At 63.9% G+C, this 55,786-nt stretch carries 56 protein-coding genes (2 of these 56 only partly in view); 32 read left to right on the top strand and 24 right to left on the bottom strand.

Annotated features, from left to right (window positions below; translation table 11 throughout):
* The 8 genes from lptC to HU748_RS20340 form a co-directional block, all read left to right on the top strand.
* Positions 1 to 571 carry the 3' portion of an LPS export ABC transporter periplasmic protein LptC gene (gene lptC, locus HU748_RS20375; protein ID WP_186667840.1) on the top strand. The gene continues 2 nt to the left of window position 1, outside the view, so only the last 571 of its 573 coding nucleotides appear in the window; its start codon straddles the left edge of the window (only 1 of its three bases is visible, at position 1); it ends in the stop codon at positions 569 to 571.
* A complete protein-coding gene (lptA, locus tag HU748_RS20370; protein ID WP_186721683.1) occupies positions 558 to 1,082 on the top strand; it encodes a lipopolysaccharide transport periplasmic protein LptA in 525 nt (174 codons plus the stop codon). The genes lptC and lptA overlap by 14 nt, the downstream gene beginning before the upstream one ends.
* A complete protein-coding gene (gene lptB / locus HU748_RS20365) occupies positions 1,083 to 1,808 on the top strand; it encodes an LPS export ABC transporter ATP-binding protein (protein WP_186667838.1) in 726 nt (241 codons plus the stop codon). It abuts the gene before it with no gap.
* A gap of 173 nt (positions 1,809 to 1,981) precedes the next feature.
* Positions 1,982 to 3,475 carry an RNA polymerase factor sigma-54 gene (locus HU748_RS20360; protein ID WP_186667837.1) on the top strand — a complete coding sequence of 498 codons (1,494 nt, stop codon included), beginning with the start codon at positions 1,982 to 1,984 and terminating at the stop codon, positions 3,473 to 3,475.
* Between the two features lie 78 nt (positions 3,476 to 3,553).
* On the top strand, positions 3,554 to 3,862 hold the full coding sequence (raiA, locus tag HU748_RS20355) for a ribosome-associated translation inhibitor RaiA (RefSeq protein ID WP_054894382.1): 309 nt from the start codon (positions 3,554 to 3,556) through the stop codon (positions 3,860 to 3,862).
* Positions 3,863 to 3,874: 12 nt separating this feature from the next.
* Positions 3,875 to 4,339 carry a PTS IIA-like nitrogen regulatory protein PtsN gene (ptsN, locus tag HU748_RS20350; protein ID WP_186667836.1) on the top strand — a complete coding sequence of 155 codons (465 nt, stop codon included), beginning with the start codon at positions 3,875 to 3,877 and terminating at the stop codon, positions 4,337 to 4,339.
* 2 nt (positions 4,340 to 4,341) lie between these two features.
* Positions 4,342 to 5,196 (top strand): RNase adapter RapZ, encoded by an 855-nt coding sequence (gene rapZ / locus HU748_RS20345; RefSeq protein WP_186721681.1) that lies wholly within the window; start codon positions 4,342 to 4,344, stop codon positions 5,194 to 5,196.
* Positions 5,197 to 5,216: 20 nt separating this feature from the next.
* Positions 5,217 to 5,489 carry an HPr family phosphocarrier protein gene (locus HU748_RS20340; protein WP_054894385.1) on the top strand — a complete coding sequence of 91 codons (273 nt, stop codon included), beginning with the start codon at positions 5,217 to 5,219 and terminating at the stop codon, positions 5,487 to 5,489.
* A 29-nt stretch (positions 5,490 to 5,518) separates the two neighbouring features.
* Here HU748_RS20340 and HU748_RS20335 read toward each other — a convergent pair whose 3' ends face one another.
* From HU748_RS20335 to pmbA, 6 genes are all read right to left on the bottom strand, one after another.
* Positions 5,519 to 6,412 (bottom strand): ZIP family metal transporter, encoded by an 894-nt coding sequence (locus HU748_RS20335; RefSeq protein ID WP_186711074.1) that lies wholly within the window; start codon positions 6,410 to 6,412, stop codon positions 5,519 to 5,521.
* 11 nt (positions 6,413 to 6,423) lie between these two features.
* Positions 6,424 to 7,035 carry a superoxide dismutase gene (locus HU748_RS20330; RefSeq protein WP_186721679.1) on the bottom strand — a complete coding sequence of 204 codons (612 nt, stop codon included), beginning with the start codon at positions 7,033 to 7,035 and terminating at the stop codon, positions 6,424 to 6,426.
* A 1-nt stretch (position 7,036) separates the two neighbouring features.
* The gene (locus HU748_RS20325; RefSeq protein WP_186721677.1) at positions 7,037 to 7,498 is read right to left on the bottom strand and encodes a hypothetical protein; all 462 of its coding nucleotides are present in this window, start codon (positions 7,496 to 7,498) and stop codon (positions 7,037 to 7,039) included.
* Positions 7,499 to 7,526: 28 nt separating this feature from the next.
* Positions 7,527 to 8,903: a class II fumarate hydratase gene (locus HU748_RS20320; RefSeq protein WP_186721675.1), complete on the bottom strand. Its 1,377-nt coding sequence runs from the start codon at positions 8,901 to 8,903 to the stop codon at positions 7,527 to 7,529.
* The gene (locus HU748_RS20315) at positions 8,896 to 9,297 is read right to left on the bottom strand and encodes a FagA protein (RefSeq protein WP_186721673.1); all 402 of its coding nucleotides are present in this window, start codon (positions 9,295 to 9,297) and stop codon (positions 8,896 to 8,898) included. Before HU748_RS20315 ends, HU748_RS20320 begins: the two co-directional genes overlap by 8 nt.
* Positions 9,298 to 9,427: 130 nt before the next feature.
* On the bottom strand, positions 9,428 to 10,774 hold the full coding sequence (gene pmbA, locus HU748_RS20310) for a metalloprotease PmbA (RefSeq protein WP_125930677.1): 1,347 nt from the start codon (positions 10,772 to 10,774) through the stop codon (positions 9,428 to 9,430).
* A 109-nt stretch (positions 10,775 to 10,883) separates the two neighbouring features.
* On the opposite strand from pmbA, the gene yjgA reads away from it, so the two are divergent.
* A complete protein-coding gene (gene yjgA / locus HU748_RS20305; RefSeq protein ID WP_054894391.1) occupies positions 10,884 to 11,405 on the top strand; it encodes a ribosome biogenesis factor YjgA in 522 nt (173 codons plus the stop codon).
* Between the two features lie 74 nt (positions 11,406 to 11,479).
* On the opposite strand, the gene tldD is transcribed toward yjgA, so the two are convergent.
* From tldD to mreB, 8 genes are all read right to left on the bottom strand, one after another.
* Positions 11,480 to 12,919 (bottom strand): metalloprotease TldD, encoded by a 1,440-nt coding sequence (tldD, locus tag HU748_RS20300; RefSeq protein WP_186721671.1) that lies wholly within the window; start codon positions 12,917 to 12,919, stop codon positions 11,480 to 11,482.
* Between the two features lie 2 nt (positions 12,920 to 12,921).
* Positions 12,922 to 13,773 (bottom strand): carbon-nitrogen hydrolase family protein, encoded by an 852-nt coding sequence (locus HU748_RS20295; RefSeq protein ID WP_186721669.1) that lies wholly within the window; start codon positions 13,771 to 13,773, stop codon positions 12,922 to 12,924.
* Positions 13,774 to 13,781: 8 nt separating this feature from the next.
* Complete coding sequence (locus HU748_RS20290) at positions 13,782 to 17,603, bottom strand: YhdP family protein (protein WP_186721667.1); 3,822 nt, start codon at positions 17,601 to 17,603, stop codon at positions 13,782 to 13,784.
* A gap of 73 nt (positions 17,604 to 17,676) precedes the next feature.
* Entirely contained in the window at positions 17,677 to 19,134 is a 1,458-nt protein-coding gene (gene rng, locus HU748_RS20285) for a ribonuclease G (protein WP_186721665.1), read from the bottom strand.
* A gap of 54 nt (positions 19,135 to 19,188) precedes the next feature.
* Complete coding sequence (locus HU748_RS20280; protein ID WP_186711499.1) at positions 19,189 to 19,785, bottom strand: Maf family protein; 597 nt, start codon at positions 19,783 to 19,785, stop codon at positions 19,189 to 19,191.
* 29 nt (positions 19,786 to 19,814) lie between these two features.
* Complete coding sequence (gene mreD, locus HU748_RS20275; protein WP_054894397.1) at positions 19,815 to 20,303, bottom strand: rod shape-determining protein MreD; 489 nt, start codon at positions 20,301 to 20,303, stop codon at positions 19,815 to 19,817.
* The gene (mreC, locus tag HU748_RS20270; RefSeq protein ID WP_186721725.1) at positions 20,303 to 21,358 is read right to left on the bottom strand and encodes a rod shape-determining protein MreC; all 1,056 of its coding nucleotides are present in this window, start codon (positions 21,356 to 21,358) and stop codon (positions 20,303 to 20,305) included. The genes mreD and mreC overlap by 1 nt, the downstream gene beginning before the upstream one ends.
* 175 nt (positions 21,359 to 21,533) lie before the next feature.
* A complete protein-coding gene (gene mreB / locus HU748_RS20265; protein WP_003255163.1) occupies positions 21,534 to 22,571 on the bottom strand; it encodes a rod shape-determining protein MreB in 1,038 nt (345 codons plus the stop codon).
* Positions 22,572 to 22,773: 202 nt separating this feature from the next.
* Between mreB and gatC the strand changes: the two genes are divergently transcribed.
* The 6 genes from gatC to HU748_RS20235 all read left to right on the top strand — a co-directional run bounded on the left by gatC (position 22,774) and on the right by HU748_RS20235 (position 27,923).
* Positions 22,774 to 23,061 (top strand): Asp-tRNA(Asn)/Glu-tRNA(Gln) amidotransferase subunit GatC, encoded by a 288-nt coding sequence (gene gatC, locus HU748_RS20260; RefSeq protein ID WP_054894398.1) that lies wholly within the window; start codon positions 22,774 to 22,776, stop codon positions 23,059 to 23,061.
* Between the two features lie 15 nt (positions 23,062 to 23,076).
* A complete protein-coding gene (gene gatA / locus HU748_RS20255; protein ID WP_186667820.1) occupies positions 23,077 to 24,528 on the top strand; it encodes an Asp-tRNA(Asn)/Glu-tRNA(Gln) amidotransferase subunit GatA in 1,452 nt (483 codons plus the stop codon).
* Between the two features lie 11 nt (positions 24,529 to 24,539).
* The gene (gene gatB / locus HU748_RS20250; protein ID WP_054894400.1) at positions 24,540 to 25,985 is read left to right on the top strand and encodes an Asp-tRNA(Asn)/Glu-tRNA(Gln) amidotransferase subunit GatB; all 1,446 of its coding nucleotides are present in this window, start codon (positions 24,540 to 24,542) and stop codon (positions 25,983 to 25,985) included.
* Between the two features lie 74 nt (positions 25,986 to 26,059).
* Positions 26,060 to 26,434 carry a septal ring lytic transglycosylase RlpA family protein gene (locus HU748_RS20245; RefSeq protein ID WP_176717867.1) on the top strand — a complete coding sequence of 125 codons (375 nt, stop codon included), beginning with the start codon at positions 26,060 to 26,062 and terminating at the stop codon, positions 26,432 to 26,434.
* A 60-nt stretch (positions 26,435 to 26,494) separates the two neighbouring features.
* Positions 26,495 to 27,538, top strand: coding sequence for a calcium/sodium antiporter (locus HU748_RS20240; RefSeq protein ID WP_186668001.1), 1,044 nt, complete (start codon positions 26,495 to 26,497; stop codon positions 27,536 to 27,538).
* A gap of 10 nt (positions 27,539 to 27,548) precedes the next feature.
* Positions 27,549 to 27,923 carry a carboxymuconolactone decarboxylase family protein gene (locus HU748_RS20235; protein WP_186667816.1) on the top strand — a complete coding sequence of 125 codons (375 nt, stop codon included), beginning with the start codon at positions 27,549 to 27,551 and terminating at the stop codon, positions 27,921 to 27,923.
* 107 nt (positions 27,924 to 28,030) lie between these two features.
* On the opposite strand, the gene HU748_RS20230 is transcribed toward HU748_RS20235, so the two are convergent.
* Positions 28,031 to 29,392 (bottom strand): amino acid permease, encoded by a 1,362-nt coding sequence (locus HU748_RS20230; RefSeq protein ID WP_186667814.1) that lies wholly within the window; start codon positions 29,390 to 29,392, stop codon positions 28,031 to 28,033.
* A 51-nt stretch (positions 29,393 to 29,443) separates the two neighbouring features.
* Positions 29,444 to 30,385, bottom strand: a complete 942-nt coding sequence (locus HU748_RS20225; RefSeq protein ID WP_186667812.1) for an AEC family transporter — start codon at positions 30,383 to 30,385, stop codon at positions 29,444 to 29,446.
* A gap of 189 nt (positions 30,386 to 30,574) precedes the next feature.
* Here HU748_RS20225 and HU748_RS20220 point away from each other — a divergent pair, with 189 nt between their 5' ends.
* Positions 30,575 to 32,200 carry a phospholipase gene (locus HU748_RS20220; RefSeq protein ID WP_186711244.1) on the top strand — a complete coding sequence of 542 codons (1,626 nt, stop codon included), beginning with the start codon at positions 30,575 to 30,577 and terminating at the stop codon, positions 32,198 to 32,200.
* 14 nt (positions 32,201 to 32,214) lie between these two features.
* On the top strand, positions 32,215 to 32,403 hold the full coding sequence (locus tag HU748_RS20215; protein WP_186667808.1) for a hypothetical protein: 189 nt from the start codon (positions 32,215 to 32,217) through the stop codon (positions 32,401 to 32,403).
* Positions 32,404 to 32,461: 58 nt separating this feature from the next.
* On the opposite strand, the gene HU748_RS20210 is transcribed toward HU748_RS20215, so the two are convergent.
* Together HU748_RS20210 and HU748_RS20205 are read right to left on the bottom strand one after the other, a co-directional pair.
* Positions 32,462 to 33,022 carry a response regulator transcription factor gene (locus HU748_RS20210; protein ID WP_186667806.1) on the bottom strand — a complete coding sequence of 187 codons (561 nt, stop codon included), beginning with the start codon at positions 33,020 to 33,022 and terminating at the stop codon, positions 32,462 to 32,464.
* The gene (locus HU748_RS20205) at positions 33,019 to 34,278 is read right to left on the bottom strand and encodes an ATP-binding protein (RefSeq protein ID WP_186667804.1); all 1,260 of its coding nucleotides are present in this window, start codon (positions 34,276 to 34,278) and stop codon (positions 33,019 to 33,021) included. Before HU748_RS20205 ends, HU748_RS20210 begins: the two co-directional genes overlap by 4 nt.
* Before the next feature lie 199 nt (positions 34,279 to 34,477).
* Between HU748_RS20205 and HU748_RS20200 the strand changes: the two genes are divergently transcribed.
* From HU748_RS20200 to HU748_RS20160, 9 genes are all read left to right on the top strand, one after another.
* On the top strand, positions 34,478 to 35,191 hold the full coding sequence (locus tag HU748_RS20200) for an SIMPL domain-containing protein (protein WP_186721663.1): 714 nt from the start codon (positions 34,478 to 34,480) through the stop codon (positions 35,189 to 35,191).
* Positions 35,192 to 35,561: 370 nt separating this feature from the next.
* Entirely contained in the window at positions 35,562 to 37,187 is a 1,626-nt protein-coding gene (locus HU748_RS20195; protein ID WP_186667800.1) for an ABC transporter substrate-binding protein, read from the top strand.
* A gap of 204 nt (positions 37,188 to 37,391) precedes the next feature.
* The gene (locus tag HU748_RS20190) at positions 37,392 to 38,984 is read left to right on the top strand and encodes an ABC transporter substrate-binding protein (RefSeq protein ID WP_186721661.1); all 1,593 of its coding nucleotides are present in this window, start codon (positions 37,392 to 37,394) and stop codon (positions 38,982 to 38,984) included.
* A 161-nt stretch (positions 38,985 to 39,145) separates the two neighbouring features.
* A complete protein-coding gene (locus tag HU748_RS20185; protein ID WP_186667796.1) occupies positions 39,146 to 40,525 on the top strand; it encodes an OprD family porin in 1,380 nt (459 codons plus the stop codon).
* Between the two features lie 69 nt (positions 40,526 to 40,594).
* A complete protein-coding gene (locus HU748_RS20180) occupies positions 40,595 to 42,190 on the top strand; it encodes an ABC transporter substrate-binding protein (RefSeq protein WP_186721659.1) in 1,596 nt (531 codons plus the stop codon).
* A 72-nt stretch (positions 42,191 to 42,262) separates the two neighbouring features.
* Complete coding sequence (locus HU748_RS20175; protein ID WP_186667792.1) at positions 42,263 to 43,273, top strand: ABC transporter permease subunit; 1,011 nt, start codon at positions 42,263 to 42,265, stop codon at positions 43,271 to 43,273.
* Positions 43,274 to 43,283: 10 nt separating this feature from the next.
* Positions 43,284 to 44,210: an ABC transporter permease subunit gene (locus HU748_RS20170; protein ID WP_186667790.1), complete on the top strand. Its 927-nt coding sequence runs from the start codon at positions 43,284 to 43,286 to the stop codon at positions 44,208 to 44,210.
* 10 nt (positions 44,211 to 44,220) lie between these two features.
* Positions 44,221 to 45,189, top strand: coding sequence for an ABC transporter ATP-binding protein (locus tag HU748_RS20165; protein WP_186667788.1), 969 nt, complete (start codon positions 44,221 to 44,223; stop codon positions 45,187 to 45,189).
* The gene (locus tag HU748_RS20160) at positions 45,189 to 46,157 is read left to right on the top strand and encodes a peptide ABC transporter ATP-binding protein (RefSeq protein WP_186667786.1); all 969 of its coding nucleotides are present in this window, start codon (positions 45,189 to 45,191) and stop codon (positions 46,155 to 46,157) included. Before HU748_RS20165 ends, HU748_RS20160 begins: the two co-directional genes overlap by 1 nt.
* 167 nt (positions 46,158 to 46,324) lie before the next feature.
* Here HU748_RS20160 and HU748_RS20155 read toward each other — a convergent pair whose 3' ends face one another.
* Positions 46,325 to 47,263, bottom strand: coding sequence for a hypothetical protein (locus tag HU748_RS20155; protein WP_186721656.1), 939 nt, complete (start codon positions 47,261 to 47,263; stop codon positions 46,325 to 46,327).
* Positions 47,264 to 47,503: 240 nt separating this feature from the next.
* On the opposite strand from HU748_RS20155, the gene HU748_RS20150 reads away from it, so the two are divergent.
* The 4 genes from HU748_RS20150 (at position 47,504) to HU748_RS20135 (ending at position 51,313) form a co-directional block, all read left to right on the top strand.
* The gene (locus tag HU748_RS20150) at positions 47,504 to 48,328 is read left to right on the top strand and encodes a helix-turn-helix domain-containing protein (RefSeq protein WP_186721654.1); all 825 of its coding nucleotides are present in this window, start codon (positions 47,504 to 47,506) and stop codon (positions 48,326 to 48,328) included.
* Between the two features lie 67 nt (positions 48,329 to 48,395).
* A complete protein-coding gene (locus HU748_RS20145; protein ID WP_186721652.1) occupies positions 48,396 to 49,802 on the top strand; it encodes an FAD-binding oxidoreductase in 1,407 nt (468 codons plus the stop codon).
* A gap of 33 nt (positions 49,803 to 49,835) precedes the next feature.
* Positions 49,836 to 50,177, top strand: a complete 342-nt coding sequence (locus tag HU748_RS20140; protein ID WP_054893487.1) for a cupin domain-containing protein — start codon at positions 49,836 to 49,838, stop codon at positions 50,175 to 50,177.
* Between the two features lie 56 nt (positions 50,178 to 50,233).
* Positions 50,234 to 51,313 (top strand): polyamine ABC transporter substrate-binding protein, encoded by a 1,080-nt coding sequence (locus HU748_RS20135; RefSeq protein WP_186721650.1) that lies wholly within the window; start codon positions 50,234 to 50,236, stop codon positions 51,311 to 51,313.
* A gap of 71 nt (positions 51,314 to 51,384) precedes the next feature.
* On the opposite strand, the gene HU748_RS20130 is transcribed toward HU748_RS20135, so the two are convergent.
* Genes HU748_RS20130 through HU748_RS20110 form a run of 5 tightly spaced genes read right to left on the bottom strand, consistent with a single transcriptional unit; the run spans position 51,385 to position 55,112 of the window.
* Positions 51,385 to 52,362: a FecR domain-containing protein gene (locus HU748_RS20130; RefSeq protein ID WP_186721648.1), complete on the bottom strand. Its 978-nt coding sequence runs from the start codon at positions 52,360 to 52,362 to the stop codon at positions 51,385 to 51,387.
* Positions 52,359 to 52,916: a sigma-70 family RNA polymerase sigma factor gene (locus HU748_RS20125; RefSeq protein ID WP_186710706.1), complete on the bottom strand. Its 558-nt coding sequence runs from the start codon at positions 52,914 to 52,916 to the stop codon at positions 52,359 to 52,361. Before HU748_RS20125 ends, HU748_RS20130 begins: the two co-directional genes overlap by 4 nt.
* On the bottom strand, positions 52,913 to 53,239 hold the full coding sequence (locus HU748_RS20120; RefSeq protein WP_186721646.1) for a DUF3325 domain-containing protein: 327 nt from the start codon (positions 53,237 to 53,239) through the stop codon (positions 52,913 to 52,915). The genes HU748_RS20125 and HU748_RS20120 overlap by 4 nt, the downstream gene beginning before the upstream one ends.
* On the bottom strand, positions 53,239 to 54,810 hold the full coding sequence (locus tag HU748_RS20115; protein ID WP_186667770.1) for a PepSY-associated TM helix domain-containing protein: 1,572 nt from the start codon (positions 54,808 to 54,810) through the stop codon (positions 53,239 to 53,241). The genes HU748_RS20120 and HU748_RS20115 overlap by 1 nt, the downstream gene beginning before the upstream one ends.
* Positions 54,807 to 55,112, bottom strand: coding sequence for a DUF3649 domain-containing protein (locus HU748_RS20110; protein ID WP_054893493.1), 306 nt, complete (start codon positions 55,110 to 55,112; stop codon positions 54,807 to 54,809). The genes HU748_RS20115 and HU748_RS20110 overlap by 4 nt, the downstream gene beginning before the upstream one ends.
* A 178-nt stretch (positions 55,113 to 55,290) precedes the next feature.
* Between HU748_RS20110 and HU748_RS20105 the strand changes: the two genes are divergently transcribed.
* The gene (locus HU748_RS20105) at positions 55,291 to 55,785 is read left to right on the top strand and encodes a sigma-70 family RNA polymerase sigma factor (RefSeq protein ID WP_186721645.1); all 495 of its coding nucleotides are present in this window, start codon (positions 55,291 to 55,293) and stop codon (positions 55,783 to 55,785) included.
* Positions 55,782 to 55,786, top strand: partial view of a FecR domain-containing protein gene (locus HU748_RS20100; protein WP_186721643.1) — the 5' portion only. 919 nt of this gene lie beyond the right edge of the window; 5 of the gene's 924 nt are visible here — the first part of the coding sequence; its start codon is at positions 55,782 to 55,784; the stop codon falls past the right edge of the window. Before HU748_RS20105 ends, HU748_RS20100 begins: the two co-directional genes overlap by 4 nt.

Genomic DNA, 55,786 nt, shown 5'->3' with positions numbered 1-55,786 from the left:
GCTCAGCAAGAAACTTCGAAACGCCGTGCTGCTGGCAGCCATCGCTGCGCTGCTGGTTGCGATCGGCTACTGGAACATCAGCCCTGAGAGCTTCCTCGACAAGCCCACGGCACAGGTCGACGAAAGCGCCATCGACTACTATGCGATCAACGCCCACAGCGTACAGTTCCTGCCCGACGGCAGGCTGCAATACGAAATGACCGCGGACAAGGTCGAACACTTGAAAGCCAGCGAAGTCACCCTGGTGACCACGCCAGACATGCACATCTACCGTGGGACAGCATTCCCATGGCACGTGCAGAGCGTGCGCGCCGAGGTCAATCCGGACGGCACCGAGGTCGAACTGATCGACAACGTGCGGATCGCCCGCACCGACGAAAAACAACGCGACACCCTGATCACCAGTAGCCGGATGACCGTGTTCCCGCAGAAGCAATATGCGCAGACCGATCAAGCCGTTAGAATCGACGGCGCCGGTGGCACGACTACGGGCGTAGGAATGAAAGCATATTTGGAAGACGGCAGGATGGACCTGCTGTCCAACGTAAGAGGACAGTATGAGGCTCGTTAAAACCCTCCCCCTTTTGCTCAGCCTGAGCGCAGCACTGGGAAGCGCGAGCGCCTTCGCCCTGCCGAACGACCGTGACCAGCCGATCCGCATCCAGGCGGACAACGCGCACCTGGACGACAAACAGGGCGTTGCCACCTACACGGGCGATGTGATCATCACTCAGGGCTCGATGATGATCAAAGGCAATACCGTCACCATGACTCGCGCCGCCTCGGGTGACATCGACGTCGTGACCTCGGTGGGCAACCTGGCCTACTTCGAGCAGCAGCAGAGCACCGCCAAGCCCGACAAGATGAAGGGCTGGGCCGTCACCATCCAGTACCAGGCGCAAAAGGATATCGTCATCCTCACTGACCGCGCCAAGGTCGAGAACGAAGGCAACACCACCGAAGGCGAGAAAATCGTCTACAACACCAAGACCCAGGTGGCGACCGCCGGTCGTGGTGGCAACGTGACTGCACCTCGTCAGCGTATCGACATGGTGATCCAACCGAAGAAAAAGGCCGAGTAAATGGCAACCCTCAAAGCCCAGCACCTGGCCAAGAGCTACAAGGGCCGCCAGGTCGTCCGCGACGTCAGCCTGTCGATCGACAGCGGCCAGATCGTCGGCCTGCTCGGCCCCAACGGCGCCGGCAAGACCACCTGCTTCTACATGATCGTGGGGCTGGTCCAAGCCGACCAAGGGCGCGTGCTCATCGACAGCCACGATGTCAGCCACCAGCCCATGCATGGCCGGGCCCAGGCAGGCATCGGCTATCTGCCGCAGGAAGCGTCGATCTTCCGCAAGCTGTCGGTCGCCGACAACATCATGGCCATACTCGAGACGCGCAAGGACCTAGACCGCGATGGACGGCGCAAGGAGTTGGAAAGCCTGCTGCAGGAGTTCCACATCAGCCACATCCGTGACAACCTCGGCATGAGCCTGTCCGGTGGCGAACGCCGCCGCGTCGAAATTGCCCGCGCCCTGGCGACTGCACCGAAGTTCATCCTGCTGGACGAACCCTTCGCTGGCGTCGACCCGATTTCCGTGGGTGATATCAAACAGATCATCCACCATCTGAAGGCCAAGGGCATCGGCGTACTGATCACCGACCACAACGTGCGCGAAACACTCGACATCTGCGAGACCGCCTACATCGTCAACGATGGTCAACTGATCGCCGAAGGCGACGCCGAGACCATCCTGGCCAACCAGCTGGTCAAGGAAGTCTACCTGGGCCACGAGTTCCGTCTCTGATCCCCGGGACCTGCCTGGAGCATTGGAAAAGCCTGGTGAAACGGGCTTAAGTGTTACAGTGCTCTAGGCAAACGCTACAATTTCAGGCATATAACTTGCTTAAGATTTGGCGCTCCGGCGCCCTGTAGTGGATGGCGCATGCGCGCCGGCGAACAAGGTATTAAGCCCCAGCCATGAAACCATCGCTCGTCCTAAAAATGGGCCAGCAACTGACGATGACCCCGCAGTTGCAACAGGCCATCCGTCTGCTCCAGCTCTCCACCCTGGACCTCCAACAGGAAATCCAGGAAGCGCTGGAGTCCAATCCGATGCTCGAACGTCAGGAAGACGGCGACGACTTCGACAACAGCGATCCGATGGCGGAAAACGGCGAAAGCAAACCTGCCACCGAAGCCCAGGACAACAGCTTCCAGGAAACCACCGTCAGCACGGAAAACCTCGAAGAGGGCGAGTGGAACGAGCGCATCCCCAACGAATTGCCGGTCGACACGGCCTGGGAAGACATCTACCAGACCAGCGCCAGCAGCCTGCCCAGCAACGATGACGACGAGTGGGACTTCACCACGCGCACCTCGGCCGGCGAAAGCTTGCAGAGCCATCTGCTGTGGCAGCTCAACCTGGCACCGATGTCCGACACCGACCGCCTGATCGCTGTCACTCTCATCGACAGCATCAACGATCAGGGCTATCTGGAAGACAGCCTCGAGGAAATCTGCGCCGGATTCGACCCGGAGCTGGACATCGAGCTGGATGAAGTCGAAGCCGTGCTGCACCGCATCCAGCAGTTCGAGCCGGCCGGCGTCGGCGCCCGCAACCTGGGCGAATGCCTGCTGCTGCAACTGCGCCAACTGCCGGCGAGCGTGCCGTGGATGGCCGAGGCCCAGCGCCTGGTCACCGACTACATCGACCTGCTCGGCAGCCGCGACTACAGCCAGCTCATGCGTCGCATGAAGCTCAAGGAAGACGAGCTGCGCCAGGTCATCGAGCTGGTGCAAAGCCTCAATCCGCGCCCGGGCTCGCAGATCGAATCGAGCGAGCCGGAGTACGTGATTCCAGACGTCATCGTGCGCAAGGACAGCGACCGCTGGCTGGTCGAACTGAACCAGGAAGCGGTGCCGCGCCTGCGGGTCAATCCGCAGTATGCAGGCTTCGTCCGCCGTGCCGACACCAGCGCGGACAACACCTTCATGCGCAACCAGTTGCAGGAAGCGCGCTGGTTCATCAAGAGCCTGCAAAGCCGCAACGAGACACTGATGAAAGTGGCGACCCAGATCGTCGAACACCAGCGTGGTTTCCTCGACCACGGCGATGAAGCCATGAAGCCCCTGGTGCTGCATGACATCGCCGAGGCGGTGGGCATGCACGAGTCGACCATTTCGCGGGTCACCACGCAGAAGTACATGCACACTCCCCGTGGCATCTACGAATTGAAATACTTTTTCTCGAGCCATGTGAGCACCGCCGAAGGCGGCGAATGCTCGTCTACGGCGATCCGCGCGATCATCAAGAAACTGGTGGCCGCGGAAAATCAGAAAAAGCCATTGAGTGACAGCAAGATCGCTGGTTTACTGGAGGCACAAGGCATCCAGGTAGCCCGCCGCACCGTCGCCAAGTACCGCGAATCGCTGGGGATTGCCCCATCGAGCGAGCGCAAGCGATTGATGTAGCCCCGGGATGTGCCACAGCGTTTCAGTGGCAGGTGCAATACCTGCCTCTTTATGCACGGGCAACAAAGGAGAAGCTGTATGCAAGTCAACATCAGTGGCCAGCATGTAGAAGTCACCCAACCACTGCGCGAATACGTGCTCGAGAAGCTCGCCCGCGTGGAAGGGCATTTCGACAAGATCACCAATGCAACGGTGATCATGAAGGTCGAGAAGCTGCAGCAGAAGGTTGAAGCAACACTCCAGATTCCCGGCGGCGAAGTGGTCGCCAACGCTGAACACCAAGACATGTATGCCGCGATCGACGCATTGGCTGACAAGCTCGACCGCCAACTGAAAAAACACAAGGAAAAACAGCAAAGCCTGCTGCAAGGTGCGGCTGCCCGCTGATCCCCCTCATCCATGATCCGACTTGAAACCATCCTGACCCCCGGCCGTTCCCTCGTGAACGTGCCGGGCGGCAGCAAGAAGCGCGCCCTGGAAAAGGTCGCCACCCTGATTGCCGAGCAAGTACCTGAGCTTGCGATGCAAGACGTCTTCGAAAAGCTCATCGCTCGCGAAAAACTGGGCTCCACCGGCTTCGGTAATGGCATCGCCATTCCCCACTGCCGTCTGGAAGGTTGTACCGCCCCCGTCAGCGCCCTGCTGCACCTGGACGCACCCATCGACTACGACGCCATCGACGGCGCCCCCGTGGACCTGCTGTTCGTGCTGCTGGTCCCGGAAGCGGCCACCGATGCCCACCTCGAACTGCTGCGCCAGATCGCCAGCATGCTCGATCGCAAGGAAGTCCGTGATCGCCTGCGTGCCGCCGACAGCAGCGAAGCCCTCTACCAGGTAGTCCTGGACGCACAGAACGAGCACTGAACATGCGCCTGATCATCGTCAGCGGCCGGTCCGGCTCCGGCAAGAGCACCGCGCTCGATGTGCTGGAAGACAACGGCTACTACTGCATCGACAACCTGCCCGCCGGGTTGCTGCCGCAGCTGGCGGAAAACGCGCTGATCAACACCGAACTGATGCAACCCAAGGTCGCCGTGTCCATCGATGCGCGCAATCTACCCAGCCATCTGTCGCGCTTCCCCGAATTGCTCGAGGAAGCGCGCGCCCGTCACATCCAGTGTGACGTGCTGTACCTGGACGCCGACGAAGACACGCTGCTCAAGCGGTTCTCCGAAACCCGCCGTCGCCACCCCCTGACCAACGCGGACCGTTCGCTCGCCGAAGCCATCCGCGTCGAAAGTGAGCTGCTCGGCCCCATCGCCGACCTTGCCGACCTCAAGATCGATACCACCAGCCTCAATCTTCACCAACTGCGTGACTCGATCAAGCTGCGTCTGCTTAACCAGCCTGAGCCCGGCACCGCTTTTCTCGTCGAATCCTTCGGTTTCAAGCGCGGCATGCCGGTGGACGCCGACTTGGTGTTCGACGTGCGCTGCCTGCCAAACCCTTACTGGAAACCCGAGCTGCGCGAGCACTCGGGCCTTGAAGCTCCGGTGATCGAGTACCTGGCAGCACAACCGGACGTCGAGGAAATGTTCCAGGACATCTCCAGCTATCTGCTTAAATGGCTACCGCGCTTTGCCGCCAGCAACCGCGCCTATGTCACCATCGCCATCGGCTGCACCGGCGGACACCACCGCTCTGTCTATATCACCGAGCGCCTCGGACAACTGCTGCAGCAAACCCTGAAAAACGTCCAGGTCCGTCACCGCGACCTCTAACCCACAGGATCCACCCCACGATGCCCGCCCGCGAAATCACCATCATCAACAAGCTGGGCCTGCACGCCCGGGCGGCAGCCAAGTTCGTCGGCGTGGCCGGGAAGTTTCCCTGCCAGGTTCGAGTCGGGCGCGCCCCCGACAAGCTGGTGGACGGCAAGAGCATCATGGCAGTGATGATGCTGGCCGCAGGTAAAGGCACCCAGGTGCACCTGCATACCGAGGGTGAGCAGGACAACGACGCACTGGATGCACTGGTGGCGTTGATCAACAATTATTTCGACGAAGGCGAGTAAGCCCTCGCCCCGTCTCTCGCCCGGCAGCCTCAGGACATCGCGGTGTCCATCACCATCATCAGGCAGAATCCGATGCATAGCCCCAGGCTTGCCAGGCGGTGATTGCCATTGCTGCGCGACTCGGGAATGATTTCCTGGGTCACCACCAGCAACATCGCTCCCGCCGCACACGCAAGCCCCAGCGGTAGCAGCAGTTCGGCGACATTCACCAGCCAGGCACAGATCACCGCCGCCACCGGCTCCACCAGCCCGGATGCTGCACCGATCAGGAAGGCCTTGAACCGCGACATCCCTGCCCCCGCCAACACCAACGCAATCACCAGCCCTTCAGGCACATCCTGCAGGGCAATGCCCATGGCCAGGCTGTCAGCGTCCGGCATGCCGCCCCCCGCTGAAACACCAATGGCCATACCTTCCGGGATGTTGTGCGCAATGATCGCGGCCACGAACAGCCAGATACGCGCAGCGATCACCGGCTGATTGCCCTGCCCGACCATGGATTCCGGCGAAACCCCGGAGATTCGCAAGTCGACCAGGAACAGGCACAGCGCCCCGAGCAACAACCCGGCACTGACCAGACCACCGGCGCCCCAAGGGCTGAAGCCGATGGACTGCGCCGCATCAAGACCCGGGATGATCAGGGAGAACGCGGTGGCCGCCAGCATCACCCCGGCGCCGAAGCCAAGCAAGGTGTCAGCCACCGCTACCGGCATGTTGCGGATCACCAGCACCGGTACCGCGCCCAACGCCGTGCCCAGCGCGCACAGTGCGCCGCCTTCGAGCGCACGTAACATGCGCGGTTCCAGGTCCAGCCAGGCGATGCCCCGCGCCACCAACAGCGCCGTGCCGACCAGCAACAGCAAAGTCCCAAGCGCCAGTCGGAACAGGCGCACACTGCTGACAGACATCACCTCGGAGCGCATGGCAGATCGACTCACTTCAGGGCTTCAAGGTAGCGACGTTCCACTTCCGTCCAGTCGACGACGTTGTAGAAGGCACCGATATATTCGGGACGACGGTTCTGGTACTTCAGGTAGTAGGCGTGCTCCCACACGTCCAACCCCAGGATCGGTGTGTTGCCGTGCATCAGCGGACTGTCCTGGTTGCCGCTGCTCTCCACCACCAGCGTCTTGGCCGGGGTGACGCTGAGCCAGGCCCAACCGCTGCCGAAACGGGTCAGCGCAGCCTTGGTGAATGCGTCCTTGAACGCCTCGAAGCCACCGAGCTGCGTATCGATGGCCTGGGCCACCTGACCCTGGGGGTGGCCACCGCCCTTGGGCGACATCACGGTCCAGAACAACGCATGGTTGGCATGGCCGCCGCCCTGGTTGATTACCGCTCCCTGCAGCTTTTCGGGCAGCTGCTTGACCGCGCCGACCAATTTTTCGACCGGCCATTCGGCCCACTCGGTCCCTTCGATGGCGGCGTTGAGGTTGTTCACATAGGTCTGGTGGTGCTTGCTGTGGTGAATCTGCATGGTCTGGGTATCGATGTGCGGCTCCAGCGCATCGTAGGCGTAAGGCAGAGCAGGCAAGGTGTGGGGCATGTCAGTGAATTCCGTATGCAGGTGAACGGTGAGTGGCATCCGGCCGGGCAGACAGTTCGCTCGCTTCAGGCACATGGCGATTGAGCAGGCGCTCGGTGCGTGGGTACTGGCCGTATTCGGCGATAAAGCTCAACAGCTCGGTGTAGGTGCGCCCGCTGTGGCGCAACGCGGCATCACGCAGCGCCTCGGGCAGGCGCGGCTCCTGACTGGCCTGGAGCAGCCGCTGGTGGGCCGCACACAGGTAATCGGCGCTCTCGTGGGGCTGGTTCAGGCGCAGGTGCAGGTCAGCCAGGTTGTGATGGGCAATGACGAAGGCCGCCACCGCCTCGTCGACGTCATGCCAGCGCTCGAACAGCACCTGGGCCAGGGCCAGGGCTTGCAGGTAGTGTTCCCGGGCGTCTACCAGCTCACCTTGTTCGAACAGGCGATTGGCGGTTTCCGTGGTGCGTTTCCAATGCTGCATGACGTGTCTCCTGGGCGAGGACCGTGGATCAGATACCGCCAGCGGTGAGTTTTTCCGGGTCCAGCAGGGCCTCGAGCTGGTCACGCGACAGGTCGGTATGCTCCAGCGCCACTTCCACGATAGGGCGACCTTGCTTGTAGGCGGTCTTGGCAATCTCGGCGGCCTTGAGGTAGCCGATGATCGGGTTCAGTGCCGTGACCAGGATCGGGTTGCGCGACAGCGCCTCCTTGAGCTTCGGCTCATTGACCTTGAAGCTGGCAATAGCCTTGTCTGCCAGCAGGCGGCTGGCGTTGGCCATCAGCTCGATGCTCTCCAGCAGGTTGCGAGCGATCACCGGCAGCATGACATTGAGTTCGAAGTTGCCCGACTGGCCGGCAACGGCGATGGTCGCGTCGTTGCCGATGACCTGCGCGGCAACCATCGCGGTGGCTTCGGGGATCACCGGGTTGACCTTGCCCGGCATGATCGAAGAGCCCGGCTGCAGCCCCTCGAGCTCGATTTCGCCAAGCCCGGCCAGAGGGCCGGAGTTCATCCAGCGCAGGTCGTTGGCGATCTTCATCAGCGCGACAGCGGTGGTCTTGAGCTGGCCGGACAACGCCACGGCCATGTCCTGGGAGCCGATCAAGGCGAACAGGTTTTCGCCAGGGGTGAACGGAATGCGGGTCAAGTCGCTCAGTTCACGGGCAAAGCCCACGGCGAACTGCGGGTGGGCATTGATGCCAGTGCCGACCGCTGTACCGCCCTGGGCCAGCGCCTGCAGGGCGGGCAAGGTGGCTTCCAGATGCGCTTGGGCGCCCTTGATCTGTGCCGCCCAGCCCCCCAGCACCTGGCTCATGCGCACTGGCATGGCATCCATCAGGTGGGTGCGGCCGGTCTTGACGTAACGGTGAACCTCGACAGCCTTGGCCTCGATCACCTGGACCAGATGCCCCAGCGCCGGCAGCAGTTGCTCGTGCAAGGCCAGCGCTGCGCTGACGTGAATGGTGGTCGGAATGATGTCGTTGCTGCTCTGACCGCAATTGACATGGTCGTTGGCGTTGACCTTGTCACCCAGCACCCGGCTGGCCAAGGTGGCGATCACCTCGTTGGCGTTCATGTTGGAACTGGTGCCGGAACCGGTCTGGAACACGTCCACCGGGAAATGCTGGATGAAGTCCTCGGCCAGCAGTTGCTCGACCGCCTTGACGATGGCACCGCCCTGCTCCGCGCTCAGTTGCCCCAGCGCGATGTTGGCCTTGGCTGCTGCGGCCTTGGCCAACAGCAGTGCCCGGATGAACTGCAGCGGCATGCGCTGGCCGCTGACCGGGAAGTTGTCGACCGCGCGCTGCGTCTGGGCACCATACAGGGCCTGGGCCGGCACCTGCAGTTCGCCCATGCTGTCACGCTCGATACGGGTATTACTCATCATCGGATCCTTGCATCAGTTCATCGGGGGAAATCGAAGGCAGCAACACGCAACTGGCCAGTTGCATCGCATAGGGCTGCCAGCGCTCGTTCTGCTCGCAACGGTCGAGGTTGCGCAGGTCAAGCAGCGGGCGCCAGGCCTGATCCAGGCACTGGCAGCGCCAATGCCAAGGCAACATGCGGTCGCAGGCGGTATCCAGCAGCAGGCGGAAGGAGATCAGCGCCACGGTCCAGGGCGAGGTCTGGGTGCAACAGACCAGATAGCGCCCCTCGGCCAGGTAATGTTCGATCAGCCGTGGCTCGTCCGGCTCGAGGGCGCAGCGGATGCGCCGACTCAACCAGCGCCAGTTTTCCAGGTAGGGCAATTCGTGGAGGACGGTTTTCATGAACATCATCGCCGAGGGTTACTGGATAATGATATTCATTATTAATTGATAAATAGAATCACTTCAATAGCGAGACCACAAACAAAAAACCCGGCGCGATGGCCGGGTTTGTCGTAACGCGTAGGTCAGACGTGCACCGTCAGCTACCGGCGACGGTCATCCGTTCGATCAGCACCGAACCGCTGTGAATATTGCTGCGCGTTTCAATATCGCTGCCAATCGCGACAATCTGCTGGAACATGTCCTTCATATTGCCGGCGATGGTCACTTCCTGAACAGGGAACTGGATTTCACCGTTCTCCACCCAGAAACCCGCAGCGCCACGGGAGTAGTCACCCGTGACCATGTTCAGGCCATGCCCCATCAGCTCGGTCACCAGCAGGCCGCGCCCCATGCGACGGATCAGTGCGGCCTGGTCTTCGACGCCATGGGTGACGAACAGGTTATGCACGCCGCCAGCGTTGGCGGTGCTTGGCAGCTTGAGCTTGCGACCGGCATAGGTGCCGAGGATGTAGGACACCAGTTCGCCCTTGTCGATGAACGGCTTGGCATAGGTGGCCAGGCCATCGCCGTCGAACGCGGCACTGCCCAGCGCGCGCGGAATGTGCGGACGCTCGTCGAGGGTCAGCCAAGTCGGGAACAGACGCTGGCCCAGGGTGCCTTCGAGGAACGACGACTTGCGGTACAGGTTGCCGCCGGAGATTGCCGACAGGAAGCTGCCGAACAACCCGCCGGCCAGCTCCGCAGCGAACAGCACCGGCACCTCGCAGGTCGGCACTGGACGTGCGCCAAGACGGCTGGCGGCACGCTGTGCAGCGCGCTGGCCGATACTGCGCGGGTCGGCCAGCAATTGGCCCTGGCGATTGACGTCATACCAGTAGTCGCGCTGCATCTGCCCTTCGCCTTCGGCGATCATCACACAGCTCAGGCTGTGGCGGGTCGAGGCGTAGCCGCCGATGAAGCCATGGCTGTTGCCATACACCCGCACCCCTTGGTGCGTGTTGAGGGTGGTGCCGTCGGCATTGAGGATGCGCTTGTCGGCATCGAAGGCGGCCGCTTCGCACTCCAGGGCCATCTCGATGGCACGCTCGGGCTCGATGTCCCAGTCGTGGTAGAGGTCGAGGTCAGGCATTTCGCGCGCCATCAGCGCCGCGTCAGCCAGGCCCGAACACTCATCCTCGGAAGTGTGCTTGGCGATTGCCAGTGCAGCAGCCACCGTTTCGCGAATGGCCTCGGGACCGCTCGCCGACGTACTGGCCGACCCCTTGCGCTGGCCCACGTAGAGGGTGATGCCAAAGCCCTGGTCACGGTTGAACTCGACCGTCTCGACCTCGCGCTGGCGCACGCTGGTGGACAGGCCCTGCTCCAGCGAAACCGCCACCTCGCAGGCACTGGCGCCCTGGCGGCGTGCTTCGGCAACGATCGCCTCGACCTGTTCCTGCAACGCTGGCAGGTCCTTCGGACCTATGCTCTGGACTGCACTCATGGTTTTCTCCACTCAAATTCTGCGTTCGGCGAGGGCCATTCTTCGACCGGGCCGGACAAAGCGGCCCCCGACTGGTTATCATGGCGGCGATTTCCTGCGGACTGCCACCATGGTTGATTCATACGACGACGCCTTCGACGGCGAAAAAAGCAAGACCCAGATCAAGCGCGAGCTGCATGCGCTGGTCGAACTCGGCGAGCGCCTCACCACGCTCAAGCCCGATATCCTCGCGCGCCTGCCACTCACCGACGAGTTGCGCAAAGCACTGGAGGAAGCGTCCAAACACACTGCCCACGGTGCCCGCAAACGCCACATGTCGTTCGTCGGCAAGCTGATGCGCGTACAGGACCTGGATGCCATCCATGCGCTGCTCGAGCAGATAGACAGCTCCACGCGCCAGTACAACGAACGTTTCCACGGCCTCGAGCGCTGGCGCGACCGGTTGATCGACGGCAACGACGAAGACCTCGAGCGCTTCGTCCAGGAGTTCCCCGATACCGATCGCCAGCAACTGCGCTCGCTGATCCGCCATGCCCAGCACGAAAAGGCGCGGAACAAACCGCCAGCCGCTGCGCGCAAGGTGTTCAAGTACATCCGCGACCTCGACGAGCTCCAGCGCGGCCTGCGCTGAGCCCTGCCACTGACCGCCTGCAGGAGCGGCCTCGCGTCGCGACACGAGGCCGCTCCTGCAGGCAGCGCGTGCCATCAGGCCCCGGTACCGCCCACGGTGATCGCGTCCAGCTTCAGGGTCGGCTGGCCAACGCCAACCGGCACCGACTGCCCATCCTTGCCACAAGTCCCGACGCCGCTGTCCAGGGCCAGGTCGTTACCGACCATCGACACCCGACTCATCGCCTCAGGACCATTGCCGATCAGGGTCGCGCCCTTGACCGGCGCGGTGATCTTGCCGTCTTCGATCAGGTACGCCTCGCTGGTGGAGAACACGAACTTGCCACTGGTGATGTCCACCTGACCACCGCCGAGGTTGGCGCAGTAGATGCCCTTCTTCACCGAGGCGATGATCTCCTGCGGGTCGCTCTCGCCGGCACGCATGTAGGTGTTGGTCATGCGCGGCATCGGCAGGTGCGCGTAGGATTCGCGCCGACCATTGCCGGTAACCGCCATGCCCATCAGGCGGGCATTGAGCTTGTCCTGCATGTAGCCTTTGAGGATGCCGTTCTCGATCAGGGTGGTGCATTCGGTCGGGGTGCCTTCGTCATCGACGCTCAGCGAACCGCGACGGCCTTCCAGCGTGCCGTCATCGACGATGGTGCACAGCTTCGACGCCACCGCCTCACCGATCCGGCCGCTGTAGGCGGAGCTGCCCTTGCGGTTGAAGTCACCTTCCAGGCCGTGGCCGACCGCTTCATGCAGCAGTACGCCCGACCAACCGGGACCGAGCACCACCGGCAACGTGCCGGCCGGCGCGGGCTGCGCCTCGAGGTTGACCAGCGCCTGGCGCAGCGCCTCGCGGGCATAGCCCATCACCCGCTCTTCGGTGAAGTAGCGGTAGTCGGTACGCCCGCCCCCGCCTTGGCCGCCCCGCTCGCGGCGACCGTTGTGTTCGACGATGACGCTGACGTTGAAACGCACCAGTGGCCGCACATCCGCGGCCAGGCTGCCATCGGCCGCCGCCACCAGGATGCGCTCCCACACACCCGCCATGCTCACGCTGACCTGCTGAATGCGTGGATCGAGGGCACGGGTGGCGGCATCGACGCGCTTGAGCAGTTCGACTTTCTCGGCCCGACTCAGGACATCGAGTGGGTTGTTCGGTGCATACAGGGCGGTCACATCCTGACTGCTGAAGGCCTGCACCTTACCGTTCTGGCCAGCGCGGGAAATCGAGCGGGCGGCGCGCGCCGCCGACGTCAAGGCTTCAAGATTGATCGCGTTGCTGTAGGCGAAGCCGGTCTTCTCGCCGGACAACGCACGCACGCCGACACCTTGGTCGAGGTTGAAACTGCCTTCCTTGACGATACCGTCTTCCAGTGCCCAGGTTTCCGAGATCTGCCCCTGGAAATACAGGTCGGCAGCGTCGATGCCGGGCCCTGCCAACTCACCCAGCACAGCCTGCAGGCTGTCCAGGGTCAGTCCGCCCGGGGCCAGGAGCTGCTCGCTGACGGTGGATAACATCTGGCTCATAGTCACTCCGAGGTGTGCGCAGGCCGCAAGGCGTCCTGCGAGAAAAAGCGCCGGTGCGAAACGACCGGCATACGCGCCCGTATGGACGCTTGTTCTTCAGCGTCGCGCTCGGCGAGCAATATCGCTTCGCCATGCGCATGTTCGGCGACGATCCTCCCCCAAGGGTCGACGATCGCCGCATGGCCATGGGTTTCCCGTGGGCCTGGATGGCTGCCGCCCTGCGCGGCGGCCAGCATGTAGCACTGGGTTTCGATGGCGCGGGCACGGATCAACACTTCCCAATGTGCCGCGCCGGTCACCGCAGTGAACGCCGACGGAGCGCTGATCAGCTCGGCCCCGGCAGCGCGCAGGGCGCTGTAGAGCTCGGGAAAGCGCAGGTCGTAGCACACCGACAAGCCCAGGCGCCCAACCGGTGTATCGGCCACCACCACCTGCGCGCCATGGGCGTAATCGTCCGATTCGCGGTAGCGCCCACGGTTGTCGGCCACGTCCACATCGAACAGGTGCAGCTTGTCGTAACGCGCGGCGATCTCGCCGTGGTCGTCGACCAGCAGCGAGCAGGCATGTGACTTGGCCTCGGGCTGACCGACCGGGGGCAACGGCAAGGTGCCGGCAACAATCCATAACTTGAGGTCGCGTGCGGCGCGTTTCAACCAGGGCAGGATCGGGCCTTCGCCAAGCGCTTCGGCGCGACCGATCACCGCGGCATCGCGCCGGCCCATGGCCGCGAAATTCTCCGGCAGCACTGCCAGCCGTGCGCCACTGTCAGCCGCCTGTTCCAGCAGTACGTGAGCCCGCTGCAGGTTGGCCAGTAAGCCGTCCTGGCTGACCATCTGGATCACTGCTGACTTCATGACCACTCCTAACGCGATTTATCGAAAGGTTTCACAAAGGTGATTTTAGGCTCTTTGACCGGACCTTCGACCCGATAGTGCACGCTGGCGAAGCGCGCGACCCGATCACCGATCAGTCGATCGACCAGGAACAATGCGCCACCGACCGCAGGCGCCCCGACGATCAGCGCCGCCAACGGCAGGTTGTTGGTGACCGGCAGGGTCACCTGCAGGTTGGCATCGATACGGTCGCGCACAAAGTCGAGTGTGCCATCGAGCTCGAAATTGCTGGAGGGGCCGGTGACAGCGATCGGTTCACGGGTCACATAGACGCCCTCGCTGACCACCAGCAGGCCCTTGACCCGATCATAGGCCAGCCCCTCGCCGAACAGGTCGGAGAAGTCCAGGCGCAGACGGCGACCAATCGAGTTGAAGTTGAGCAGGCCGAACACCCGCAACGCCTGGGCGCCGCCCTCGACCTCGACGAACTGGCCGGTGCGCAGCGAGGCATCGAGGCTACCGGAGAATCGCTTGAGACTGACCCAGGCCGGCGAACCCGGCCAACGGCCATCGACGTCCATGCGGAAGTCGCGGCTGGTGACCGTGGGCGCGAAGCCCCAGGCCTTGAGCACATCGCCCAGGTCCTTGCCGTCCAGGCGCCCCTTGTACCAACTGCTGGTGCTGCCGGGAACACCTTCCCAGCCGCCGCTGCCGTCGATGTGCAGGCCCTTGAGATTGAGGTCGATGTCGCCCAGGGACACACCACGGGCATTCGGCCGCAGCTTGACCGAGGCGCTGCCGAACAGGTCGTCGCCGCGATACAACTTGTCGATGCTCAGATCCAGGGCCGGCGCCTTGCGCGGGTCGAAGGTGGCCAGCGGATCAGGCGCATCTTCGGCCTGGGCCTCCTGCGGATCGGCAGGCGGCAGGCGCAAGGTCTGCAGCTTCACCACCATGGGCGCGGCCTTGGCATCCGGGATCCGCGCATTGCCGATCACTTCCTTGCTGTCCAGGCGCAGATCCCAGGCGCTGGCAACACGCGCCAGGCGCACCACCGCCTGGTTGAGGTCGGTGCCGAATGCCTTCAACTGGCCAATGCTCACATCCACACCCTGCAGGCTCTGACGAGCGCTGCCACCTGGATCCTGGCCAGCATACTTGTCCAACTGCTGCTGCCAGGGCTCGAGGTCCAGCGATTCGAGCCGCCCGCGCACCCGCAGACCCTGGCCGCCCGGCACCAGCGCATCGCCACCGCCCAGCACCAGCTCGCCGCGTCCCTGGGCCAGCTTGTCGAGCGAGGCCGCATAGGCCAACCGCGCCACATCGGCGTAGCTCGCATCAAAGCGCCGCTCACCACCCTGCAGGTTCATGCTGAAGCTGCTGTCGCGTGACTCGGCCGCCGTCTTGCCGAAGGGCGCTGGCAGGTCGATGGTCAGGCCCTTGAGCGACGAGTTGACGCTCAGGCGATTGTCGCGGCTACCCAGGCTGACCTGCAGTTGGTAGGGAATGTCGCCCGAGGCCGGCAGTGCCTGCTTGAACTGCAGCCAGTCGGTCAACGACTTGAGCGGCACCTGGCCGGTGGCGTTGATCCGGGTCTGGATCTGGCCACCCTGCCCTTCGGCGAGAATCTGCGCGGTCACCGGCCTGTCGAAGGCCTGGAGACTGATGCCCTTGCCGCTCAGGCCCTTGTCGAGATCGAAGGTGAAGTCGCCCTTCAGGCGGCTCAGGTCGAGCTCCGGCGGCTCCACCTTGAGCCGGGCATCGGAAGTCGAGAAATCCACCAGCACCTTGGGACGCAGACCGTGTTCCAACGGGATGTCCAGTTTGACCTTGCCCTGCAGCGGGCCCTCGCCTTCCCAGCCGGCGAAGATCTCGCCAGTGCCGATCGGCGCCTCTTTCAGAATCTTCAGGCCGTCACCCAGGCTGCCGTCGAACTCGCCGTCCAGGTACAGGCGGCTATGCTGGTCGCCCTCGACATGGGGGATGTTGACGCTGACATCACTGACTCGGGTGTCCAGCAGCAGGCCCTTGCTGGCCTGGATGCGCACACCGGTATCCTCGATGTACACATTGCCGTCTACCTGCTGCACCTGCGGCCAGCCCGGCTGGAAATCGAGGGCCGCATCATGCACCTTGAAGAACAGGCTGATGCTGCGCGAATGCGCCGGCGCGTTATGGTTAAGAGATCCCTGGTACTGGAAGTAGCCCTCGTCGACCTCCCCCTTGACGATGGCACTGCGAAGCCACTCGTCCAGCGCCGGGCTGAGCACTTCCGGCAGGTACTTGGCCGTGTAGCGACCATCGCCCTCGGTGAGGCCGACGCGCAGGTCCATATAGTCGGCCTGCTCCTCGTGGAACCTGAAGCGAATGAGAAAATCGGCGGCGATCTTGCCTTCATCGCCCAGCACCTTGATGTAGGGCGCGATGAGGGTAAAGCCGTCCTTGTCCAGCGCCCAGGTCAGGCGGGCATTGGCTTTCTGGTAGTGCCAGGGTTTGCCGAAGATGGGGTACAGGTGCAGCATGAAGGCATCGGTATCAAGGCGCAGTTCGCCGTGCCCGAGATCGCCGCTGATGCTGCCGCTGACATTGCCCGCTGCGGGCGCGCCGTGATACGCATCGAAGCCGATCTTGTCGAGATTGGCGGCGAACTGCAGGCGCTGGTCACCTTCGGCATGGGGACGGATGTCGAGCTGAACATTGCGCAGTGTACCGGTCACGTTCAGGGCATCGACCACGGTCATCAGGTTGTCCGGCAGCGGTGCCAGGCCATCGATCAGTGGGGTCAACGGCGTCAGGTCGAGGCGATCGGCCTGGACCTGCCACGTCTCCCCGGCGGCCTCCTGCCCACGGCGCTGGCGCGCTTGCAGGTGGGTTTCCCAGCGGGTTTCACCGATACTCGCCGCCAACGAATCGACCACGATCTCGTAGCCTTCCTTGCCCCGGTGCACCCAACTGGACAGCGCCAGGTTGTCGAGGGTCACGGTCTTGCGCCCGACATAGGCGCCGCGCAGTTGCGGCGCGTTCAGGCGGGCGACGGCGCGCTGCAACTGGCCTTTGTTCCAGTCGATCCAGAATTCGCCCCCCGCACGCAGCGTCTTGGCTCGCCATTGGCCGAGCAGGCTTGGCGGCACCCAGCGCGCCCAATCGCTCTGCGGCAGGCTGGCGTAGGCCTCCAGCCGCCCGTCACGCCAGGCGTCAGGGGTGGCGCGGCTGCGCAGGTTCAACGCCAGGGGTTGGCCGTCGGGCAAGGTCGCGCGCAGCTCAAGGCGCTGGCGCGACGCACCGGCCTGCAGGCCAAGGCTGACATAAGTGAGCGTGACCGAATCACGGCGCCACGGCTGGAACGTGACCTGGCTGTCGAACACATCGACCCTGCCCAGTTGCTGGAGGCGTTGCAGCAATTGGGCAGGGTCGATGGGCGCATCGTCTTTCTTCGGCAGGCCTTCAAGGGTCCAGGCGCCTTGCTGGTCCTCATGCAGGATCAGTTGCAGGCCGCCTAGCTGGACATGCGCCAACCGCACTTCTCGGGCCTTCAGGCTGGCCCACAGGTCGGGCACCAGCTTGACGTCATCCAGGCGCAAGGCCGCCGAGCCCTCGCCCAATTGCAGGTCGCGCAGCCTGAGCACCGGGGCCAGGCCACTCCATCGCCCCTCGAGCGCCCCCACATGCACGGGCAGGCCCAAGGCTTGCTGGGCCTTGTCTTCAAGGTCGGCCCGGTATTCGGCCACCAGCGGCACCAGTTGCCGACCGAGGCTGACATACAGCGCCACCAGCACTGCCAGCAGGGCACACAGCCCCAGCCCCCAGCGGGTCAACGCGCCAAGAACGCGGGTCAGACGTTCCATGGCCATTGCCCTCCGAGTCGTCCATTAACTATGGCCGCAAGCGGCGTTTTCGCCACTGGGCGAACGATTTCAGAACGCGTCAGAGCAGCACCACATCATATTGTTCCTGGGAATACATGGACTCGACCTGGAAGCGAATGGTTCGCCCGATGAAGGCCTCCAGCTCGGCGACGTTACCCGACTCTTCATCGAGCAGACGATCGACGACCTTCTGATTGGCCAGCACCCGGTAGCCTTCTGCCTGATAGGCCCGCGCCTCGCGGAGGATTTCGCGGAAGATTTCGTAACAAATAGTCTCTGGCGTCTTCAGCTTGCCACGCCCCTGGCAGGCCAGGCAGGGCTCGCACAGCACCTGCTCGAGGCTTTCACGGGTGCGCTTGCGGGTCATCTGTACCAGGCCCAACTCGGTGATGCCGATGATGTTGGTCTTGGCATGGTCGCGCTCAAGCTGTTTTTCCAGCGTGCGCAGAACCTGGCGGCGGTGCTCTTCGTCTTCCATGTCGATGAAGTCGATGATGATGATGCCGCCGATGTTGCGCAGGCGCAGTTGCCGCGCGATGGCCGTGGCTGCTTCGAGGTTGGTCTTGAAAATGGTCTCTTCGAGATTGCGATGGCCGACGAAAGCGCCAGTGTTGACGTCGATGGTCGTCATCGCCTCGGCGGGGTCGACCACCAGGTAGCCCCCGGACTTGAGCGGCACCTTGCGTTCCAGGGCGCGCTGGATCTCGTCCTCGACCCCATAGAGGTCGAAGATCGGCCGCTCGCCGGGATAGTGCTCCAGGCGGTCGGCGATCTCGGGCATCAGCTCACCGACGAACTGCGTGGTTTTCTGGAAGGTTTCCCGCGAGTCGATGCGGATCTTCTCGATCTTTGGATTGACCAGGTCACGCAAGGTGCGCAGCGCCAGGCCGAGGTCTTCGTAGATCACGGTCGGCGCGCCGCAGGTCTGGATCTGGCTGCCGATCTGCTCCCACAGGCGACGCAGGTAGCGGATGTCCTGGAGGATGTCTTCGGCGCGCGCGCCCTCGGCGGCGGTACGCAGGATGAAGCCACCGGCATCCTTGATGTTCTCTTGCGCCATCGAGTCGCTGACCACCTGTTTGAGACGATCACGCTCGGCTTCGTCCTCGATCTTCAGCGAAATACCGACATGGCTGCTGCGCGGCATGTACACCAGGTAGCGCGACGGAATCGACAGCTGGGTGGTCAGGCGCGCGCCCTTGGTGCCGATAGGGTCCTTGGTCACCTGCACCACAAGAGCCTGGCCTTCGTGGACCAGCGCGGTGATGGTCTCGACCGCCGAGCCTTCACGCTGGGAGATCTCCGAGGCGTGGATGAACGCCGCACGCTCCAGGCCGATATCGATGAAGGCGGCCTGCATGCCAGGCAGCACACGCACCACCTTGCCCTTGTAGATATTGCCGACGATGCCACGGCGCTGGGTGCGCTCGACATGCACCTCCTGCAGCACTCCGTTCTCCACCACTGCCACACGTGACTCCATTGGCGTGATGTTGATCAGGATCTCTTCACTCATGGCAGGCTCTCGTCAAAGGTCTTCGGTAATGATGGATCGCTGTCGGGCGGCTGGCTAGCGCTGGGCGTTATCCTCTTGCTGCCAGCAGGGAATGGCGAACTGTTCGAGCAGCTCGGCGGTTTCGCTCAGGGGCAGGCCGACCACGGCCGAATAGCTGCCCTCGATGGCGCTGACGAACACCGCCCCCAGCCCCTGGATCGCATAACCGCCGGCCTTGTCCAGCGGTTCACCGCTGTCCCAGTAGCGACATGCTTCATCGAAGGAAATGGTACGGAACCGGACTTTGGTGGCCACGCACAGGCTCAGCGAGCGCTGGCCGTCGGTCACAGCTACGGCCGTAAGCACCTGATGCTCGCGTTTGGACAGGTCGCCGAGCATCGCCAGGGCGTGCTCGCGGTTTTCAGGCTTGCCGAGGATCTGGCCGTCGAGCACCACGGCGGTATCCGCGCCGAGCACCACACCCGGGGCATCGAGCAGATTGAAACCGGCCACCGCCTTGGCTTGCGCCAGGCGCTCGACGTAGGCCTGGGCGGCTTCGTCGGGCAACGGGGTTTCGTCGATGGGGGCGCTGACCACGGTGAATGGCACGCCAATCTGGGTCAGCAGCTCACGCCGGCGCGGGGAGCCGGAGGCCAGGTGCAGTCGAGTCATGTGGACATCTCCCTGTCAGTGGCGACGCGTCAGTGGATATGCAGGCGTCGGCGCATGCCGCGCAGGGCGAAGCTGATCCAGGGCCAGAGCAACGCGCTGATCACCGCCGACCACACCAGCGCAAGCGTCGGCAGGCGATTGCCGGTCAGGGCGCTGAGCCACAGCTGGATCAACTGGGCGATGCCGAACACCACCAGGATCACCAGGCTCTGCTGCCACATAGGGAACATACGCAGGCGTTGCTGCAGGGACAGCACCAGGAAGGTGATCAAGGTGAGGATCAGCGCGTTCTGCCCCAGCAGGGTGCCGTAGAGCACGTCCTCGGCAAGGCCCAGCACAAAGGCGGTGGTCATCCCGACCTTGCTGGGTACGGCCAGGGTCCAGAACGCCAGCAACAAGGCCAGCCACATGGGGCGGAACACCTCCATGAACTGCGGCATCGGCGTGACGCTGAGCAGCAGGCCGATGACGAAGGTCAGCCAGATGGCCCAGCCGTTTCTGCTACGGGTACTGGCCATCATTCTCTCCGGGGCTGTGCAGTCGACGCGGGTGCGGCTGGCGGGTGTGAGGTGGACGTACCGTGGGCCGGCGCAGTGGCAGCCGGTGCGGCAGGTGCGGGTGCGTGGGCCGGCGCGCCGCTCGCTGGCGCAGTTGCCGGTGCTGGCGCAGCTGTCGGCTTGGCACTCGCACCGTCCTGACGGTCGGCCTCTTCCTGGGCGATCGCTGCATCCGTGGCACGCTGCTCAGGTGTACGACGATCGCTGAACACCAGCAGCATGTAGCGGCTGCGATTGAGGGCGGCGGTAGGAATGGCGCGCACGATGGCGAACGGCTGACCGGAATCGTGGATCACCTCGTTGACCGTGGCCACCGGATAACCGGCCGGGAAACGCTGCCCCATGCCCGAACTCACCAGCAGATCGCCTTCCTTGATGTCGGCGGTATCGGCCACGTGACGCAGTTCCAGGCGTTCCGGGTTGCCGGTGCCGCTGGCAATGGCGCGCAGGCCGTTGCGGTTGACCTGTACGGGAATGCTGTGGGTGGTGTCGGTCAGCAGCAGCACGCGCGAGGTGTAGGGCATCAGCTCGACCACCTGGCCCATCAGGCCACGGGCATCGAGCACCGGCTGGCCGAGGAACACCCCGTCGCGCTCGCCCTTGTTGATCAGGATGCGATGAGTGAAGGGATTGGGATCGACCCCGATCAGTTCGGCGACTTCGACCTTTTCGTTGACCAGTGCCGAAGAATTGAGCAGCTCGCGCAGACGCACGTTCTGCTCGGTGAGCGCCGCCAGCTTCTGCAGGCGCCCCTGCAACAGCAGGGCTTCGGTCTTGAGTTTCTCGTTATCGGCGATCAGCTCGGTGCGGCTGCCGAACTGCCCGGCCACGCCCTGCCACAGACGCTGCGGCAAATCGGTGACCCAATAGGATTCCATCAGCACCAGCCCCATCTGGCTGCGTACCGGCTTGAGCACGTCAAAGCGCGAGTCGACCACCATCAGCGCGACCGACATCACCACCAGCACGAGCAGACGAACGCCCAGCGAAGGGCCCTTGGAGAAAAGCGGTTTAATGGGCCGTTCCTCGTGGACGACGATTCAGGCGGTCATTGCACGAGGTCAATGCAACCACCAGCCTGCGGATTGACGGAAACGACGCCCGACGGACGTCAACAGCGCATACAGGTAGCACTGTGCGTGCCACCTGTAAACCAGACGATCTTCAGCGACGGCTGGACAGCGCCAGGACTCACTCGCTGGAGAGCAGGTCCATGGCGTGCTTGTCCATCATTTCCAGCGCACGACCACCGCCACGGGCGACACAGGTCAGCGGGTCTTCGGCAACGATCACCGGCAGGCCGGTTTCCTGGGCCAGCAGCTTGTCGAGGTCACGCAGCAGCGCGCCACCACCGGTCAGCACCAGGCCGCGCTCGGCGATGTCGGAGGCCAGCTCCGGCGGCGACTGCTCCAGGGCGCTCTTGACCGCCTGGACGATGGTCGCCAGCGATTCCTGCAGCGCTTCGAGCACTTCGTTGGAGTTCAGGGTGAAGGCACGTGGTACACCTTCGGCCAGGTTGCGGCCACGCACGTCGACTTCGCGGACTTCGCCGCCCGGGTAGGCGGTGCCGATTTCCTGCTTGATGCGCTCGGCGGTGGATTCGCCGATCAGGCTGCCGTAGTTACGGCGCACGTAGGTGACGATGGCTTCGTCGAAACGGTCACCGCCGACACGCACGGATTCGGCGTACACCACACCGTTGAGCGAGATCAGGGCGATTTCGGTGGTACCACCACCGATGTCGACGACCATCGAACCGCGGGCTTCCTCGACCGGCAGGCCGGCACCGATGGCGGCGGCCATGGGCTCTTCGATCAGGAACACTTCGCGGGCACCGGCGCCCAGCGCCGATTCACGGATGGCACGGCGCTCGACCTGAGTGGACTTGCACGGCACGCAGATCAGCACGCGAGGGCTGGGCTGCAGGAAGCTGTTTTCGTGCACTTTGTTGATGAAGTACTGCAGCATCTTCTCGCAGACGCTGAAGTCGGCGATCACGCCGTCCTTCATCGGACGAATGGCAGCGATGTTGCCGGGAGTGCGGCCGAGCATGCGCTTGGCTTCGGTACCGACGGCCACGACGCTTTTCTGGTTGCCGTGGGTACGGATGGCAACAACCGAGGGCTCATTCAGGACGATACCGCGCTCACGCACGTAAATAAGGGTGTTGGCAGTACCCAGGTCGATGGACAGATCGCTGGAAAACATGCCACGCAGTTTCTTGAACATGGGAAAGTGACCCTGGGGAAAGCGTGGGTAAAAAAGTGCGGCAAACTCTAACAATGGCAGGGATTTTGGGCAAGGAGCCAATATGTTAAATTGGCAGTTTTTCCGAGCACGCCAGCCGATGATCGCGGCCGTATGACCGCCAGAATCCCGGCATGTTCCTCATTACGGAAGCATTCTGTTTCTGTTTTTCCTGGAGATCCCCATGGCGCTTCAACGCTGTGACGTGGAAAAGATCGCCCATCTGGCCCGCCTGGGCCTGAATGAAGGCGAACTGCCACGCATTACCGATGCCTTGAACAGTATTCTCGGGCTGGTCGACCAGATGCAAGCCGTCGACACCACCGGCATCGAGCCTCTCGCCCACCCGCTCGAAGCCACCCAGCGCCTGCGTCCCGACCAGGTGACCGAAAGCAACCAGCGCGATCGCTACCAAGCGGTGGCACCCTCGACCGAAAACGGTCTGTACCTGGTTCCGAAAGTCATCGAGTAAGGGATAGAGCCTGCCATGCATCAACTCACTCTGGCCGAGATCGCCCGCGGACTCGCCGACAAGTCGTTTTCTTCCGAAGAGCTGACCGGCGCGCTGCTGTCGCGCATCAAGCAGCTCGACCCACAGATCAACAGCTTCATCAGCATCACCGAAGCGCAGGCGCTGCAGCAGGCCCGCGCTGCCGACGCCCGTCGCGCCAATGGCGAAACCGGCGCACTGCTGGGCGCACCAATTGCCCACAAGGACCTGTTCTGCACCCAGGGCGTGCGCACCAGCTGCGGCTCGAAGATGCTCGACAGCTTCACCGCCCCCTATGACGCCACCGTGGTCGCCAAGCTCGCCGAGGCCGGCATGGTCACCCTGGGCAAGACCAACATGGACGAGTTCGCCATGGGTTCGGCCAACGAATCCAGCCACTACGGCGCGGTGAAGAACCCCTGGAACCTCGAACACGTGCCAGGCGGCTCGTCGGGTGGCTCCGCCGCAGCCGTGGCCGCGCGCCTGCTGCCGGTCGCCACCGGCACCGACACCGGCGGCTCGATCCGCCAGCCAGCCGCGCTGACCAACCTCACCGGTCTCAAGCCTACCTACGGCCGTGTCTCGCGCTGGGGCATGATCGCCTACGCCTCGAGCCTCGACCAGGGCGGCCCGATGGCCCGCACCGCCGAAGACTGCGCCCTGCTGCTGCAAGGCATGGCTGGTTTCGACGCCAAGGACTCGACCAGCGTCGACGAATCGGTACCCGACTACAGCGCCAACCTCAATGCCTCGCTGCAGGGCCTGCGCATCGGCCTGCCGAAGGAGTACTTCGGCGCCGGCCTCGATCCGCGCATCGCCGAACTGGTCCAGGCCAGCGTCAAGGAACTGGAGAAGCTCGGCGCGGTGGTCAAGGAAATCAGCCTGCCGAACATGCAGCACGCCATCCCGGCGTACTACGTGATCGCCCCGGCCGAAGCCTCCTCCAACCTCTCGCGCTTCGACGGCGTGCGCTTCGGCTACCGCTGCGAAGCCCCGAAAGACCTCACCGACCTGTACAAGCGCTCGCGTGGCGAAGGCTTCGGCGCTGAAGTGCAGCGCCGGATCATGGTCGGCACCTATGCCCTGTCGGCCGGCTACTACGACGCCTACTACGTCAAGGCCCAGCAGATCCGCCGCCTGATCAAGAACGACTTCATGGCCGCCTTCGAACAGGTCGACGTCATCCTCGGCCCGACCACGCCGAACCCGGCCTGGAAACTCGGCTCGAAGAACGCCGACCCGGTCGCCGCCTACCTCGAGGACGTCTACACCATCACCGCCAACCTCGCGGGCCTGCCCGGCCTGTCGATGCCGGCCGGCTTCGTCGATGGCCTGCCGGTGGGCGTGCAACTGCTGGCCCCGTACTTCCAGGAAGGCCGCCTGCTCAACGTCGCGCACCGTTACCAGCAAGTCACCGACTGGCACACCCGCGCCCCCAAAGGCTTCTGAGGAATTCACACATGCAATGGGAAGTTGTGATCGGGCTGGAGATTCATACCCAGCTCGCCACCCAGTCGAAGATCTTCTCCGGCAGCGCCACCACCTTCGGCTCCGAGCCGAACACCCAGGCCAGCCTGGTCGACCTGGGCATGCCCGGCGTACTGCCGGTGCTGAACCAGGAGGCCGTACGCATGGCCTGCATGTTCGGCCTGGCCATCGATGCCGAGATCGGGCCGCGCAACGTGTTCGCGCGCAAGAACTACTTCTACCCCGACCTGCCCAAGGGCTATCAGATCAGCCAGATGGACCTGCCGATCGTTGGCAAGGGCCACCTGGACATCGCCCTGGAAGACGGCACCCTCAAGCGCATCGGCGTCACCCGCGCACACCTTGAGGAAGATGCCGGCAAGAGCCTGCACGAAGATTTCAACGGCGCCACCGGGATCGACCTGAACCGCGCCGGCACACCGCTGCTGGAAATCGTTTCCGAGCCGGACATGCGCAGCGCAAAAGAGGCCGTGGCCTACGTCAAGGCCATCCACGCCCTGGTGCGCTACCTGGGTATCTGCGATGGCAACATGGCCGAAGGCTCGCTGCGTTGCGACTGCAACGTCTCGGTTCGCCCCAAAGGCCAGGTCGAGTTCGGCACCCGCTGCGAGATCAAGAACGTCAACTCGTTCCGCTTCATCGAGCGGGCGATCAACAGCGAGATCCAGCGCCAGATCGACCTGATCGAGGACGGCGGCAAGGTAGTCCAGGAAACCCGTCTGTACGACCCGAACAAGGACGAGACCCGCTCCATGCGCAGCAAGGAGGAAGCCAACGACTACCGTTACTTCCCCGATCCGGACCTGCTGCCGGTGGTCATCGAGCCAAGCTTCCTCGAGACCGTCCGCGCCTCGCTGCCCGAGCTGCCGACACAGAAGGTCGAGCGCTTCCAGAGCCAGTACGGCCTGTCGGCCTACGACGCCAACGTGCTGGCCAGCAGCCGCGAACAGGCCGACTACTTCGAGCAGGTGGCCAGTATCGGCGGCGACGCCAAGCTGGCGGCCAACTGGGTCATGGTCGAGCTGGGCAGCCTGCTGAACAAGCTGGGTGTCGAAATCGACCAGTCGCCGGTCAGTGCCGAGCTGCTCGGTGGCATGCTGCAGCGCATCCGCGACAACACCATCAGCGGCAAGATCGCCAAGACCGTGTTCGAGGCCATGGCTGCCGGTGAAGGCGATGCCGACAGCATCATCGAGAGCAAGGGCCTCAAGCAGGTGACCGACACCGGCGCGATCGACAAGATGCTCGATGAAGTGCTGGCGGCCAACGCCGAGCAGGTCGAACAGTACCGCGCCGCCGATGAGGCCAAGCGCGGCAAGATGTTCGGTTTCTTCGTCGGCCAGGCGATGAAGGCCTCCAAAGGCAAGGCCAACCCGGGGCAGGTGAACCAATTGCTCAAGGCCAAGCTCGAAGGGTGACCTGAACGCCCTCGTTCGCGGGCAAGTCGGGGCGCCGACTTGCCCGCGAATGGAAGCACCGGAGAGCACCTGCCTTGCTGAAAAAAAACCTCACCGCCCTGGCTCTTTTCTCTGCCTTGGCCGGCTGTGCCAGCCATGACATCGACCCACGCGGCTACGACGAAACCGGCACCGCCTCCTATTACGGCTCCCGCCACCACGGCAAACGCACTGCCAGCGGCGAAGCCTTCAACCAGCACGGCCTGACCGCCGCCCATCGCACCCTGCCGTTCGGCAGCCAGGTACTGGTGACCAACCTGTCCAACCAGCGCAGCGTGGTGGTACGCATCAACGACCGCGGCCCCCATACCCGTGGCCGACTGATCGACCTGTCACGCGCTGCCGCAGAAAAAATCGGCATGCTCCGTAGCGGAACGGCGCGAGTCCGGGTACAAGGTCTGAGCGACTGACCTGACTGGAGCCCTGCCATTTTCGACCTCGCTACCCTCCCCACCTTCAGCCTCCTGCAACTGGGCCTGGGCCTGGTGCTGTTGGTCATCGGTGCCGAACTGCTGGTGCGCGCCGCCCTGCGCCTGGCCACGCGCCTGCATGTGCGGCCGCTGATCATCGGCCTGAGCCTGGTGGCCTTCGGCAGTACCGCACCACAACTGACGGTCAGCCTGCAGGCGGCCTACCAGGGTGCCCCGGACGTGGCGGTGGGCAGTGTGATCGGCAGCAACATCTTCAATGTGCTGGTGATCCTCGGGCTTGCCGCGCTGATCATCCCGCTACGCGTTTCGCGGCAACTGGTACGCCTGGACATCCCCTTGATGATCGCCGCCAGTGCAGTGGTCTACCTGCTGGCGGCCAACGGCGAACTGGGGAGGCTCGAGGGCGGGCTGTTGTTGCTGGGCCTGCTGGGCTACCTGGGCATGCTCTGGCACCAGTCACGCCACTATGCCCGCACCTATCCGGCGCCCGACGCCGCGCGCCGCAGCCCGGGCCGTTTCTGGAGCACCGTGGTGCTGCAGACCCTGTTCGGGCTGGTGCTGCTCAGCCTCGGTGGGCACTTGCTGCTGGAGGCGGCGGTCGAGGTCGCCACGGATCTGGGCCTGTCCGAGCGGATCATCGGCCTGACCGTGGTCGCGGTCTGCACTTCGCTGCCGGAACTGGCCGCCGCGCTGATCGCCGCCCTGCGGGGCGAACGCGAGATCGCCGTGGGCACGGTGATCGGCAGCAACCTGTTCAACCTCCTGGCAGTGCTGGGGCTGACCGCCTTGACCACGCCCGAGCCACTGACCATCTCACCCAACGCACTGGCATTCGACCTGCCGGTGATGCTCGGGGTCGCCGCCCTGAGCCTGCCCGTGTTCTATTCCGGCTACCGGATCACCCGCGCCGAAGGGCTGGTGTTCCTGGCGCTCTACCTGGCTTACGGCCTGCACGTGGTGGCCTTCACCACCGGCATGCCACTGGCCGGGCGACTGGAGCGTCTGATGCTGTTCTACGTCATGCCGGTGCTGGCGGTGGTGTTGCTGTACACCACCGTTCGTGCCTGGCGCCGCCAACACTGAGGATTACGCAATGACCGACAACAAGAAGGCCGGCGAGCAGGTTCGTCGCCAGGTGATGGGGGACGCTTTCGTCGATCGTGCCCTGGGCAATGCCACGGCGTTCACCCAGCCCCTGCAGGACTTCGTCAACGAACATGCCTGGGGCAGCGTCTGGTCCCGCGAGGGGCTGCCATTGAAGACCCGCAGCCTGATCACCTTGGCGGCGCTGACCGCACTGAAGTGCCCACAGGAACTCAAGGGCCATGTGCGCGGGGCGTTGAACAACGGCTGCACGGTGGAGGAAATTCGCGAAGCACTGCTGCATTGCGCAGTGTACGCCGGGGTGCCGGCAGCGATCGATGCATTCCGCGCGGCGCAGGAAGTGATCGACAGCTACCAGGCCTGAGATCGCACCGGACTCTTCGCGGCTAAACCCGCTCCCACAGGCACGCCACTATGCGGCCCCTGTGGGAGCGGGTTTACCCGCGAAAAGAACGACGCATCAGCGCAGATTCATCCCCTGGCCTGACGCGCTTTCTTCACCCGGAACGCTACCCACAGCGCAGCGATCCACAGCGGAATCAGCATCACCGAGATGCGCACTGGCGGGGTGAGGTACATCACCACCAGGATCAGCACGATGAACGCCAGGCACAGGTAGTTGGTCAGTGGATGCCCCCAACTGCGGTAGAACGGCGTGACGCCCGCCGCCAGCTTGGCCTTGCGGAACTTGAGGTGGGTGATGCTGATGCTCGCCCAGTTGATCACCAGCGCCGACACTGCCAGGGCCATCAGCAAACCGAACGCCTCCCCCGGCATCAGGTAGTTGATCACCACGCACAGACCGGTGGCCAGAGCCGAAACCCCCAGCGCCACCAGCGGTACGCCGCTGCGGCTGACCTTGAGCAACTGGCGCGGCGCATCGCCCTGACTGGCCAGGCCGAACAGCATGCGGCTGTTGGCGTAGACGCAGCTGTTGTAGACCGACAGCGCGGCGGTCAGCACCACGACGTTGAGCACGGTGGCGACCACATCGCTGTCCAGCTCATGGAAGATCATCACGAACGGGCTGCCGCCCTGCACCACCTTCTGCCACGGGTACAACGCCAGCAACACGGCGAGCGCGCCGATGTAGAAGATCAGGATGCGGTAGACCACCTGGTTGGTAGCCTTGGGGATGCTCTGGCGCGGATTGTCCGCCTCGGCAGCGGTAATACCCACCAGCTCCAGGCCGCCGAAGGAGAACATGATCACCGCCAGCGCCATGATCAGCCCGGTGACGCCATTGGGGAAGAAGCCACCGTACTGCCACAGGTTGGCCACGCTGGCATCCGGGCCACCATGACCGCTGCCCAGCAGCCAGGCGCCGAAGCCGATCATGCTGACGATCGCCACCACCTTGACCAGGGCGAACCAGAACTCCATCTCGCCGTAGACCTTCACCTGGGTCAGGTTGATGGCATTGATCACCACGAAGAAGATCGTCGCTGTGGCCCAGGTCGGAAAGTCCGGCCACCAGTACTGCACGTAGATACCCACGGCCGTCAGTTCGGCCATGCCCACCAGCACGTAGACGACCCAGTAGTTCCAGCCGGAGACGAAGCCGGCGAACTCACTCCAGTATTGATGGGCGAAGTGGCTGAAGCTGCCTGCGACCGGTTCCTCGACCACCATCTCGCCAAGCTGGCGCATGATCAGGAAAGCCATCAGGCCAGCGATCGCATAGCCCAGCAGTACCGAAGGGCCGGCCAACTGGATGGTCTGGGCGATCCCCAGGAACAGGCCGGTGCCGATGGCGCCGCCCAGCGCGATCAACTGGATATGGCGATTCTTCAGCCCGCGTTGCAACCCCGCGGGCGTGCTCTGGTCTTGCATGAAGTGTCCTTTAGTTCAGGAGGCAGTGTTGTTGTGTTGTGCGGCGAGCATCTAGATCCATCCGCCCCATTGCAAGATGAATATGCCGATATTGGTGGTGATCGCCGCCATTAGCGTCGTGATCACGATGATAGACGCAGCCAGCTCGTGATTGCCATTGGCCGCGCGGGCCATGACATAACTGGCCGCCGCCGTCGGGCTGCCGATGTAGAGAAACAGAATCCCCAGCTCCGCGCCGCGAAACCCGCACAGCCAGGCGCCCAGGGTACCCACCAGCGGCAGCCAGACCATCTTCACCAGGCTGGCATCCACCGCGAGCTTGCCGCTGTCGCGCAGGGCCGCCAGCGACAGGGTGCCGCCAATGCAGATCAGCGCCAGTGGCAGGGTCATCTGCGCCAGGTAGTCGCCTGAAGTCAGCAACCAGTTGGGCAGGGGCACCTGCCCATACGCCATGGGCGTCGCGGCCAGCACGCTGATGATCAGCGGGTTGCTGAAGATGCTCTTGCACAGGCTCCACGGGTCGGATTTCAGGCTCGGGCTGTACACCGCCAGCACCACCGTCGACAGCGAGTTGTAGAGCAGGATCACCAACCCGGCGAGTACCGCACCCAGGGAAATCCCGTAGTCGCCATAGAGGCTGGCCGCCAGCGCCAGGCCGATCACCCCGTTGTTGCCACGAAACGCACCTTGCGTGTAGATGCCGCGGTCCTCTGGCGGGCTGCGCCAGATCGCCAGCCCCCAGGACAGCGCAAAGCACACCAGGGTCGCGAGGATGAAGTAGAGGATGACCCCGGGCTTGACCGCCGTCGACAGGTCGGCGTGATAGATACCCAGGAACAGCAGCGCCGGCATGCAGGTGTTGAACACCAGCGAGGACGCGACCTTGATGAAATTGTCGTCGATCAAGCGGATGCGTTTGAGTAGCACGCCCATGAACAGCATGGCGAAAACCGGGGCCGTGATGTTCAACGTCTGGATGAGAAGGGCGAGCATTGCGCGCGATCCTGAGAAGGTTGCCGATAGGGAGCTAATCATACGTCAGTGCCAGGTGATTGCGTCCGCCATGGATGAAGGATCTGCCCACAAACAGATCTTGACGTAGGAAATTTCCACCCTATTATCAAAACAACTGTATATGCATACAGTTAATTAGGACTTTTCAGACATCGCATGGAGCAACCAATGTCAGAAATGCAATCACTGCCCGCAACCGGCCAAGCCAATCTGCAAGTCGCGGACCTCGACCGCTTGTTCGACCCCGAAGGCATCCCCTTGGAGGGGGAGCACACGCACCTGGTGCTGGTGGTGGACGGCCATCACACCATCAAGTACCACCGCCTGCCACCACTCGAAGCACCGAAGCCCACCGGGCCCGAGTTGCGCTTCGAGGGCGGCGAGCACACCGCCATCGGCGACAACGTCCTGCTGCGCTTCACGGCCAACCAACCACCGATCGTGGCGCACCAGTCTCCGCTGCCGTTGCCCAACGGTCTGAGCCTGACCTACGGTCAGGTGGTTGCGCTGGGAGGTGACTTCTACGGCGTGCCGGAACGCCCCATCGCCGATGGAACAACACCCTCCGAGCGCATCGAACGCTTCGTCCAGGCTTTCGACTCGCTGGCCCGCCTGCCCGCCTCCCGTGCCGAAGCCCAGGAAATTCTGGCGGTCATGCAGGAAGAGATCTCGGCGGCCAACCGCGCCATCAAGGACGGCCGTCAACCCCATGAAGCCTATGACGCACTGGGCGACAGCCTGTCGGCGCGCTGGAATCGCATCACCGGGGGCGGTAGCGTGGCTTCGGATCTCCTGCCACTGGGTCGCTACCTGAAACTGGCCGCCAGCAACTGGGACCATTTCGGCCGGTCGGCCCTGCTGGCCTACCAGGCCGGTCACGGCGCAGCACTGCAACAGGCGCTGCGCGCCCGTGACAGCGGCGACGAACGCGACCTGCAACTGGCCTATGCCATGAACGCCTTCGCCGACCACTTCCTTACCGACCTGTTCTCCGCCGGCCACCTGCGTGTACCGCGCAAGGCCCTGGCCGACGCGGTCACGCCGAGCGATATCGGCTCGCTGGTGTCACGCTTCATGCACGACGAGGACAGCAAGTACGGCCTGCGCGTGCGCAATGCCGAAGGCGAGCAGTGGCGTGCCTATGGTGACAAGCGTTATTTCGACAGCGTTGATGTGGCCAACCGGCGCCAGGTCGGGCGCGCGGTACAGCGTTCGGCCGACGAAGTGTTCCAGGCCTTCGACAAGGGGCGGGCCGCATCGCCGGAGCAGTACGCCGCCCTGCGTCTGACGCCAGACCTGCAGGCAGCCGAGCAGGACCTGGTCCCCGGCAATTTCGCTGCGCTCTACCGCCAGCAAGGCTCGACGGTACTGCGGCGCAAGAATGTGGCCGACCTCAACGACCGCCAGTACACCAGTGACTGGTGGGGCTGGAGCACCTACCTGCTGCTCAAGGACTACAAACCCAACCGCCCGACGGGCTTCATCGATGCCCCGGCAACTTCACCGACCATCGTTGCCGGCGGCTGGCAGCGCCGCGAGCCGGATGGCCTGAACTGGCGCCAGGGTAATGCCGTGCGCTATGCCTTCAGTGTCGACGATGGCGTCAACGAATCCTACATCGGCCCCTGGAACCCCTATACCGAGCTGGGCGAGCAGTTCCACCCGACCGTGCAGGTACCGCTCGATGCCCAACGTCGTGGGCGCAACCTGTTCCGCCAGTTCCGCGATGGCGCACCGGAGCTGATCGCGCGCCTAGACGGGCAGGCCACCACTTACATCGACCGTAACGCGTGACAAGGAGGTCACCGATGAATATCAGGATCAAACTGGAACTGGCTTCGGGCCAGTCGCTGCAAGGGATGCCGCTGGAGCTGCTGCGCGATGGGCAGGTGATCGGGCGAGCGCAGGTGGCGCGGGAGGGAGAGGTGTCGTTCGCGGTCGAGCCAGGCACAGGTGCGCTGGCGGTGCGCATGGATCGGACGGTGATCGGGGGCTGATTTTCGCGGCGCCTGCTTCACGGGCAAGTCGAAGCAGGCGCCGCGGTCTGTCGTGCGATCAGCGCCGCACCGGCCGCTTCTGCAGCTTGCGCTGCAAGGTGCGCCGGTGCATGCCCAGCGCCCGCGCCGTCGCCGAGATATTGCCTTCGTGCTCGGTCAACACGCGCTGGATATGCTCCCACTGCAGGCGGTCCACCGACATCGGGTTTTCCGGCACCAGGGTATCGAGGTCGGCATGTTCGGACAGCAGCGCCGCCAGCACATCGTCGGCGTCGGCCGGCTTGCACAGGTAGTTGCAGGCGCCGCGCTTGATCGCCTCGACCGCAGTGGCGATGCTGGAATAGCCGGTCAGGATCAGCACGCGCATCTCCGGGTCCAGCTCCAGCAGCTTGGGCAACAGAACCAGGCCCGAATCACCTTCCATCTTCAGGTCAAGCGTGGCGTAGTCCGGCAAGTCCTGCTGAGCCAGGATCAACCCCTCCTCGGCACTCGAGGCGGTGCTCACCCGAAAACCGCGGCGGCTCATGGCACGGGCCATCACCCGGGTAAAGGTGGCGTCATCATCCACCAGCAGCAGGTGCGGCAGCTCTTCGCCTTCGATCTGGTTCTCATCGCTCATCGTTCATCTCCTCGCTTGCCATGGGGCAGGCGCAGCTCGGTCAGGGTGCCGCCCTCTTCATGACTATAGAGTTTCACCGAGCCCCCCGCGCGGGTAACGCTGGCCTTGCTCAGGAACAGGCCCAGGCCGAAGCCTTTGCCCTTGGTGGTAAAGAAGGGTTTGCCGATCGCCTCGGCGATGGCTACCGGTACGCCGGCACCATGGTCGCGGATACTGATCAGGATATCCTGGGCATCCCAGTCCAGACGCACTTCGAGGTCGTTCGGGCAGGCATCGGCGGCGTTGTTCAGCAGGTTGAGCAGCGCCTGGGTGAGGTCTGGTGGCGGAGTCAGCCGCGGCACCTCGCCATCGCGCAGGCGCTGGAAACGGTAACTGGCTTCCGGACGCATCAGGTGCCAGCGATTGAGCGCCTCGTCGAGCCATGCCGTGACATCCTGCTCCTGCACATTCATGCGTCGGTTGGCTTCGGCGGCACGCACCAGTTGCTGCAGCGTCTCCTTGCAAAGCTTGACCTGGTCCTGCAGCACCGCAAGGTCTTCCTGCAACTGCGGATCGGTATGGTCCTGGCGCATCTCGTTGATCAGCACGCTCATGGTCGCCAGCGGCGTGCCCAGCTCATGGGCGGCCCCGGCGGCCTGCGTTGCCACGGCCAGCAACTGTTCGTCGCGCAGGCTATCCTCGCGCCGCTCGGCACGCATCTGCTCTTGGCGGCGCAGTTCCTCGGCCATGCGCGCAGCAAAGAAGGTAATGACAGCAGCGGCCAGGGCGATGCTCAGCCACATGCCATACACCTGCATGGTGTCACGTGCCAACGGCAGCGTCTCCAGCGGGTAGAACTGCACCAGCAACAGGCTGTAGGCAACCAGCGCAATGCCCGACAACACCAGTGAATAGATCCACGGCAGGGTCACGGCGGCAATCGCCAGCGGCACCAGGTAATAGGACACGAAGGGGTTGGTCGAGCCCCCCGAGTAGTACAGCAGGGCGCTGTGGATCAGCAGGTCACAGGCCAGTTGCAGGGCGTATTCCATCTCCGTGACCGGCAAGGTCAGGCGCAGGCGCAAGGCGGTAAAGGCACACAGCAGCGACGACAGCGCGAGCGTTGCCGCCAGCGACAGCCACGGCAGCGGCAGCAGCTCGGTCCAGTAGGCCACGCCCACGGAGCCGGCCTGGGCGGCCAGGACCAGGATGCGAATGATGGTCAGGCGCCAGAGGTTCTGACGGGTGGCGGACATTGGGTGTGCGGGGGCGAGCATGAGCTCTCCTGATGAGTGCTCCAGGACAATCGGCTGGAGTATACCGAAGCCAGGCGCCCCGCTGCAGCAATGCGGCAAAGCGCCACACTCTGTCACAAAGTCATGATGGCATTGTTGAACCCACTACACTGTTTCCGGTCTGATGGGCCATGCGTGGAATGGACGTCATCCCCACGCTTTCTACTTGAAGGAGTCATACATGCACATTTCCCGTCGCAGCGCCGCGTTAGTCCTGTCTTGTGGCATGCTCGCCAGCCTGCCGGCCCTGGCCGCCGACGAGCCGCGCTACAACCAGGTATCGCTGCGCGCCGAGGTCAGCAAGGAAGTGGCCCGCGACCTGATGGTCGTCACCCTGTACAGCGAAGCGCAGAACACCGACCCGGGCAAGCTCGCCAAGCAGATCACCGAAACCATGAACAAGGCGGTCCAGCAGGCCCGCGAAGTCAAGGACGTGAAGATCAGCCAGGGCAGCCGTAACAGCTATCCGGTCTACGACACCAAGGGCCAGAAGATCACCGGCTGGCGCGAGCGCGCCGAGCTGCGCCTGGAAAGCGCCAACTTCCCGGCCCTGTCCAAACTCACCGGTGAGCTGCTGCAGGAACTGAAGATGGGCGGCATGGACTTCTCCATCGCCCCGGCCACCCGCAAGGCCAGTGAAGACGAGCTGCTCAAGGATGCGGTCAACGCCTTCAAGGCCCGCGCCCAACTGGCCACCGAAGCCCTCGGCGGCAAAGGCTACAAAGTGGTCAGCCTGAACCTCAACAGCAGCGGCTACCCGCGCCCTTACATGCGCAGCGCACCGATGGCGATGAAAGCCATGGCTGCGGATGAAGCCGCCTCGCCGGACATCGAAGCCGGCACCAGCGAAGTAAGCATGAATGCCGATGGGCTGATCGAAGTACAGATGCCGTGATTGCGGCTGCGCTCGACTGAGCGACCGGGGCCACCTGCAATGTGGCCCCTCTCCTGGCCACCGCACCTGTCGCAATGACAGCGGGGGCAATGGTCATCTCCAGCCTGCATCTGAATCTTCCTACGCACTGTTTCAGTGCAACCTACATCCCTTATCGCTTCGAAACATGTCGCAAAATGCCAGCTTTTTTCTTGCGCAAACGTTCAACCTGCGCAAAATTTACATGAATGCGACATCCATGTACGACCGTGCCACATTTGTGGCGCCGACTATCCTGTTGAGTGTTGCAATGGGTATACCCCCTGCATAAGTATCCGCAGGTCGGCTCACGAGGCCACCTCAAATCAAAAATGACAACAATGAGGCCACCATGCTCAAACACGCAGTCATTCCGTTCCTGGTAGGCGCAGGCCTGCTGGCTGGCGCCCCTGCAGCCCTCGCCGCGTCCAACCTGGTGTTCTGCTCCGAAGGCAGCCCCGCCGGTTTCGACCCGGGCCAATACACCACCGGAACCGACTTCGACGCCTCGGCCGAAACGATCTTCAACCGCCTGACCCAGTTCGAGCGTGGCGGCACCGCCGTCATCCCCGGCCTGGCCACCAAATGGGACGTTTCCGAAGACGGCAAGACCTACACCTTCCACCTGCGTGAAGGGGTCAAGTTCCATACCACCGACTACTTCAAGCCGACTCGCGAATTCAATGCCGACGACGTGCTGTTCACCTTCAACCGCATGCTCGACAAGGACATGCCGTTCCGCAAGGCGTACCCCACCGAATTCCCGTACTTCACCGACATGGGCATGGACAAGAACATCGCCAAGCTCGAGAAGCTCGACGATCACACCGTCAAGTTCACCCTCAACGAAGTGGACGCCGCGTTCATCCAGAACCTGGCGATGAGCTTCGCCTCGATCCAGTCCGCCGAGTACGCCGACCAGTTGCTCAAGCAGGGCAAGGCCGCCGACATCAACCAGAAGCCGATCGGCACCGGGCCGTTCGTGTTCAACAGGTACCAGAAGGACGCGCTGATCCGCTACAAGGGCAACAAGGACTACTGGAAACCGGACGACGTGAAGATCGACAACCTGGTCTTCGCCATCAGCACCGACGCCTCGGTGCGCATGCAGAAGCTCAAGCGTGACGAGTGCCAGGTCACCCTGTTCCCGCGCCCGGCCGACATCGAGCCACTGAAGAAGGATCCGAAGCTGCAGATGCCTGAACAGGCCGGCTTCAACCTCGGCTACATCGCCTACAACGTGATGGACAAGATCAAGGGCAGCAACGAGCCCAACCCCATGGCCCAGCTCAAGGTGCGCCAGGCGCTGGACATGGCGGTGAACAAGCAGCAGATCATCGATTCGGTGTACCAGGGCGCCGGCCAGCTGGCAGTCAATGCCATGCCACCGACCCAGTGGTCCTACGACACCACCATCAAGGACGCCAAGTACGATCCGGAAAAAGCCAGGCAGTTGCTCAAGGAAGCCGGCGTCAAGGAAGGTACCGAGATCACCCTGTGGGCCATGCCGGTGCAACGCCCCTACAACCCCAACGCCAAGCTGATGGCCGAGATGCTGCAATCGGACTGGTCCAAGATCGGCATCAAGGCCAAGATCGTCAGCTACGAATGGGGCGAATACATCAAGCGTTCCAAGGGCGGCGAAAACGGCGCCATGCTGATTGGCTGGAGCGGCGACAACGGTGACCCGGACAACTGGCTCGGCACCCTGTTCGGCTGCGACGCACTGGAGGGCAACAACTTCTCCAAGTGGTGCTACAAGCCCTACGACGACATCATCAAGCAGGCCAAGGCCACCTCCGACCAGGCCAAGCGCACCGAGCTGTACAAGCAGGCGCAGCACATCATCAAGGAGCAGGTGCCGATGACCCCCATCGCCCACTCCACGGTCTATCAGCCGATGAGTGCGAAAGTGAAGGACTTCAAGATCAGTCCGTTCGGACTGAACTCCTTCTATGGCGTAAGCGTGGAGAAATAGCGCCCAGCCAGCCCCGCCATGTGACGGGGCTGGCATGGGCTCGGCGAATTGTCGAAATTTCTCGGCAACATTCAGAAGTTTCTTACGCCACTAGACATATTCATTACCTGTCTCGCCCTTCCTGATGCCGCTAACGTCAGGAACGGGCTTCTGTTGCCGCCTGTTCAGTACGCGGCAGCGCAAACAGATGAGGAAAGGATCGCCATGCGCCGTACCACACTACTTGGCACCATGCTGGGCCTGGGCCTGCTCGGCCAGGCCATCGCTGCCCAGGCCAACAACCTCGTGTTCTGCTCCGAAGGCAGCCCGGCTGGCTTCGACACCGCCCAATACACCTCGGCCACCGACAACGACGCCGCCGAGCCCCTTTACAACCGCCTGGTCGAATTCGAGCGTGGCGGCACCGCTGTGCAGCCAGGCCTGGCCACCGACTGGCAGGCGTCCGAGGACGGCCTGCGCTACACCTTCCACCTGCGGCCTGGGGTGAAGTTCCACCACAACAAGGACTTCAAGCCCACCCGCGACTTCAACGCCGACGACGTGCTGTTCACCTTCAATCGCATGCTCGACAAGGAGCATCCGTTCCGTAAGGCCTACCCCACCGAGTTCCCCTACTTCATCAGCATGGGCCTGGACAAGAACATCGCCAAGGTCGAGAAAACCGACCCGCTCACGGTGGTTTTCACCCTCAACAAGGTCGATGCCGCGTTCATCCAGAACATCGCCATGGCCTTCGCGTCCATCCTCTCCGCCGAATACGCCGAGCACCTGTTGGCGACCGGCAGGCCCAGCGATATCAACCAGAAGCCGATCGGCACCGGCCCGTTCGTGTTCCAGCGCTACCAGAAGGACTCGCAGATCCGCTTCAAGGGCAACAAGGACTACTGGGCCCCTGACCGGGTGAAGATCGACAACCTGGTGTTCTCTATCAACATCGACCCTTCGGTGCGTATCCAGAAACTGCGCCGCAACGAGTGCCAGGTCACCCTTCATCCACGCCCGGCCGATCTCCCTTCGCTCAAGCAGGACGGCAAGCTGCAGATCATGACGCAGCCCGGCTTCAACCTCGGCTACATCGCCTACAACACCCAGCATCCACCGTTCGATCGACTTGAAGTGCGCCAGGCGATGGACATGGCGGTCAACAAGCAGGCGATCATCCAGGCGGTCTACCAGGACGCCGGGCAAGTGGCAGTCAACGCCATGCCGCCCACCCAATGGTCCTACGACGATACGCTCAAGGACGCGCCGTTCGATCCGCAAAAAGCCAAGCAGTTGCTGGAGCAGGCCGGGGTCAAGCCAGGCACGGAAATCACCCTCTGGGCCATGCCGGTGCAACGCCCCTACAACCCCAACGCCAAGCTCATGGCTGAAATGCTCCAGGCCGACTGGAGCAAGCTCGGCTTCAAGGTCCGTATCGTCAGCTACGAATGGGGCGAATACCTCAAGCGCATGAAAAATGGCGAACACGACATCGCCCTGATCGGTTGGACCGGCGACAACGGTGACCCGGACAACTGGCTCGGCACCCTGTTCAGTTGCGATGCCATTGGCAGCAACAACTACTCGCAGTGGTGCGACAGCCAGTACGACGAACTGGTCAAGAAGGCCAAGCAGGTCACCGACCGCGAACAGCGCACCCACCTCTACCAGCAGGCCCAGCAACGCCTCAAGCAGCAGGTACCGATTACCCCGGTGGCCCATTCGACGGTCAACCAACCCCTCAGCATCAGTGTGAAAGACTTCAAGGTCAGCCCCTTCGGACGCAACGTTTTCTCCGGCGTCAGCATCGATTGACCCTGTATCGCCAGACCGGGAGTACCCCCCACTCCCGCGACCGCGTGCAGCCCGGATTTGCCTGGCAATCCCAGGTGAACACCCGCAGTACCGCGTCACCGAGCCAAGCCCGACCCACAAGATCGGGCCACAGATATAAGAATAGAAAGGGAGCTTTAACCTTGAAACGAACCACCAAAACCGCGCTGGCCCTATCCATCGGCGCCTTCTGCGCCGCCGCCCAGGCAGAACCTGTCAGCCAGGACTTCTACCCGCTGAGCCTCAAGTCAGGCAGTGAGCAGGCCGATGCATCAGGCTTCTTCGAAGGCCAGAGCCTGAGCGGCAGCACCCGCAACTGGTACGCCCGCGAACGCGCCACCCGTGCGCCGCTGTGGAAGTACTACAAGAGCGACGGCACCCGCCACGACACCCACAGCCGTGACAACTGGGTACAGGGCACCATCCTCAACTACAGTTCGGGCTTTACTCAGGGCACCGTGGGCTTCGCCACCGAAGTCGCCGCCTACAACGCCATCGCCCTCGAGCGTGGTCGCGCAGCGATTGCCGGGCCGAACAACCGCACCCTGACCCATAGCGATGGCGACCCTGTCGGCCAGTGGAGCAAGGCGGGCCTGGCCAACGTCAAGGCGCGCATCTCCAACACCACCCTCACCGTCGGCCGTCAGTCCCTGGACACGCCGATGATCGCCTACATCGGCAACCGTGCCCTGCCTTCGAGCTTCCAGGGCGTGGCGTTGCACAGCGCCGAATTCGACAACCTGTCGTTCGACATCGGCACCTTCGACCGCGTCTCGCCGCGTACCGAACAGAGCCTGAGCAAGTTCCGCTCCGAATACAGCGCCACCGGCGTGGAAACCGACCGTGCCAGCACCGCCGGTATCAACTACCAGCCGTTCAAGAGCCTGACCACCAGCCTGTACGCCACCAAGGTCGACGACTTCTGGAACCAGTACTACTTCGGTGCCAACCACGTGCTGGGTGACAGCGCGGTGCTGAGCCTGACCACCGGCCTGAACTACTACAAGACGGTCGATGCCGGCAGCAAGAAGATGGGCGAGATCGACAACGACACCTACAGCCTGTCGTTCGGCCTCACCCACCAGGCGCACACGCTCACCGCCTCCTGGCAGCAGGTCAACGGCAACGAGTACTTCGACTACCTGCACGAAACCAACGGTATCTACCTGGCCAACTCCCTGCTGTCGGACTTCAACGGCCCGAACGAGAAATCCCTGCAGATTTCCTACGTGCTGAACATGGCCCAGTACGGCGTGCCAGGCCTGAAGTTCAACCTGTACAACGCCCGCGGCTGGGGCATCGACGGTACCCACTACCGCGGTACCGCCTACGACGTGCGTGGCATGGATGGCGAGACCCACTACGAGTGGGGCATCGGCACCAGCTATGCGGTGCAGAGCGGCATGCTGAAGGACACCAGCATCCGCGCCACCTATACCGCCCACCGCGCGAGCAAGGCCCAGGCCGACGGCAGCCTGGACGAGCTGCGCATCGTGACCACCATTCCGTTCAACATTCTCTGACCGCCACGGTCACGGCCCGGGCTTTCCGGGCCGTGACGTCTACGCTGGAGTCATTCGCAGGGAGGTTCCATGAAATCGCTACCGCTACGCGCTGCCCTGGCAGCGATCATCCTGGGCGCCGCCGGCAACCTCGCGGCCAAGCCCCTGGTGGTGTGCACCGAAGCCAGCCCCGAAGGTTTCGATATCGTCCAGTACACCACCGCGGTCACCGCCGACGCCTCGGCCGAAACCGTGTTCAACCGCCTGGTCGACTTCAAGCCCGGCACCACCGATATCCAGCCGGCGCTGGCCGATAGCTGGGACGTCAGCGCCGACGGCCTGACCTACACCTTCCACCTGCGCGAGGGCGTGAAGTTCCACACCACCGACTACTTCACTCCCACCCGTGACTTCAATGCCGACGACGTGCTGTGGAGCCTGAACCGCCAGTTCGATGCCAAGCACCCATGGCACGACAAGACCAGCGTCGGCTACCCCTATTTCGAGAGCATGGCCTTCGGGCAACTGCTCAAGTCGGTGAGCAAGACCGACGACCACACCGTGGTGATCACCCTGACCCGCCCGGAAGCGCCGTTCCTGCGTGACCTGGCCATGGCCTTCACCTCGATCTACTCCGCCGAGTACGGCGACCAGTTGCTCAAGGCCGGCAAGACCGGCGACCTGAACAGCAAGCCGATCGGCACCGGTCCGTTCGTGTTCCAGCGCTACAACAAGGACGCCCAGGTCCGCTTCAAGGCCAACCCCGACTACTTCCGCGGCAAGCCGCCCAGCGACACGCTGGTGTTCGCCATCGCCACCGACAACAACGTGCGCCTGCAGAAGCTACGGGCCAACGAATGCCAGATCGCCCTGTACCCCAAGCCCGACGACGTCCCGGCGATCAAGACCGATCCCAAGCTCAAGGTCGCCGAGATCGAAGCCCTGGTGACCGGCTACATCGCCATGAACACCGAGCACAAGTACCTTAGCGACGTGCGCGTGCGCAAGGCGATCAACATCGCCTTCGACCGCCAGACCCACGTCGACCAGTTGTTCGGCAAGGGCAACGCGCTGGTCGGGGTCAACCCCTACCCGCCGACCATGATCGGCTACAACACCGAGAACAAGAACCCGCCGCGCGACCTCGACAAGGCCCGCGCCCTGCTCAAGGAAGCCGGCGTTCCCGAAGGCACCGTCATCACCCTGTTCACCCGCAACGGTGGCGGCCCGACCAACCCCAATCCACGCCTTTCGGCAGAGATGCTGCAGGCCGACCTTGCCAAGATCGGGCTCAAGCTCGACATCCGCGTGATGGAATGGGCCGAGATGCTGCGCCGCGCCAAGAAGGGTGAAGCAGACCTGGTCTCCGCCCGCTGGGCCCGCGCCAACCGTGCCCCGGACAACATACAGACCCCGATGCTCAGTTGCGATGCCGCCAAGACCGGCGAGAACTATGCGCGCTGGTGCAACCCTAAGTTCCAGGAACTGATCACCCGTGCCCGCGAGATCATCGACAACGATGAACGCGCCAAGCTCTATAGCGAGGCGCTGGCGGTGTACGATGAGGATCAACCGTGGATCAGCATGGCCCACCCGAAGATGTTCACGGCCATGCGCGACAACGTAGAGGGATATGTCATCAACCCTCTGACCAATAACAACTTCGCCACCACCAAGGTGAAGTAGAAGAAAAACATGACCGCCGGCCTCTGCAAGGGCCGGCGGCTGCCTTGACCGGCCGATGAGGTACCTCCGACGATGTTGAGTTTTATTGCCCGGCGCCTGGGCCTGCTGATACCGACCTTCTTCGGTATCACCCTGCTGACCTTCGCGCTCATACGCCTGATCCCCGGCGACCCGGTGGAAGTGATGATGGGCGAGCGCAGGGTCGACCCTGAAATGCACGCCCAGGCCATGGAACGCCTTGGCCTGAACAAACCCCTGCCGGCCCAGTACATGGACTACATCGGCAAGCTTGCCCAAGGCGATCTCGGCGAATCGCTGCGCTCGCGCGAGAGCGTGTGGAAAGAGTTCACCACGCTGTTCCCCGCCACCCTGGAGCTGGCGTTCTGCGCGTTGATCTTCGCCGGCGTCTTCGGCCTGCTGGCCGGGGTGATCGCGGCGCTCAAGCGCGGATCCTTGTTCGACCATGGGGTGATGGGCGTCTCGCTCGCCGGCTACTCCATGCCCATTTTCTGGTGGGGCCTGATCCTCATCATGTTCTCGTCGGTGAGCATGGGCTGGACACCCGTGTCCGGGCGCATCGACCCGCTGTACGACGTCGAGCCGGTGACCGGTTTCATGCTGATCGACACCTTGCTGGTGGGCGATGAAGGCTCGTTCAAGGATGCCTTCATGCACCTGATCCTGCCGACCATCGTGCTCGGCACCATCCCGCTGGCGGTGATCGCCCGCATGACCCGCTCCTCGATGCTCGAAGTGCTGCGCGAAGACTACATTCGTACCGCCCGCGCCAAGGGCCTGTCGCCGGCCCGCGTGGTCTTCGTGCACGGCCTGCGCAATGCGCTGATCCCGGTGCTGACGGTGTTCGGTCTGCAGGTCGGCACCTTGCTCGCAGGTGCCGTGCTCACCGAAACCATCTTCTCCTGGCCGGGCATCGGCAAATGGCTGATCGAAGCCATTGGCGCCCGTGACTACCCCGTGGTCCAGAACGGCATCCTGTTGATCGCCTGCCTGGTGATCCTGGTCAACTTCGTCGTGGACATCCTCTACGGCCTGGCCAACCCACGCATCCGTCATCAGCGCTGAGGTCCCCGCCATGACTAATCCGACTTCCAACGCTGTGACCCAGGCTGCAACCGCCGACCACAGCCAGCTCTACCCCTCCCCGTACAAGGAGTTCTGGCAGGCCTTCTCGCGCAACAAGGGCGCAGTGGCAGGCCTGGCCTTCATGTGCCTGATCGTGTTCTGTGCGCTGTTCGCCCCATGGGTCGCACCACACAACCCCAGCGAGCAATACCGCGACTTCCTGCTGACCCCACCAGTCTGGCTCGAGGGCGGCACCTGGCAATTCATCCTCGGCACCGACGAACTGGGCCGCGACCTGCTTTCGCGCCTGATCCAGGGCGCAAGGCTGTCGCTGCTGATCGGCCTGTCGTCGGTGGTGATGTCGCTGATCCCCGGCATCCTGCTGGGCCTGTTCGCCGGGTTCTTCCCACGCTTGCTAGGCCCGTCGATCATGCGCCTGATGGACGTGATGCTGGCCCTGCCCTCGCTGCTGCTGGCCGTGGCCATCGTCGCCATCCTCGGCCCTGGCCTGATCAACACAGTGATCGCCATCGCCGTGGTCTCGCTGCCTTCCTACGTGCGCCTGACCCGCGCCGCGGTGATGGGCGAGCTGAACCGCGACTACGTCACCGCCGCGCGCCTGGCCGGTGCCAGCCTGCCGCGCCTGATGTTCGTCACCGTGCTGCCCAACTGCATGGCACCGCTGATCGTGCAGGCTACCTTGAGTTTCTCCTCGGCGATCCTCGACGCCGCCGCCCTGGGCTTCCTCGGCCTCGGTGTCCAGCCGCCCACCCCCGAATGGGGCACCATGCTGGCCTCTGCCCGCGACTACATCGAGCGCGCCTGGTGGGTGGTGAGCCTGCCTGGCCTGACGATCCTGCTCAGCGTGCTGGCAATCAACCTGATGGGCGACGGCCTGCGCGATGCGCTGGACCCGAAACTCAAGAACGCCGCCTGAGGAGAGCGCCATGTCACTGTTGCAGATCAACAACCTGAACGTGCGCTTCGGCGACGCCAACGCCGTCCCCGTGGTGGACGGCCTCGACCTGTCGGTAGACGCCGGCGAGATCCTCGCCATCGTCGGCGAGTCCGGCTCCGGCAAGTCGGTGACCATGATGGCCCTGATGGGGCTGATCGACGCCCCTGGGCGCATCACCGCCGACAGCCTCACCTTCGACGGCATCGACATGCTCAAGCTCAGCGGTCGTCAGCGCCGCAAGGTAGTGGGCAAGGACATCGCCATGGTCTTCCAGGACCCGATGACCGCACTCAATCCCAGCTACACCGTGGGCTACCAGATCGAGGAAGTGCTGCGCCAACACCTCGGTCTGAAGGGCAAGGCTGCACGCCAGCGCGCGTTGGAGCTGCTCAAGAAAGTCGAGATCCCGGCCGCCGAAAGCCGCCTTGACGCCTACCCGCACCAGCTCTCCGGCGGCATGAGCCAGCGCGTCGCGATCGCCATGGCGATTGCTGGCGAACCCAAGCTGCTGATCGCCGACGAACCGACCACCGCCCTCGATGTGACCATCCAGGCACAGATCATGGAACTGCTGGTCAACCTGCAGAAGGAGCGCAACATGGCGCTCATCCTGATCACCCACGACCTGGCCGTGGTTGCCGAAACCGCCAGGCGTGTGTGCGTGATGTATGCAGGGCAGGCAGTGGAAGTGGGCCAGGTGCCGGAGCTGTTCGACATCCCCGCACACCCTTACAGCGAAGCGCTGCTGGCAGCGATCCCCGAGCACAGCATCGGCGCCGAACGGCTGGCCACCCTGCCTGGCATCGTGCCCGGGCGCTATGACCGCCCCCAGGGTTGCCTGCTGTCACCTCGCTGCCCTTATGTACGTGACAACTGCCGGGCACAGCGTCCGGCCCTCGATCCCCAGGCCCACAGCCTGGTGCGCTGCTTCTACCCGTTGAACCAGGAGGTGGCGTGATGACTGTCGTTCTGTCCGCCCGTGAACTGACCCGTCACTACGAAGTCTCCCGCGGCCTGTTCAAGGGCCATGCACTGGTGCGCGCGCTCAATGGCGTGTCGTTCGAACTGGAGGCCGGCAAGACCCTGGCCGTGGTCGGCGAATCCGGCTGTGGCAAGTCCACCCTGGCCCGTGCCCTGACCTTGATCGAAGAGCCCTCTTCGGGCTCGCTGCAGATTGCCGGCACCGAAGTCAAAGGCGCCGACAAAGCCCAGCGCAAGCAGTTGCGCCGTGACGTGCAGATGGTCTTCCAGAGCCCCTATGCCTCGCTCAATCCGCGGCAGAAGATCGGCGATCAGTTGGCCGAGCCCTTGCTGATCAACACGTCGCTGAGCAAGGCCGAGCGCCGCGACAAGGTGCAGAAGATGATGCAGCAGGTCGGCCTGCGCCCTGAGCACTACCAGCGCTACCCGCACATGTTCTCCGGCGGTCAGCGCCAGCGTATCGCCCTGGCTCGGGCGATGATGCTGCAGCCCAAGGTGCTGGTGGCGGACGAACCGACCTCGGCGCTCGATGTGTCGATCCAGGCCCAGGTGCTGAACCTGTTCATGGACCTGCAGAAAGAGTTCAACACCGCCTACGTGTTCATCTCGCACAACCTCGCGGTGGTGCGGCATGTCGCTGACCAGGTGCTGGTGATGTACCTGGGCCGCCCGGCGGAAATGGGGCCCAAGGAAGATATCTACGAGAAGCCGCTGCACCCCTACACGCAAGCGCTGCTCTCGGCGACCCCGGCCATTCACCCGGATCCGCTCAAACCGAAGATCCGTATCGCCGGCGAGCTGCCCAACCCGCTGAATCCGCCAGACGGCTGCGCCTTCCACAAGCGCTGCCCCTATGCCACGGAGCGTTGCGGCAAGGAGATTCCAGCGTTCAGGCAGGTCGGAACGCGGCAGGTGGCCTGTCACTACGCGGAGCAGTTTCTGTAAGCAGCATGAAGCCGCTACCGTAGGACAACAGTTGCAAGAAGGGCCGCAGTAGCGGCCCTTTTCTATTAGTGCATGAAGATCGCGATCAGAATGATCACCGGGATTGGCACCCCAAGCATCCAGAGCAGTATCGAGCGCATGATGGTTCCTCCAGTCGTGAATTCGAATTAGCGGACAACAGTGGTCGAAGCATGCAGCGCACGGTGGTCTTGCTCGACCCACCGCGCACCGTCACGCAGTCGGCCACCGAACAGGGCTGCGAAGCTGGCGAAGAACGCGCCGCACAGCAAGGCGATGAAGGTCCAGATGGCGGTCCAGGCCGCGACCTTGGCCGCAGTGTCGGCAGCTTCCTGGGCCGCCTGCTTGGCTTGCGCAGCATCCTGACGCGCCTCTTCATAGACTTGCTCGACCCGCGCCTGGGCTTCGGTTTGGGTCAGTCGGGTACGCTGGGCCACCAACTGGGCCAGGTAGGTGCGATCCTCGGCAGCCATCCCGCCATCGGCAGCCAGGCCACGGACCAGGATTCGGCTGGCCACGCCATTGGCCGCATCCTCGCTCACCGCGACCGGACCATCCCCACGGAACAGACGATCGACGTAGTAACCCATGGGGTCGGCGGCGCCCGACGGCTTGCTCTTGTCATCCGCCATGGAAACGCTGGCGACGGCTCCGTAAGCGGCAGCAGCGCCTGCCGAGGCACCGGCACTGGCGAGTCCGCCAGCAGAGGACACGACCAGCAACGCAGTCACCAGGGTGGCGATGGCCCAGGACAGGAAGCCATGGGCGGTATCGCGGAAATACACCTCGTCACGATGCAGGTTGGCCCACTTCACCCGCAAGCGACCCGCCATATACCCGCCCAGCCCGGAGGCGAGGATCTGGGTAATCAGCAGCCAGACGATGGTGGATATCCCCAGCGCCTTGGCGCTGGCACCTTCGTTGGCCCAGGGAGATGAGGCGGCAAAGCCCAGGCCCGCGCCCAGTATCACGAGGATCAACGACAACGCCGCCGCAGCAGCGGCACCGGCGAAGATGGCGGCCCAGGATACGCCCGAGCGGTTCGGGGCCTCGGAAACAACGGTTGGCAGATCGGCAGTGGTAATCATGATTCGCGCCTTATGAGGGTGAGCAAAACTTCCTTTTTGTTTGCCACTGGATCAGTGCAGCGCGCGTGCCAGTTGTGACAAAAAATGACATCCAACTAAATCAATCACTTAGCTGAAAACCACTTCCTAGGATCGTGCGAATCGCCCGAACCCACCCATTCGAACTGGGCGTTATGCAGTCCCCGCAGCCCTGTGGCTTCTCAGGCCAGGCCGTGCGCCCTTGTCGCCCGGAGCGGCCCGATGCATTATCGGCCCATGACCGCCACTCTCCTTCCAGACGGCCCCGCCCAGACACCGCTCACTGCGGAAGTCGTCATGCGCTACCACTTGTGCTGGAAGCATCGCGACCTGGATGGGGTCATGGCGCTGTATCACCGAGAGATCCAGTACCACGACTTTTTCCAGAACCGTGTGCTCGGCTTCGACGAGCTGCGCGAATACGTGCGCGTCTCGTTGCCGCACGAAGCCGGGGAAGACATCGTCCACAGCGACCGCATCCGGGTCGACGGTTGCACAGCCTTCATCCAGTACCAGGTGACGGTCCAGGGCGGTGAAGGCCTGGTGGCCTTCCAGTCCAGCGAGGCGATCACGGTCAAGGACAACCTGATCTGGCGGGTCAACGAATACGGCACGCTGATCCGCCGCGACGGCAAGGGCGCCAGCGCCTCCGGGCCGCGTCCCGCGACCAGCCGCCTGGGCCTGTCGCCACGGCAACTGAGCACCATGGCCCAGGACCTGGAACATTACTTCCAGGCCCAGCGCCCCTACCTGGACCCTGAGCTGGACCTGCAACAGGTCGCACAGGAGAGCGGCTACAGCCGCAACCAGATCTCCTACCTGCTCAACCAGGTGCTCGGCCAGAGCTTCTACCGCTACGTCAACCAGGCCCGCCTGCAGCACCTGCTCGCCGGGCTCGATGACGCGGGCTGCAGGGCACCGATCGACGAACTGGCCTTTGCCGCCGGCTTCAATTCGCTGTCGGCCTTCTACAAGTGCTTTCGCGAACACACCGGGCTCTCGCCCAAGGCCTACGTGAAGCAGATTTCTCTGCGTGCACGCACGTAAGACAGCGAAGCGCCCGCCCTACTAGCATCGCTCCCAGAACCTTGAACGGAAGTGGGAGCAGTACCTGATGCAAGCCTGGCGCACGATCAGCCTCTGGATGGACCAGCTCGACGAGCCGCTCGACGCCCGCCCGTCGCTGCAGCAGGACCTGGATGTCGACGTGTGCATCATCGGTGCCGGCTACACCGGCCTGTGGACGGCCTACTACCTCAAGCGCCAGGCCCCGCACCTGCGCATCGCCATCCTCGAGGCCAACACCGCAGGCTTCGGTGCCTCCGGGCGCAATGGCGGCTGGCTGATGGGCAACCTGCTGGGCGAAGACCGCCTGCTGGCCACCCTTTCGCCACAGCAGCGCCGCGCCAGCGTCGACCTGCTGCACGCCATCCCCGACGAAGTGCACGGCGTGCTGCAGCGCGAAGGCATCGACTGCGACTACCGCAAGGGTGGCGTCATCTACTGCGCCGCCCGCTACCCCGAGCAGGAGCGCAGCCTGCGCGCCTACCTCGACGACCTGTACCGCCAGGGCATGAACGAGGACGACTACCGCTGGCTCAAGCCCGAACAACTGGCCGGCCAACTGCGGGTCAGCAATGCCTACGGCGCGATCTTCAGCCCCCACGTCGCAACCATCCAGCCTGCCAAGCTGGTGCGCGGCCTGGCACGGGTGGTCGAGGGCATGGGCGTACCCATCTACGAAAACACCCCGGCCAGCGACTGGCAGACCGGTGAGGTGCGCACTGCCCAGGCCAAGGTCCGTTGCCAATGGGTCGTGCCGGCGGTCGAAGGCTACGCCGCCAGCCTGCCGCCGCTGGATCGCCATCAACTGCCCGTGCAGAGCCTGCTGGTGGCGACCGAGCCGCTGCCGGAATCGGCCTGGGAGCAGATCGGCCTGAGCCAGGGCCAGGCCTTCAGCGAAGGCAGCCGCCAGGTCACCTATGGTCAGCGCACCACCGACAACCGCCTGGTGTTCGGCGCCCGCGGCGGGTATCGCTTCGGTGGCCGCCTGCGCGAGGACTTCAGCCTCAGCGACGCCGAGATCGAGCTGCGCCGCTATCTGTTCGGCGAACTGTTCCCGCACCTGAAGAACGTGCGCATCACCCACTCCTGGGGTGGCAACCTGGGCATGGCGCGGCGCTTCCGCCCGCACATGCTGTGCGACCGCCAACGCGGCCTGGCGCTCTCGGGTGGCTATGGCGGCGAAGGTGTCGGCGCCACCAACCTGGGCGGGCGCACGCTCGCGGCACTGATTCTCGGCCAGCACAACGAGCTGACCGCCCAGCCTTGGGTCCACGACAACCGCCCGCTGTCGAGCCTCGCCAGTTGGCCGCCCGAGCCCTGCCGCTGGCTAGGCTACAACGCGATCATCCAGAGCTTCGTCCACGAGGACCGCACCCTCGCCAACCCGGCCAGCCCGGCCTGGCGGCGACGCCTGGCCAGCGGCCTGGCCGGGTTCATGGAAGGCTTCATGCACTGAGTTGCACCCACTACCACAAGAGATCCTGCAGTCATGAGCATCACCCAGTTCAAGCACACCGACAGCGCCGCGCTGGAAACCTCCAACCCGGTCGCCGTCCCCCTCGGAGAACCCGTCGCGGTGACCTCGGTCACCTGCGTCGAACGCAACGATGGCGTCGAAACCGGTATCTGGGAATGCACCCCCGGGCGCTGGCGCCGGCAGATCGTGCAACAGGAGTTCTGCCATTTCATCAAGGGCCGCTGCACCTTCACCCCCGACGGTGGCGAGCCCCTGGTCATAGAAGCCGGAGACGCACTGATGCTACCGGCCAACAGCACCGGGATCTGGGATATCCAGGAAACCGTGCGCAAGACCTACGTACTGATTTTCTGATCCGCTGATCGCCTGCCGTTCTTCGATAACAACAGACAAAGCAAGGTAAACCGGACATGCGCAAACTCCTCCTCGCCCCCCTGATGCTGGCTGCTGGCGTCGCCAGCGCCGCCGACTCGGTGAAGATCTACAACTGGTCCAGCTACGTCGCCCCGGACACGCTGCAGAACTTCCAGAAAGCCACCGGCATCGTGCCCACCTACGATGTCTACGACAGCAACGAAACCCTCGACGGCAAGCTGATGACCGGCAACTCCGGTTACGATGTGGTCTTCCCCTCCAACCACTTTATGGCCCGGCAGATCCAGGGCAAGGCCCTGAAGAAGCTCGACAAGAGCCAGCTGCCGAACTGGCAGAACCTCAACCCGGTGCTGCTCAAGGCGCTGGAAGTGAACGACCCGGGCAACCAGTACGGCTTCCCGTACCTGTGGGGCAGCACCGGCATCGGCTACAACATCGACAAGGTCAAGGCCGTGCTCGGCGACAAGGCACCGGTCGATTCCTGGGACCTGGTGTTCAAGCCCGAGAACATGGAAAAGCTCAAGAGCTGTGGCGTGGCCATGCTCGACAACGGCCCGGAATTGCTGCCGATCGCCCTGAACTACCTGGGCCTGCCGCCGCACAGCCAGAAGCCTGAGGATTACGAGAAGGCCAAGGAACTGTTGATGAAGGTGCGTCCGTACATCAACTACTTCCATTCTTCGAAGTACACCGGTGACCTGGCCAACGGCAATATCTGCGTGGTGGTCGGCTTCTCCGGCGACGTGCTGCAGGCCAAGAACAGCGCCGAAGATGCGAAGAACGGGGTGAAGGTCGGCTATTCGATTCCCAAGGAAGGTGCGCCGCTGTGGTTCGACATGGTCGCCATGCCAGCCGATGCACCGGACGAGAAAGCCGGCTACGCCTACATGAACTACCTGCTGCAGCCTGAGGTGATGGCCAACATCAGCAATTCGGTGCAGTACGCCAACGGCAATGCCAAGGCAGACGCCCTGGTCGATCCGGCACTCAAGCAGAACACCATGATCTACCCGAGCCCGGACGTGATGGGCAAGCTGTTTGCCCTGGAAGCGATGCCAGCGAAGATCGACCGCATCCGCACGCGGATCTGGACCAGCATCAAAGCGGGGAACTGAAGCCCTCGCATATGCGAAAAACCCCACAGGCACCAGGGTGCCGGTGGGGTTTTGCCGTTATGGGGTCGGCTTCAGCGCACCACCGTCACCCGCCCGAACAGCGTCTGCGGCACGAAGCCCATGACCTTGCCCAGCGACGCCAGCGCCAGCAAGGGCTCCTCCACCGGGAAACTGCCGCTGACCTTGCGCTGCGCCAAGGCATCGTCGAGCAGCAGGATGCGCCCCGGGTAATACCGCTCCAGGTCCTCGACCACCTGCGCCAGCGGCACCTGGTAATAGTTCAGCCAGCCCTGGCGCCAGGCCAGGCGACTGTCACTGTCCACGGCACTGATCGCCCCCGCCACGCCCTCGGCGTAGGTCAGTTGCTGGTTGGCGGTCAGCTCACGCGCCACGGCACCGGCAATCGGTGTCACCGCCACCCGTCCACTGCGCACGGTAATCTGGGCGCCGTCGCCCTGCCCGCGTACCTCGAACTGAGTGCCCAGCACCCGCACTTCGCCGCCCGCCGCATCGACCAGGAACGGCGCACCGGTGTGGGTCACCTCGAAGAACGCCGCGCCACGCAGCAGGTGTACGCGCCGCTCGCCATGGTCGAAATCCACCACCACGGCGCTGTTGGCATCCAGGGTCAGGCGTGACTGGTCGGCCAGGGTGACCTGGCGCACATGCTCATCACTGCGATAGTCGGCACGCAGGTCCTGCAGCCAGTATTGCGGCTGCCAACCGGCCAGGCTGCCCAGTGTCAGCACCAGGCAGGCCGCTGCCGCCAGTGCCCCGCCACGCCGCCCCCAGCGGGCTTTCGGCCGACGCATGGCCTGCAGGTACTGCTCGAGATCCTCGCGTTCCTCTTCAGCCAGGTGCGCGGCGGGCGCTTCGCTCAGTTGCCACACTGCCAGGGCCTCGGCATAAGCGGCGCGGTGCGCAGGATCGGCCAGCAACCAGCGCTTGAACTCGGCGCCTTCGGCTGCCGGAGGATGCTCGTTGATGCGGCTCAGCCAGCCCAGGGCCATGCGCGACTGTTCGGCGGTGATTGGATAGGGCTGGCTCATCGACGGTCGCTCCCTGGCCTGCGCAATGGGGTAGCGGGCTCGGCGACACTCGCCTTGCACGCTTCGAGGGCGCGCATCATATGCTTTTCCACCGCACTCTGGGACACCTGCATGGCCTTGGCGATCTCGCCGTACTTGCAGCCATGGATGCGGTTGAGCAGGAAGATCTGTCGCGTACGTTCCGGCAAGGCGCGCAGCGCCTGCTCGATGCGCCGTAGATCGTGATCGACCTCCAGCGCCTGCTCTGGCGCCTGGACCGACAGCGCCTCGTCGCTGATCGACAGCCCTTCGGTGACACGACCGCGACTGCCCTCGCTGCGCAGGTGATCGATCGCCAGGTTGCCGGCGCAGCGCAAGAGGTAGGTGTCGAGCGCCTCGACCTTGACCGCAGGCCGACGCCAGAAGCGCAGGAACAGCTCCTGGACCAGGTCCGAGGCCGTGGCACGACAGCCGACGCGCCGGCTGACCAGCGCCTCCATGCGTCCGCGCTGGGCCAGGAACACCTGCAGGAAGCGCGCCCGGCCACCGGCCTCGTCGAGGTCAGGCTCGCTCACGCGCCAAACACCGCCACGACCGGCGCCAGCACCAGGCTCGCCGTTGCCAGGCTCAGCAGCAGGCGTGGCTGGTACGGCAGGCCGAACACCCAGAGGGTCAGCCCGGCCATCAACACGGCCGTCCACTCCACCAGCCCCAGCGCCCAGCCACGCAAGTGCACGGCCAGTACCACCGACAGCACCAGCAGCAGCCAGCCGAGGATGCGCAAGGCACGCAACTGGGCCTGCCGCGGCTTGCGGTCCAGCAGGTCGGTGAAGTGTTTTTCCATGGCCAGGCACAGGGCAGCCAGGCCGGCGAAGGTGAACAGCGCCAGGCTCAGCATCAATTCGCCTCCACGGTTTCGGCGCGGGCCTTGACCTTGGCCGAGCGCTTGGCGACCGGCTTGGGCGCGCGCAGCATCTTGCCGGCCGCCCAGCCGAGGAACAGGCCGGTGGCCAGGGCCGTGAGATCGAACCCAGCCATCGCCCAGTCACCGACGATCAGCGAATGATCCAGGCCTTGGCCTGTGGTCACGGCATTGAGCAACGGCAACGCAGCGAACACCAGGGCCCCCAGCGCCAACTGCTCGCCCCAGGCGCGACGCCCGGGGCGCAGCATGGCGTGCAGCAGCGACAGTGCCCAGACCAGAAAGAACGCATTGACCTCCCAGTCGGCCCGCCCTTGCAGCCCGACCGGCAGCAGGCGATTGGCCCAGAAGAACGCCGCCACGCCCAGCAGCAGGCCGCTCATGCTGGCGATGTTGAGCACCTCGACCAGGCGCAGCTCCGCGGGCATGCGCTCGCTCTTGGCATGCTTGAGCTGACGCTTGCCCAGCCACATCACAAGGCCAGTGCCGATCACCGCCGTGCCGGCGACCCCGAAGACGAAGTACAACCAGCGCAGCCAGGGCCCGGCGAAGTTGCCCATGTGCAGGCCGACGAAGGTGAAGGAGGTCATCATCGCCGCGCTTTCCGGCGCACCCTGGGTGAGCAGTGCACCGGTGGCACCGTCGAAGGTCCAGTTGGCGCTGCGCTTGTACGCGACACTGTCGGCCGAGGCACGGCTCAAGGTGACGCGGGCATTCTGGTCGCCAGGGTTCTGTACCTGGATGAAGCCCATGCGCGCGCCTGGCGCCTGCTCCTGGACCTTGGCGTACAGGCTCGACAGGGGGACCAGCGGCGCGGCCACACCAGCCACCTTCGGCACTTCGTCGCGGCCGAACAGGTCGTTGAAGTAACCGTTGGCGCTGCCATAGCTGGCCATGATCCCGGCAGGCATGACCATGTACATGAAGATCACCAGACTGCTGTAGCTGATCATCAGGTGGAAGGGCAGCACCAGCACGCCGATGGCGTTGTGGCCATCGAGCCAGGAGCGCTGGCCCTTGCCGGGGCGGAAGGTGAAGAACTCCTTGAAGATCTTCTTGTGGGTGATGATCCCGGTCACCAGCCCCAGCAGCATGATGAAGGCACAGAAGGTCGACAGCCAGCGCCCCCAGGGGTGCGGCATCTCCAGTTGGAAGTGGAAACGGTAGAAAAAGTCGCCGCCACGGCTGTCGCGGCCCTCGACCATCTCGCCGCTGGCCGCGTCCAGTTCCTTGCTGGTGAAGCCGCGTCGCCCACCGGCGTTGGGGTCGCGATAGCCGACGCTCAGCGCCGCCTCGCGCTCGCTGGGCAGGCGGATGAACCAGGTGCTGGAATCGGCGGCGTTGGCTTGCAGGTAGCGCTGCGCCATCTCCAGGCTGGCCGCCGGATTCAGCGGATGGCTGTGGATCTCCGGTTTGCTCCAGTGGTTGATCTCTTCCTTGAAGTAGGCAAGCGTGCCGGTGAGGAAGATGGCGAACAACAGCCAGCCGAAGATCAGGCCGGTCCAGGTGTGCAGCCAGGCCATGGCCTGGCGGAAGCCCTCTTTCATGGGTTCTTCATCCAATAAGCCAGCCCGCCGATCGCGCCCAGCACGAGGCTTGGCAGCAAGACGCCCAGCCAGGCGCGCAATGCGCTGCGGCAGGCGAAGCACCAGATGAAGGCGAGCAGATAGAACACGAACGACAGCATCATCCCGGTCAGTGCCGCATCGACCTGGGCGCCGGGCATCAGCAGGCTGACGCAGACGCTGGCCGCCGAGGCCAGCAGGTAGCCCCCCAGCAAGGCAGCCAGGCTGCGCGAGGTCACGGCCAGGCGGTAGCTCAGGGGCAGGCCGGCGGCTTTGCTTTTCATGGGGCGACGGTCCGGGGACAGGTTGAGAGGGGTGCAATAGTAATGATTTCAATTCTCATAAGCAAAGATTGGGGATGAGCTGCGCCCGGCCCAACAGGATTGCGACACCACACCACCCTGAATATAATGCGAACAATTCTTACTCCCAATCGCGTCATCGGACGCCGGAGTCACCTCGGTGTCCAGTGCCCTCTCCTCCACCGTCGAAGGCCTCTACCACGCCCACCACAACTGGCTGACCGGTTGGCTGCGCCGTCGCCTGGGCTGCCCGCAGAGCGCCGCCGACCTGGCCCAGGACACCTACGTGCGCCTGCTCCAGGCTCGCGACACCCCACAGTTGATCGAGCCCCGGGCCTTTCTCGCCACCGTCGCCAAGCGCGTGCTGTGCAACCATTTCCGCCGTCAGGAGCTGGAGCGTGCCTACCTCGAAGCCCTGGCCCAGGTGCCCGAGCGCCTGGCGCCAAGCGAGGAAGAAAAGGCGCTGATCTTCGAAACCCTGCTCCAACTCGACCGCCTGCTCGATGGCCTGCCGCCGCTGGTCAAACGCGCCTTCCTGCTGGCCCAGGTCGATGGCCTGGGCCAAGCCGAGATCGGCCGTGAACTGGGTATTTCCCTGGCAACGGTCAAACGCTACCTGCACAAGGCAGCCCTGCGCTGCTATTTCGCCCTGTGAG

Origin of the sequence: Pseudomonas sp. RW3S2, assembly GCF_014268955.1 — a bacterium.
Classification (GTDB): domain Bacteria; phylum Pseudomonadota; class Gammaproteobacteria; order Pseudomonadales; family Pseudomonadaceae; genus Aquipseudomonas; species Aquipseudomonas wayambapalatensis.
The sequence above is the reverse complement of the archived record's forward strand: the minus strand, read 5'-3'. Positions and strand labels throughout refer to the sequence as shown.

Bases quoted from the DNA above. Each gene is read 5' to 3' on its own strand.
- gatB (WP_054894400.1), top strand. From the start codon at position 24,540: ATGCAATGGGAAGTTGTGATCGGGCTGGAGATTCATACCCAGCTCGCC.
- mreD (WP_054894397.1), bottom strand. From the start codon at position 20,303: ATGGCCAGTACCCGTAGCAGAAACGGCTGGGCCATCTGGCTGACCTTC.
- HU748_RS20340 (WP_054894385.1), top strand. From the start codon at position 5,217: ATGCCCGCCCGCGAAATCACCATCATCAACAAGCTGGGCCTGCACGCC.
- HU748_RS20170 (WP_186667790.1), top strand. From the start codon at position 43,284: ATGACTAATCCGACTTCCAACGCTGTGACCCAGGCTGCAACCGCCGAC.
- HU748_RS20150 (WP_186721654.1), top strand. From the start codon at position 47,504: ATGCATTATCGGCCCATGACCGCCACTCTCCTTCCAGACGGCCCCGCC.
- HU748_RS20195 (WP_186667800.1), top strand. From the start codon at position 35,562: ATGCTCAAACACGCAGTCATTCCGTTCCTGGTAGGCGCAGGCCTGCTG.
- HU748_RS20110 (WP_054893493.1), bottom strand. From the start codon at position 55,112: ATGAAAAGCAAAGCCGCCGGCCTGCCCCTGAGCTACCGCCTGGCCGTG.
- HU748_RS20225 (WP_186667812.1), bottom strand. From the start codon at position 30,385: ATGCTCGCCCTTCTCATCCAGACGTTGAACATCACGGCCCCGGTTTTC.
- yjgA (WP_054894391.1), top strand. From the start codon at position 10,884: ATGGTTGATTCATACGACGACGCCTTCGACGGCGAAAAAAGCAAGACC.
- HU748_RS20205 (WP_186667804.1), bottom strand. From the start codon at position 34,278: ATGCTCGCCCCCGCACACCCAATGTCCGCCACCCGTCAGAACCTCTGG.
- rapZ (WP_186721681.1), top strand. From the start codon at position 4,342: ATGCGCCTGATCATCGTCAGCGGCCGGTCCGGCTCCGGCAAGAGCACC.
- raiA (WP_054894382.1), top strand. From the start codon at position 3,554: ATGCAAGTCAACATCAGTGGCCAGCATGTAGAAGTCACCCAACCACTG.
- HU748_RS20230 (WP_186667814.1), bottom strand. From the start codon at position 29,392: ATGCAAGACCAGAGCACGCCCGCGGGGTTGCAACGCGGGCTGAAGAAT.
- HU748_RS20320 (WP_186721675.1), bottom strand. From the start codon at position 8,903: ATGAGTAATACCCGTATCGAGCGTGACAGCATGGGCGAACTGCAGGTG.
- HU748_RS20175 (WP_186667792.1), top strand. From the start codon at position 42,263: ATGTTGAGTTTTATTGCCCGGCGCCTGGGCCTGCTGATACCGACCTTC.
- mreB (WP_003255163.1), bottom strand. From the start codon at position 22,571: ATGTTCAAGAAACTGCGTGGCATGTTTTCCAGCGATCTGTCCATCGAC.
- HU748_RS20135 (WP_186721650.1), top strand. From the start codon at position 50,234: ATGCGCAAACTCCTCCTCGCCCCCCTGATGCTGGCTGCTGGCGTCGCC.
- HU748_RS20120 (WP_186721646.1), bottom strand. From the start codon at position 53,239: ATGCTGAGCCTGGCGCTGTTCACCTTCGCCGGCCTGGCTGCCCTGTGC.
- ptsN (WP_186667836.1), top strand. From the start codon at position 3,875: ATGATCCGACTTGAAACCATCCTGACCCCCGGCCGTTCCCTCGTGAAC.
- HU748_RS20200 (WP_186721663.1), top strand. From the start codon at position 34,478: ATGCACATTTCCCGTCGCAGCGCCGCGTTAGTCCTGTCTTGTGGCATG.
- HU748_RS20220 (WP_186711244.1), top strand. From the start codon at position 30,575: ATGTCAGAAATGCAATCACTGCCCGCAACCGGCCAAGCCAATCTGCAA.
- HU748_RS20190 (WP_186721661.1), top strand. From the start codon at position 37,392: ATGCGCCGTACCACACTACTTGGCACCATGCTGGGCCTGGGCCTGCTC.
- gatA (WP_186667820.1), top strand. From the start codon at position 23,077: ATGCATCAACTCACTCTGGCCGAGATCGCCCGCGGACTCGCCGACAAG.
- HU748_RS20145 (WP_186721652.1), top strand. From the start codon at position 48,396: ATGCAAGCCTGGCGCACGATCAGCCTCTGGATGGACCAGCTCGACGAG.
- HU748_RS20180 (WP_186721659.1), top strand. From the start codon at position 40,595: ATGAAATCGCTACCGCTACGCGCTGCCCTGGCAGCGATCATCCTGGGC.
- pmbA (WP_125930677.1), bottom strand. From the start codon at position 10,774: ATGAGTGCAGTCCAGAGCATAGGTCCGAAGGACCTGCCAGCGTTGCAG.
- lptB (WP_186667838.1), top strand. From the start codon at position 1,083: ATGGCAACCCTCAAAGCCCAGCACCTGGCCAAGAGCTACAAGGGCCGC.
- HU748_RS20215 (WP_186667808.1), top strand. From the start codon at position 32,215: ATGAATATCAGGATCAAACTGGAACTGGCTTCGGGCCAGTCGCTGCAA.
- HU748_RS20140 (WP_054893487.1), top strand. From the start codon at position 49,836: ATGAGCATCACCCAGTTCAAGCACACCGACAGCGCCGCGCTGGAAACC.
- gatC (WP_054894398.1), top strand. From the start codon at position 22,774: ATGGCGCTTCAACGCTGTGACGTGGAAAAGATCGCCCATCTGGCCCGC.
- HU748_RS20335 (WP_186711074.1), bottom strand. From the start codon at position 6,412: ATGCGCTCCGAGGTGATGTCTGTCAGCAGTGTGCGCCTGTTCCGACTG.
- tldD (WP_186721671.1), bottom strand. From the start codon at position 12,919: ATGAGCCAGATGTTATCCACCGTCAGCGAGCAGCTCCTGGCCCCGGGC.
- HU748_RS20155 (WP_186721656.1), bottom strand. From the start codon at position 47,263: ATGATTACCACTGCCGATCTGCCAACCGTTGTTTCCGAGGCCCCGAAC.
- HU748_RS20330 (WP_186721679.1), bottom strand. From the start codon at position 7,035: ATGCCCCACACCTTGCCTGCTCTGCCTTACGCCTACGATGCGCTGGAG.
- lptA (WP_186721683.1), top strand. From the start codon at position 558: ATGAGGCTCGTTAAAACCCTCCCCCTTTTGCTCAGCCTGAGCGCAGCA.
- HU748_RS20295 (WP_186721669.1), bottom strand. From the start codon at position 13,773: ATGAAGTCAGCAGTGATCCAGATGGTCAGCCAGGACGGCTTACTGGCC.
- HU748_RS20235 (WP_186667816.1), top strand. From the start codon at position 27,549: ATGACCGACAACAAGAAGGCCGGCGAGCAGGTTCGTCGCCAGGTGATG.
- HU748_RS20210 (WP_186667806.1), bottom strand. From the start codon at position 33,022: ATGAGCGATGAGAACCAGATCGAAGGCGAAGAGCTGCCGCACCTGCTG.
- HU748_RS20315 (WP_186721673.1), bottom strand. From the start codon at position 9,297: ATGATGTTCATGAAAACCGTCCTCCACGAATTGCCCTACCTGGAAAAC.
- HU748_RS20280 (WP_186711499.1), bottom strand. From the start codon at position 19,785: ATGACTCGACTGCACCTGGCCTCCGGCTCCCCGCGCCGGCGTGAGCTG.
- HU748_RS20325 (WP_186721677.1), bottom strand. From the start codon at position 7,498: ATGCAGCATTGGAAACGCACCACGGAAACCGCCAATCGCCTGTTCGAA.
- rng (WP_186721665.1), bottom strand. From the start codon at position 19,134: ATGAGTGAAGAGATCCTGATCAACATCACGCCAATGGAGTCACGTGTG.
- HU748_RS20160 (WP_186667786.1), top strand. From the start codon at position 45,189: ATGACTGTCGTTCTGTCCGCCCGTGAACTGACCCGTCACTACGAAGTC.
- HU748_RS20165 (WP_186667788.1), top strand. From the start codon at position 44,221: ATGTCACTGTTGCAGATCAACAACCTGAACGTGCGCTTCGGCGACGCC.
- HU748_RS20290 (WP_186721667.1), bottom strand. From the start codon at position 17,603: ATGGCCATGGAACGTCTGACCCGCGTTCTTGGCGCGTTGACCCGCTGG.
- HU748_RS20115 (WP_186667770.1), bottom strand. From the start codon at position 54,810: ATGAAAGAGGGCTTCCGCCAGGCCATGGCCTGGCTGCACACCTGGACC.
- HU748_RS20130 (WP_186721648.1), bottom strand. From the start codon at position 52,362: ATGAGCCAGCCCTATCCAATCACCGCCGAACAGTCGCGCATGGCCCTG.
- HU748_RS20360 (WP_186667837.1), top strand. From the start codon at position 1,982: ATGAAACCATCGCTCGTCCTAAAAATGGGCCAGCAACTGACGATGACC.